Origin of the sequence: Roseixanthobacter pseudopolyaromaticivorans (assembly GCF_043195145.2) — a bacterium.
In the GTDB taxonomy this organism is placed as follows: Bacteria; Pseudomonadota; Alphaproteobacteria; order Rhizobiales; family Xanthobacteraceae; genus NCEH01.
This window is the reverse complement of record NZ_CM195539.1, coordinates 114,279-171,949: the sequence shown is the minus strand read 5'-3', so window position 1 is coordinate 171,949 and position 57,671 is coordinate 114,279. Positions and strand designations below refer to the sequence as shown.

At 67.5% G+C, this 57,671-nt stretch carries 48 protein-coding genes (2 of these 48 cut by a window edge); 22 read left to right on the top strand and 26 right to left on the bottom strand.

Annotated elements, in window-relative coordinates; translation table 11 throughout:
* The 5 genes in view from mgtA to V5F68_RS00750 are tightly spaced (at most 25 nt apart) and all read right to left on the bottom strand, a layout consistent with a single transcriptional unit that may run on beyond the window.
* Nucleotides 1-1,552, bottom strand: partial view of a magnesium-translocating P-type ATPase gene (mgtA, locus tag V5F68_RS00770; protein ID WP_394012646.1) — the 5' portion only. 953 nt of this gene lie to the left of the window's left edge; 1,552 of the gene's 2,505 nt are visible here — the first part of the coding sequence; the start codon lies at nt 1,550-1,552; the stop codon falls past the left edge of the window.
* Between the two features lie 25 nt (nt 1,553-1,577).
* Nucleotides 1,578-2,351 (bottom strand): enoyl-ACP reductase FabI, encoded by a 774-nt coding sequence (fabI, locus tag V5F68_RS00765; protein WP_394012647.1) that lies wholly within the window; start codon nt 2,349-2,351, stop codon nt 1,578-1,580.
* On the bottom strand, nt 2,348-3,538 hold the full coding sequence (locus V5F68_RS00760) for an acetate/propionate family kinase (protein WP_394012648.1): 1,191 nt from the start codon (nt 3,536-3,538) through the stop codon (nt 2,348-2,350). The genes fabI and V5F68_RS00760 overlap by 4 nt, the downstream gene beginning before the upstream one ends.
* Nucleotides 3,535-4,941, bottom strand: coding sequence for a bifunctional enoyl-CoA hydratase/phosphate acetyltransferase (locus tag V5F68_RS00755; RefSeq protein ID WP_394012649.1), 1,407 nt, complete (start codon nt 4,939-4,941; stop codon nt 3,535-3,537). The genes V5F68_RS00760 and V5F68_RS00755 overlap by 4 nt, the downstream gene beginning before the upstream one ends.
* Before the next feature lie 9 nt (nt 4,942-4,950).
* The gene (locus V5F68_RS00750) at nt 4,951-6,483 is read right to left on the bottom strand and encodes an alpha/beta fold hydrolase (RefSeq protein WP_509274724.1); all 1,533 of its coding nucleotides are present in this window, start codon (nt 6,481-6,483) and stop codon (nt 4,951-4,953) included.
* A 955-nt stretch (nt 6,484-7,438) separates the two neighbouring features.
* Here V5F68_RS00750 and V5F68_RS00745 point away from each other — a divergent pair.
* The 3 genes from V5F68_RS00745 to V5F68_RS00735 all read left to right on the top strand — a co-directional run bounded on the left by V5F68_RS00745 (nt 7,439) and on the right by V5F68_RS00735 (nt 9,824).
* Nucleotides 7,439-8,011, top strand: coding sequence for a Dps family protein (locus V5F68_RS00745; RefSeq protein ID WP_394013039.1), 573 nt, complete (start codon nt 7,439-7,441; stop codon nt 8,009-8,011).
* Nucleotides 8,012-8,139: 128 nt separating this feature from the next.
* Nucleotides 8,140-8,826, top strand: coding sequence for a YoaK family protein (locus V5F68_RS00740; protein ID WP_394012650.1), 687 nt, complete (start codon nt 8,140-8,142; stop codon nt 8,824-8,826).
* An 83-nt stretch (nt 8,827-8,909) separates the two neighbouring features.
* Nucleotides 8,910-9,824: a LysR family transcriptional regulator gene (locus V5F68_RS00735; RefSeq protein ID WP_394012651.1), complete on the top strand. Its 915-nt coding sequence runs from the start codon at nt 8,910-8,912 to the stop codon at nt 9,822-9,824.
* Between the two features lie 2 nt (nt 9,825-9,826).
* Here V5F68_RS00735 and V5F68_RS00730 read toward each other — a convergent pair whose 3' ends face one another.
* Nucleotides 9,827-11,131 carry an HdeD family acid-resistance protein gene (locus V5F68_RS00730; RefSeq protein ID WP_394012652.1) on the bottom strand — a complete coding sequence of 435 codons (1,305 nt, stop codon included), beginning with the start codon at nt 11,129-11,131 and terminating at the stop codon, nt 9,827-9,829.
* 359 nt (nt 11,132-11,490) lie between these two features.
* Between V5F68_RS00730 and V5F68_RS00725 the strand changes: the two genes are divergently transcribed.
* The 3 genes from V5F68_RS00725 to V5F68_RS00715 all read left to right on the top strand — a co-directional run bounded on the left by V5F68_RS00725 (nt 11,491) and on the right by V5F68_RS00715 (nt 17,310).
* Entirely contained in the window at nt 11,491-14,406 is a 2,916-nt protein-coding gene (locus tag V5F68_RS00725) for a GAF domain-containing hybrid sensor histidine kinase/response regulator (RefSeq protein ID WP_394012653.1), read from the top strand.
* 165 nt (nt 14,407-14,571) lie between these two features.
* A complete protein-coding gene (locus tag V5F68_RS00720) occupies nt 14,572-14,973 on the top strand; it encodes a DUF2946 family protein (RefSeq protein WP_394012654.1) in 402 nt (133 codons plus the stop codon).
* A 48-nt stretch (nt 14,974-15,021) separates the two neighbouring features.
* Nucleotides 15,022-17,310 carry a TonB-dependent receptor gene (locus V5F68_RS00715; protein WP_394012655.1) on the top strand — a complete coding sequence of 763 codons (2,289 nt, stop codon included), beginning with the start codon at nt 15,022-15,024 and terminating at the stop codon, nt 17,308-17,310.
* Between the two features lie 51 nt (nt 17,311-17,361).
* Here V5F68_RS00715 and ligD read toward each other — a convergent pair whose 3' ends face one another.
* The gene (gene ligD / locus V5F68_RS00710; RefSeq protein WP_394013040.1) at nt 17,362-20,118 is read right to left on the bottom strand and encodes a DNA ligase D; all 2,757 of its coding nucleotides are present in this window, start codon (nt 20,116-20,118) and stop codon (nt 17,362-17,364) included.
* Nucleotides 20,119-20,213: 95 nt separating this feature from the next.
* Here ligD and ku (V5F68_RS00705) point away from each other — a divergent pair, with 95 nt between their 5' ends.
* Nucleotides 20,214-21,020, top strand: coding sequence for a non-homologous end joining protein Ku (gene ku / locus V5F68_RS00705; RefSeq protein ID WP_394012656.1), 807 nt, complete (start codon nt 20,214-20,216; stop codon nt 21,018-21,020).
* Between the two features lie 19 nt (nt 21,021-21,039).
* Here ku (V5F68_RS00705) and ku (V5F68_RS00700) read toward each other — a convergent pair whose 3' ends face one another.
* Nucleotides 21,040-21,939 (bottom strand): non-homologous end joining protein Ku, encoded by a 900-nt coding sequence (gene ku / locus V5F68_RS00700; protein ID WP_394012657.1) that lies wholly within the window; start codon nt 21,937-21,939, stop codon nt 21,040-21,042.
* Nucleotides 21,940-22,128: 189 nt separating this feature from the next.
* Between ku (V5F68_RS00700) and V5F68_RS00695 the strand changes: the two genes are divergently transcribed.
* The 10 genes from V5F68_RS00695 to V5F68_RS00650 all read left to right on the top strand — a co-directional run bounded on the left by V5F68_RS00695 (nt 22,129) and on the right by V5F68_RS00650 (nt 32,955).
* Complete coding sequence (locus tag V5F68_RS00695) at nt 22,129-23,439, top strand: MHYT domain-containing protein (RefSeq protein ID WP_394012658.1); 1,311 nt, start codon at nt 22,129-22,131, stop codon at nt 23,437-23,439.
* A 193-nt stretch (nt 23,440-23,632) separates the two neighbouring features.
* Nucleotides 23,633-24,499, top strand: a complete 867-nt coding sequence (locus tag V5F68_RS00690) for an FAD binding domain-containing protein (protein WP_394012659.1) — start codon at nt 23,633-23,635, stop codon at nt 24,497-24,499.
* A 27-nt stretch (nt 24,500-24,526) separates the two neighbouring features.
* Complete coding sequence (locus V5F68_RS00685; protein WP_394012660.1) at nt 24,527-25,027, top strand: 2Fe-2S iron-sulfur cluster-binding protein; 501 nt, start codon at nt 24,527-24,529, stop codon at nt 25,025-25,027.
* On the top strand, nt 25,024-27,462 hold the full coding sequence (locus tag V5F68_RS00680) for an aerobic carbon-monoxide dehydrogenase large subunit (protein WP_394012661.1): 2,439 nt from the start codon (nt 25,024-25,026) through the stop codon (nt 27,460-27,462). Before V5F68_RS00685 ends, V5F68_RS00680 begins: the two co-directional genes overlap by 4 nt.
* Before the next feature lie 56 nt (nt 27,463-27,518).
* Nucleotides 27,519-28,397 carry an AAA family ATPase gene (locus V5F68_RS00675; RefSeq protein ID WP_394012662.1) on the top strand — a complete coding sequence of 293 codons (879 nt, stop codon included), beginning with the start codon at nt 27,519-27,521 and terminating at the stop codon, nt 28,395-28,397.
* The gene (locus V5F68_RS00670; RefSeq protein WP_394012663.1) at nt 28,397-29,602 is read left to right on the top strand and encodes a vWA domain-containing protein; all 1,206 of its coding nucleotides are present in this window, start codon (nt 28,397-28,399) and stop codon (nt 29,600-29,602) included. Before V5F68_RS00675 ends, V5F68_RS00670 begins: the two co-directional genes overlap by 1 nt.
* Nucleotides 29,603-29,616: 14 nt before the next feature.
* Entirely contained in the window at nt 29,617-30,438 is an 822-nt protein-coding gene (locus V5F68_RS00665; RefSeq protein WP_394012664.1) for an XdhC family protein, read from the top strand.
* A 19-nt stretch (nt 30,439-30,457) separates the two neighbouring features.
* Entirely contained in the window at nt 30,458-31,111 is a 654-nt protein-coding gene (locus V5F68_RS00660; protein ID WP_394012665.1) for an SRPBCC family protein, read from the top strand.
* 93 nt (nt 31,112-31,204) lie between these two features.
* Nucleotides 31,205-31,540 (top strand): GIY-YIG nuclease family protein, encoded by a 336-nt coding sequence (locus V5F68_RS00655; protein ID WP_394012666.1) that lies wholly within the window; start codon nt 31,205-31,207, stop codon nt 31,538-31,540.
* A gap of 209 nt (nt 31,541-31,749) precedes the next feature.
* Nucleotides 31,750-32,955, top strand: coding sequence for an ABC transporter substrate-binding protein (locus V5F68_RS00650; RefSeq protein ID WP_394012667.1), 1,206 nt, complete (start codon nt 31,750-31,752; stop codon nt 32,953-32,955).
* A gap of 83 nt (nt 32,956-33,038) precedes the next feature.
* Here V5F68_RS00650 and V5F68_RS00645 read toward each other — a convergent pair whose 3' ends face one another.
* The 8 genes from V5F68_RS00645 to V5F68_RS00610 all read right to left on the bottom strand — a co-directional run bounded on the left by V5F68_RS00645 (nt 33,039) and on the right by V5F68_RS00610 (nt 41,639).
* Entirely contained in the window at nt 33,039-34,784 is a 1,746-nt protein-coding gene (locus V5F68_RS00645; protein WP_509274620.1) for a hypothetical protein, read from the bottom strand.
* A 318-nt stretch (nt 34,785-35,102) separates the two neighbouring features.
* Nucleotides 35,103-35,678, bottom strand: a complete 576-nt coding sequence (locus V5F68_RS00640; RefSeq protein WP_348847539.1) for a cob(I)yrinic acid a,c-diamide adenosyltransferase — start codon at nt 35,676-35,678, stop codon at nt 35,103-35,105.
* A 93-nt stretch (nt 35,679-35,771) separates the two neighbouring features.
* Complete coding sequence (locus V5F68_RS00635; RefSeq protein ID WP_394012669.1) at nt 35,772-36,833, bottom strand: gamma carbonic anhydrase family protein; 1,062 nt, start codon at nt 36,831-36,833, stop codon at nt 35,772-35,774.
* The gene (locus tag V5F68_RS00630) at nt 36,830-37,120 is read right to left on the bottom strand and encodes a hypothetical protein (protein WP_348847542.1); all 291 of its coding nucleotides are present in this window, start codon (nt 37,118-37,120) and stop codon (nt 36,830-36,832) included. The genes V5F68_RS00635 and V5F68_RS00630 overlap by 4 nt, the downstream gene beginning before the upstream one ends.
* 2 nt (nt 37,121-37,122) lie before the next feature.
* Nucleotides 37,123-38,811 carry a methylmalonyl-CoA mutase family protein gene (locus V5F68_RS00625; RefSeq protein ID WP_394012670.1) on the bottom strand — a complete coding sequence of 563 codons (1,689 nt, stop codon included), beginning with the start codon at nt 38,809-38,811 and terminating at the stop codon, nt 37,123-37,125.
* Nucleotides 38,798-39,784: a methylmalonyl Co-A mutase-associated GTPase MeaB gene (gene meaB, locus V5F68_RS00620; protein ID WP_394012671.1), complete on the bottom strand. Its 987-nt coding sequence runs from the start codon at nt 39,782-39,784 to the stop codon at nt 38,798-38,800. Before meaB ends, V5F68_RS00625 begins: the two co-directional genes overlap by 14 nt.
* Nucleotides 39,784-41,217 carry a phenylacetate--CoA ligase family protein gene (locus V5F68_RS00615; RefSeq protein WP_394012672.1) on the bottom strand — a complete coding sequence of 478 codons (1,434 nt, stop codon included), beginning with the start codon at nt 41,215-41,217 and terminating at the stop codon, nt 39,784-39,786. Before V5F68_RS00615 ends, meaB begins: the two co-directional genes overlap by 1 nt.
* Before the next feature lie 14 nt (nt 41,218-41,231).
* Nucleotides 41,232-41,639, bottom strand: coding sequence for a cobalamin B12-binding domain-containing protein (locus V5F68_RS00610; protein ID WP_348847546.1), 408 nt, complete (start codon nt 41,637-41,639; stop codon nt 41,232-41,234).
* 112 nt (nt 41,640-41,751) lie between these two features.
* Here V5F68_RS00610 and V5F68_RS00605 point away from each other — a divergent pair, with 112 nt between their 5' ends.
* Nucleotides 41,752-42,411 (top strand): GntR family transcriptional regulator, encoded by a 660-nt coding sequence (locus tag V5F68_RS00605; protein ID WP_394012673.1) that lies wholly within the window; start codon nt 41,752-41,754, stop codon nt 42,409-42,411.
* A 202-nt stretch (nt 42,412-42,613) separates the two neighbouring features.
* A complete protein-coding gene (locus V5F68_RS00600; protein ID WP_394012674.1) occupies nt 42,614-43,867 on the top strand; it encodes a Zn-dependent hydrolase in 1,254 nt (417 codons plus the stop codon).
* A 189-nt stretch (nt 43,868-44,056) separates the two neighbouring features.
* Here V5F68_RS00600 and edd read toward each other — a convergent pair whose 3' ends face one another.
* The gene (gene edd / locus V5F68_RS00595; RefSeq protein ID WP_394012675.1) at nt 44,057-45,898 is read right to left on the bottom strand and encodes a phosphogluconate dehydratase; all 1,842 of its coding nucleotides are present in this window, start codon (nt 45,896-45,898) and stop codon (nt 44,057-44,059) included.
* 147 nt (nt 45,899-46,045) lie between these two features.
* On the opposite strand from edd, the gene V5F68_RS00590 reads away from it, so the two are divergent.
* Together V5F68_RS00590 and lhgD are read left to right on the top strand one after the other, a co-directional pair.
* Nucleotides 46,046-47,017, top strand: a complete 972-nt coding sequence (locus V5F68_RS00590) for a D-2-hydroxyacid dehydrogenase family protein (protein WP_394012676.1) — start codon at nt 46,046-46,048, stop codon at nt 47,015-47,017.
* 82 nt (nt 47,018-47,099) lie between these two features.
* Nucleotides 47,100-48,299 (top strand): L-2-hydroxyglutarate dehydrogenase, encoded by a 1,200-nt coding sequence (gene lhgD / locus V5F68_RS00585; RefSeq protein ID WP_394012677.1) that lies wholly within the window; start codon nt 47,100-47,102, stop codon nt 48,297-48,299.
* A 2-nt stretch (nt 48,300-48,301) separates the two neighbouring features.
* Here the strand turns inward: lhgD and speB (V5F68_RS00580) are convergent, their stop codons facing one another.
* Genes speB (V5F68_RS00580) through V5F68_RS00545 form a run of 8 tightly spaced genes read right to left on the bottom strand, consistent with a single transcriptional unit; the run spans nt 48,302 to nt 55,211 of the window.
* The gene (gene speB, locus V5F68_RS00580; RefSeq protein ID WP_394012678.1) at nt 48,302-49,258 is read right to left on the bottom strand and encodes an agmatinase; all 957 of its coding nucleotides are present in this window, start codon (nt 49,256-49,258) and stop codon (nt 48,302-48,304) included.
* A 10-nt stretch (nt 49,259-49,268) separates the two neighbouring features.
* Complete coding sequence (gene speB / locus V5F68_RS00575; protein ID WP_394012679.1) at nt 49,269-50,246, bottom strand: agmatinase; 978 nt, start codon at nt 50,244-50,246, stop codon at nt 49,269-49,271.
* Between the two features lie 42 nt (nt 50,247-50,288).
* The gene (locus V5F68_RS00570) at nt 50,289-51,062 is read right to left on the bottom strand and encodes a creatininase (RefSeq protein ID WP_394012680.1); all 774 of its coding nucleotides are present in this window, start codon (nt 51,060-51,062) and stop codon (nt 50,289-50,291) included.
* 11 nt (nt 51,063-51,073) lie between these two features.
* The gene (locus V5F68_RS00565; protein WP_394012681.1) at nt 51,074-51,799 is read right to left on the bottom strand and encodes an SDR family NAD(P)-dependent oxidoreductase; all 726 of its coding nucleotides are present in this window, start codon (nt 51,797-51,799) and stop codon (nt 51,074-51,076) included.
* On the bottom strand, nt 51,793-52,563 hold the full coding sequence (locus V5F68_RS00560; protein WP_394012682.1) for an SDR family NAD(P)-dependent oxidoreductase: 771 nt from the start codon (nt 52,561-52,563) through the stop codon (nt 51,793-51,795). Before V5F68_RS00560 ends, V5F68_RS00565 begins: the two co-directional genes overlap by 7 nt.
* The gene (locus V5F68_RS00555; protein ID WP_394012683.1) at nt 52,560-53,333 is read right to left on the bottom strand and encodes an ABC transporter ATP-binding protein; all 774 of its coding nucleotides are present in this window, start codon (nt 53,331-53,333) and stop codon (nt 52,560-52,562) included. The genes V5F68_RS00560 and V5F68_RS00555 overlap by 4 nt, the downstream gene beginning before the upstream one ends.
* A 10-nt stretch (nt 53,334-53,343) precedes the next feature.
* A complete protein-coding gene (locus V5F68_RS00550) occupies nt 53,344-54,162 on the bottom strand; it encodes an ABC transporter permease (RefSeq protein WP_394012684.1) in 819 nt (272 codons plus the stop codon).
* Nucleotides 54,163-54,215: 53 nt separating this feature from the next.
* Nucleotides 54,216-55,211 (bottom strand): ABC transporter substrate-binding protein, encoded by a 996-nt coding sequence (locus V5F68_RS00545; RefSeq protein WP_394012685.1) that lies wholly within the window; start codon nt 55,209-55,211, stop codon nt 54,216-54,218.
* 120 nt (nt 55,212-55,331) lie between these two features.
* Between V5F68_RS00545 and V5F68_RS00540 the strand changes: the two genes are divergently transcribed.
* A complete protein-coding gene (locus V5F68_RS00540) occupies nt 55,332-56,270 on the top strand; it encodes a LysR family transcriptional regulator (RefSeq protein ID WP_394012686.1) in 939 nt (312 codons plus the stop codon).
* Here the strand turns inward: V5F68_RS00540 and V5F68_RS00535 are convergent.
* On the bottom strand, nt 56,248-57,671 hold the 3' portion of the coding sequence (locus V5F68_RS00535) for an aldehyde dehydrogenase family protein (RefSeq protein WP_394012687.1). The gene runs 64 nt beyond the window's last position; only the last 1,424 of its 1,488 coding nucleotides appear in the window; the start codon falls outside the window, past its right edge; the stop codon is at nt 56,248-56,250. The genes V5F68_RS00540 and V5F68_RS00535 overlap by 23 nt on opposite strands.

The window sequence follows — 57,671 nt, the reverse complement described above, 5'->3', positions numbered from 1 at the left end:
CCGGGTCGTCGCCGGAGAGGATCTTCAGCCGCACCCCGGCCTTGGCGAGGCGCGCGATGGCGGCGGCGGCGGTGGCCTTGGGCGGATCGGCGAAGGCGCACAGGCCCTCGAACACCAGCCCGGTTTCATCCGCTGCGGTCAGTTCGCGCGGCGCACCGGTCCAGGGTTTCGAGGCCACCGCCACCGCGCGCAATCCCTCGCCCGCCAGCGCCTGGACCAAAGCGTGCGCCTGCGCCTGCGCGGCCGCGTCCATGGGGCTGCCGTCGCGGCGCGTGGCGCACAGTTTCAGCACGCCCTCCGGCGCGCCCTTCACGATCAGCAGATGCGCATCCGGCCCCCTCACCAGAACCGAGCCGATGCGGCGGGAAAAATCGAAGGCGTGCACTTCCTCCATCACCCAATCGGCCGCCGGATCGTGCCGGCATTCCAGCAGCGCCGCATCAAGCGCGCCACGATCGCCGCCGAGGCGGGCCGCGAGCTTGGCCAAGGTGGCGGCGCGCGGGTCTTCCGCGCCGGTGGGATCGAGGCTTTTCGCTAGCGTGATATGGGCTTCGGTGAGGGTGCCGGTCTTGTCCGTGCACAGCACATTCATGGCGCCGAGATCGTGGATCGCGGCGAGGCGCTTCACGATCACCTTGCGCGCCGCCATGCGCAGCGCGCCGCGCGAGAGGGTCACGGTGGTGATCATGGGCAGCAGTTCGGGCGTCAGGCCCACCGCGAGCGCCACCGCGAACATCAGCGATTCCAGCACCGGGCGGCCGAACAGCATGTGCGCGGTCAGCACCAGCAGCACTAGCGCCAGGGTGAGCCGGGCCGTCAGCAGGCCGAAGGCGTGGAGGTCGCGCTGGAAGGGCGAGGGGGCCTGCACCTCCGCGAGCGCGGACGCCGCCTCACCGAACAGGCTGTCGCGGCCGGTGTGGACCACCAGGGCCAGCGCCTCGCCGGTCTGCGCCACCGCGCCACGAAACACCGCATTGTCGGCTTCGGCGGGCATGGCGGAGGCGATCACGCCCGGCTGTTTGCGCACCGGATAGGGTTCGCCGGTCAGTGCCGCCTCATCGCAGGTGAAGGCGTTCGCCTCCAGCACCCGCGCGTCGGCGGGAATGATGTCGCCGGCGCGGATGCGCACCAGATCGCCCGGCACGAGATCGCCCACGTCCACTTCGACGAAGGCACCGTCACGCTTGGCCTCCGCCTTCACGGCGACCGAGCGGCGCAGCATCTCGGCGGCCTTGAGCGCCTGGCCCTCCTGAACCGTATCGAGAATGATGGAAAGGCCGAGGATGGCGAGAATGATCGTGCCGCCCACCGCGTCGCCGGTCGCCACCGACACCGCGCCGGCGGCCAGCAGAATCAGCGAAAGCGGCTCCAGCAGGCGCCGCACCACGGCGCGCACCGCACCCACCTTCTTGGGCTGGCTGTCGGCGTTCACGCCATATCGGGCGCGGCGGTCCTCGACCTCGGCCGCGCTCAGGCCGCCCGACGTGCAGCCGAGCCCCGAGAGCATGGCCGCAACGGGCAAGGTCCAGAAAGGTTTGTCCGATACGGCCATGATATCCTGGAACCCTTCATCCCCCTCAGGCGACGATGTGGAAACCCGCGTCGGCATAGACCACGGAGCCGGTGAGCGGCGCCCCGGCCTCGCTCACCAGGAAGGCCGCCACCTTGCCGATCTGCTCTGTGGACACGAGATGGTTCGCCGGGGTGCGGGCGCGCACCTTGTCCAGCAATTCGTCGAAGCGCTCGATGCCGGAGGCGGCGCGGGTCTGCACCGGGCCGGTGGAGAGGGCATGGACGCGGATGCCCGCCGCCGCGAGATCGGCCGCCAGATAGCGCACGGTGGATTCCAGCGCCGCCTTCACCGGGCCCATGAGATTGTAATTGTCCACCACCCGCTCGCTGCCGAAGAAGCTCACGGTCTGCAGCGAACCGCCGCTCTTCATCAGCGGCAACGCCAGCTTCGCCATGCGGATGAACGAATGGCAGGACACGTCCATGGCCATGGCGAAGCCCTCCGCGGAGCAGTTCACAAGGCCGGTGTGGAGGTCCTCGCGCGGGGCGAAGGCGATGGAATGGAACACGAAATCCAGGCTGCCCCATTGCTGCTCGATGGTGGCGAACACCGCTTCCAGCTGGCCGGGAATGCGCACGTCGCACGGCACGATGATGGAGGCCTCCAAGCTCTCCGCCAGGGGCCGCACATAAGGCACGGCCTTCTCGTTGAGATAGGTCACGGCCAGTTCCGCCCCGGCGCCATGGAACGCGCGCGCGCAGCCGTGGGCGATGCTCTCGGCATTGGCGATACCGACCACGAGGCCGCGCTTCCCGGTGAGATCGACGATGGGGCTCATCGCGCCGGCTCCAGATGCTGGATGATGCTGACCGCCTCATCGGCGATCACCTGCTCCTCGTCGGTGGGGATGACGAAGACCTGAACCTTGCTGTCCGGTGCGGAAATCAGCGCCGCGTTGGCGGCATTGGCTTCTTCGTCGAGCTTCATGCCGAGCCATCCGAGGCGCGCCGCCACGGCGCTGCGAATCTCGCCCTGGTGCTCGCCGATGCCGGCGGTGAAGACGAACCCGTCCAGCCCACCCAGCGTGTTGGCGAGCGCCACCGTCTCCCGCGCGATGCGGAAGGTGAAGAGTTCGAGCGCCTCGCGCGCCTCCTCCGCGTGGGAGGCCAGCAGCGCCCGGCTATCGGCGCTGATGCCGGAGACGCCCAGCAGGCCCGAGCGGTGGTAGAGGATGTCCTCCACCTCTTCCAGCGAGCGCTTTTCCTCCTTCAGCATGTGGATCACCACGCCCGGATCGAGCGCGCCGCAGCGGGTGGACATGGGAATGCCGTCCAGGGTGGAAAAGCCCATGGAAGTATCGCGGCTGATGCCGCCGGAAAGCGCGCACAGGCTGGCGCCGCTGCCGAGATGCGCCACAACCACGCGCCCGCCGCAGGTGGGATCGTGCTTTGCCAGCTGGCCGGCGATGTATTTGTAGGACAGGCCGTGGAAGCCATAGCGCTTGACGCCGGCGGTGAACATCTCGCGCGGCAGGGCGAAGCGGCGCACCACATCCGCCTGGGTCCGGTGGAAGGCGGTGTCGAAGGAGGCGACCTGCGGCAGGTCCGGCCGCAGGTGATGCAGCGCCTTGATGATGCGCACGCTCTGCGGCTGGTGCAGCGGGGCGAGCGGCGTGAGGCTCTCGATGCCCTTGAAGGTCTCGTGGTCGATCAGCGCCGGGCCGCCGAAGCGGTCGCCGCCATGCACCACCCGGTGGCCCACAGCCGTGAGGTCGGCGACGCCGAAATGCGCCACCAGCCAGCGCAGCGTGTCGTCGATCACCTCGCGCAAATCCTCGGTGACGGCGGAGGTCAGGCGAATGTCGCGCGCCTCCCCGCCTTCACTGACGCTGAGCACCAGCGGGCTGCGGCGCAGGTCGATGAGGCCCCGCCCGATCCGGCGCGCATGGTCGCCCTCCACCGCGAACAGGCCCATCTTCAAGGTGGAGGAGCCGGGGTTGAAGGTCAGGAGAATATGATCGCTCACAGCGTTACCCCATCGAGCTTGGGCTGGCCGGCGACGGAAAGCTTGGCCAGGGCCACCGAGGCGAGCCGGACCTTCAGCGCATCCGAGCGGCTGGTGAGGATGATCGGCACGCGCGCCCCAAGCACCAGCCCGGCCGCATCGGCGCCGGCGAGATAGATCAATTGCTTGGCCAGCATGTTGCCGGCCTCCAGATTCGGCACCAGCAGGATGTCCGGCTTTCCCGCCACCGGCGAGACGATCTGCTTGATGTGCGCGGCATCGAGGCTGATGGCATTGTCGAACGCGAGCGGCCCGTCCACCTTGGCACCGGTGATCTGGCCGCGCGCCGCCATGACGGTGAGCGCCGCCGCGTCGATGGTGGCCGGCATGTCCGGGTTCACCGTCTCCACCGCCGCGAGCACCGCCACCAGCGGCTCGGCGATGCCGAGGCGGTGCAGCAGGTCGATGGCGTTCTGGCAGATGTCGCGCTTCTGCTCCAGGGTCGGGGCAATGTTGATGGCGGCATCGGTGACGATCAGCGGCTTGGGATAGGACGGCACGTCGAGGGCGTAAACGTGGCTGATGCGCCGCTCGGTGCGCAGGCCGGAGGCGGCCGCGACCACCGCGCCGAGCAGTTCGTCGGTGTGCAGGCTGCCCTTCATGAGTGCCGCGCATTCGCCGGAAGCGGCCAGCGCCGCCCCGCGCACGGCGGCGGCATGGCTGTGCTCCACCGCCTCGATGCGCAGGCCCGCGAGCGAGATGCCCGCCTTCTCCGCGATCGCGCGGATCTTATGCTCCGGGCCGATCAGGATCGGCTCGATCAGCCCTTCGTCGCGCGCCTCGATGGCGGCCTGCAGCGCCTCGATGCTGCAGGGATGGACCACGCCCACGCGCATGGTGGGCAGGGCGCGGGCCCGCTGGACGAATTCGGAATACCGCTCGCCCCCGCGCAGCAGCACCTCGGGCACCGCGATGCGCGGCAGGGCGAGCTTTTCGGCAGGGGCGATCACGGTCGCGGTGCCGGTCAGCACGTCGACGCCGGTCTGGTTGATGCAGCGCGTGTCAAACAGGACGATGCGCTTCTCCGCCTTCTTCTCCAGCACCGTGACGGTGGCGGTGATGGTGTCGCCGGGGGCCACGGGCTTCCTGAAATGCAGATCCTGGGACAGGTAGATGGTGCCCGGCCCCGGCAGCTCCGTGCCGAGCAGGGTCGAGATCAGCCCGCCGGTCCACATGCCGTGGATCACCACGTGGCCGAAGATGTCGGTGGCCGCATAGGCCTTGTCGAGATGGGCCGGATTGACGTCGCCGGAGACGGCGGCGAACAGCTCGATGTCCTCATTCTTCACCACCCGCGTCAGCGAGGCGGAATCGCCCACGTTCAATTCGTCGAACGTGCGGTTCAGCAGCAAAGGCGCGTTCATGTTCGCTTCTCACGCTTGCAGGACGTAGGTGCCCGGAGCGTCCTCGAGCGCGGGATAGCCCGCCCCCGGTGCGCCCATGGGTGGGGGGGAGACGAGGCCGGGGGAGGAGCGCTGCGCCAGCCAGCCCTGCCAGGCCGGCCACCAGGAGCCGGGCTGCACGGGCGTTCCCGCGAACCATTCGTCAGGCCCCAGGCAAGGGTCCATGGCGCCCTTCTCGCGCAGGCGGAACTGGCGATGCGGATGGCCCGGCTCGCTGACGATGCCGGCATTGTGCCCGCCGCTGGTCAGCACGAAGGTGACGTCGGTGTCGGTGAGATAGTGGATCTTATAGACCGAGCGCCACGGGGCGATGTGGTCGCGCTCGGTGCCCACGGTGAAGATCGGCACGCGGATGTCCTGGATCGCGATCGGATGGCCGTTCACCACATAGCGGCCGGAGGCGAGATCGTTGTTCAGGAACAGCTTGCGCAGATAGTCCGAATGCATCTTGTACGGCATGCGGGTGGCGTCCGCGTTCCAGGCCATCAAATCGTTCATGGGGTAGCGCTCGCCCATGAGATAATCGTGCACCATGCGCGACCAGACCAGATCATTGGACTTCAGCAGCTGGAACGCGCCGGCCATCTGGCTCGAATCCAGATAGCCGCGGTCCCACATCATGTCCTCCAGCAGGCTCACCTGGCTGTGGTCGATGAACAGTTCCAGCTCGCCCGGCTCGGTGAAATCGGTCTGGGCCGCGAACAGGGTCATGGAGGCGAGGCGCGTGTCCTTGGCATCCGTCATCGCCGCCGCGGCGACCGTGAGCAGCGTGCCGCCGAGGCAATAGCCCACGCCGTGCACCTTCTCGCCCGGCACCACCGCGTTGATGGCGTCCAGTGACGCCGCGACGCCCAGGCGCCGGTAATCCTCGAAGCTGAGGTCTCGATCCTCCGCTGTCACGTTGCGCCAGGAGATGGCGAACACCGTGTGCCCCTGCCCCACCAGATAGCGAATCAGCGAATTGTTGGGGGACAGGTCGAGGATGTAATATTTCATGATCCAGGCGGGCACGATCAGCACCGGCTCGCGATACACGCCCGGCGTGGACGGGCTGTATTGGATCAGCTCGACCAGGCGGTTGCGGTAGATCACCTTGCCCGGCGTCGCGGCGACGTCGCGTCCCACCTTGAAGGCCTCCACGCCGACCGGCGGCTTGTGGGCGCGCTTGCGGGCGAGGTCTTCCATCAGGTTCTTGGCGCCGGCCACGTAGTTCGCGCCACCGCTCGCCACCGTTTTCCGCGCCACCTCCGGATTGGCGAACGGCAGGTTCGCGGGCGAAGCCATGTCGAGCAGCTGACGGACGGTGAAGGAGACCACGTCCTGGTGGTGGGGCGCCACGCCGGGCACGTCGCTGGTCGCCTCCTGCCACCATTGCTGGGTGCGCAGGAAGCCTTCGCGCCAGATGGAATAGGGCCAGCGGTTCCAGCCCTCGGCGCGGAAGCGCTCGTCGCCGGTGATCGGGCCGGCCGCCTCGAACGTGGTCGGCGCGGCGGGATTGAGCATATGGGCGGCGAATTCGCGCGCGCCGAACATGGCCTTCAGCGCCAGTTCCGTGCGCTTGCCCGGTGCGGACGCCATGTGCAGCGCCCAATCGGTAAAGGCCAGCGTCAGGGCCGCCGGCGAGAGGCCGCCTGTCATCTCCGCCACGGCGGCGCCGAACCGCCGGTCGAACAAGCGCAGCCCCTCATGATCGACGCCCGCAGGCAGGGCGGGCAGCTCGATCGGCATTTCATGGACGGGCGGGCGCGCAGCGGGCGCAGCCACCGGCTGCGGCGCCGGGCCCGGCGCGTGCGTGTCGCTGACGAGTTTCAGGACCGTCTCTGCCATTTTCGTGCGCCTTCGATGGTTCAGCCGAACGATAGCACCTCGCCCGCGCCGCGGGGGGCATTCCTGGAAGCCGGTGATGCAGGCCCCGGGCCGCGGGGGATGGCTCCGAAAGACCGTTCCCGTGTCACGCGGCCCGCGCCTCGCCGGATGGCTTAAACGCGGGAGCGGACCCCTGGCCGGCCGACCCTTCGGAGCCGCGCGCAACCTAGCGGCGACGCGTGCACCGCAACAGCCTCGGAAACTACGTAAGCACGCATGACATGCCGACTAAGTATCTGTCCATGCAGGAAAGCCGGTCCGCCCGGCGGTCACGCAAGGGGAGGCGGGGCGGCGCCGCCACCGCGGCGCGAAGCGGAAATATCAGTTGCAATGGCCAGGTCGCAGACGCGGATGGACCGCCAGGGAACTTGGCCGTAGTTTTGAACTTGATACCTCTTGGCGGCGTGACACACGGATGTGCAAAAATGCGTCGATACACACGTCGCAGACCGGCGCCGCTTCCCTCCACCGTTGCGTCTGCCGGCGAAATTTGCGCGCGTCATAGAACGGCGGGCGCGGCCGGAGCACCGCCTTCCCACGCGAGGCCCGGCTGGGCCGAGCCTCAGACCCCAGGAGCTGTCAGATGAGTGAGATGAAGTCCCAGGCCCCCAAAGCCAAGAAGGCGAAGGTCGAGCCCAAGACCACGGGCAAGCTCGACGCCGCCAAGTCACGCGTCACGGCCGCGCTGCAGACGCGCAGCAATTATTCCTCCAACGCGGTGCAGGATATCGCCGGCGCCCTCAACGCCCTGCTGGCCGACGTGTTCGTGCTCTATCTCAAGACCAAGAACTTCCATTGGCACATGTCCGGCGCGCATTTCCGCGATTATCACCTGCTGCTGGACGAGCAGAGCGACCAGATCTTCGCCATGACCGACCCGATCGCCGAGCGCGTGCGCAAGATCGGCGGCATCACCATCAAGTCCATCGGCCAGATCGCCCGCCAACAGCGCCTGCTGGACAATGACGCCGAATACGTCACCCCGCAGGACATGCTGAGCGAACTGCGCGACGACAATGTGCAGCTCGTCGCCTCCATGCGCGAGGTCCACGATCTGTGCGACGAGAATCAGGATGTCGCCACCGCCAGCCTGCTGGAAAACTGGATCGACGAGACCGAGCGCCGCGCCTGGTTCCTGTTCGAGACCACCCGCCGCGAAGCCTGATCCGCACGTCCCCAAACCGCCGAGGGCGGGCACTCCCCGCCCTCGGCCGCACCGCCGCCACTTGCCGCGCCTGTTGCCGCGCGCCTCTTGCCTCCCGCCACTTGCCGCATCCACGCCGGGGACATCCCATGAAGCCCAGCTTGCCCGCGATTCTCAGCCTGAACGGCGGCTATGTGGATACGGCCGGCTTCCTCGCGCTCCAGGGGCTGTTCACCGCCCATGTCACGGGCAACTTCGTCACCTTCGGCGCCGCCATGGTGCATGGCACCTCCGGCGCCTGGGCAAAGCTGCTGGCGCTGCCGGTCTTCTGCATCGTGGTGATGCTGGTGCGGCTGCTGGGCTACGCGCTCGCCGCGCGCGGCCTGCCGCAGATGCGCACCCTGCTCGGCCTGAAGTTCGCCCTGCTGACGGCTGCCGGCATCATGGCGGTGTGCTTCGGCCCGTTCGCCGATTCCGATGCCTGGCGCGCTTTGCTCACGGGCATGACCCTGGTGACCGCCATGGCGATTCAGAACGCCATCCACCGCATCCATCTTGGCAGCGCGCCGCCCACCACGCTGATGACCGGCACCACCACCCAGGTGATGATCGACCTCGTGGACCTGGCGCGCGGCCTGCCGGCGGACCAGGCGGCGAGCGTGCGCGGCCGGCTCGGGCGCATGTCGGGCGCGGTCGCCGCCTTCGCGCTCGGCTGCGGCCTCGCGGCCCTGCTGTATGTGTTGGTCGGCATGTGGTGCTTCCTGGTGCCGCCGCTGCTCGCGCTGTGCGCCGCCTATGCCGGGGAAGAGGCCGGCGTCCCGGCGAGCGCGAAATAGGCTCCAGCCCCGGCCGCGCATTCCCCCGCTTGAGATGAGCGGGGCCGCGCCCTAGGGTCGGGCCGCGCGGCCAGGGAGCAAGGATGGACCGGATCGATGCCATGCGGGTGTTCGTCGCCGCGCTCGACGAAGGCAGCCTTGCCGGAGCCGGGCGCCGGCTCGGCCATTCCCCGGCGGCCGTCACCCGCGCCATCGCCTTCCTGGAGGCCCATGTGGGGGTGCAGTTGCTCCACCGCACCACGCGCTCGCTGCGCCTGAGCGAAGCGGGCGAACGCTATGCCGCCGCCTGCCGGCGCATGCTCACCGACCTAGAGGAAGCCGACATGCTGGCCGCCGGCGAGCGGGCGGCGCCGCGCGGCACCCTCACGCTCACCGCGCCCCTGGTGAGCGGCGCCAAGGTGCTGCGCCCCATTCTGGATGCCTTCCTCGACGCGCAGCCGGCGGTCCGCGCCCGTCTCCTGCTGCTCGACCGGCCGGTAAACCTGGTGGACGAGGGCATCGACGTCGCCCTGCGCATCGCTCACCTGCCGGATTCCAGCCTCATCGCGGTGCGGATCGGCGAGGTGCGCCGCGTGGTCTGCGCCGCGCCCGCCTATCTGGACGGCCGCCCGGCGATCACGCGGCCGGCGGATCTCGCCGCCCACCGCTGCATCGCCATGACCAGTTTCGGCCAGGAGTCCTGGACCTTCGCCGGCGCCGGCGGGGCGGCCGGGCAGACCGTGCAGATCGCCCCGCGCATGATCGTCAACAGCGTGGAGGCCGCCACCGGCTCGGCGCTGGAGGGGCACGGCGTGACGCGGGCGTTCTCCTACCAGGTGGCGGAGCACGTGCGCGCGGGCCGGCTCTCCATCCTGCTGGCGCAGCACGAGCCGCCGCCGCTGCCGGTCCACCTCCTCACGCCCGAGGGCCGCCTCCTGGTGCCCAAGGTGCGGACGTTCGTGGATTTTGCCGTGCCGCGCCTGAAGGCGGCCTTCGGGCAACTCGCCCTTCCGGCCTGAGCCTATCCGCGCCGCGCGAGCTGGGACACGGCGGGGGAGCCGGCGCTCTGTGGGGTATTCACCAGCGCGCTTACGGCGCGGGCATAATCGAGCACAAGGCCGGGGGTCCACGCCATGGCTGCCGCGCGATGGCGCAGCATGCCGGCCACCCACAGCTCCACGCTGAAAATCAGCTGCAGGACGAACAGGAACGAGCGCGCCCGCTCCTCGAACACGCCGTCGAGCCCGGCATCCAGCGCCTTCGCCACGACGCTGGAGCAATTGCGATTGGTGAGATTGTAGGTGGTGTCGAGGCGATAGTGCGCCCAGAACGTCCGCACCGCCGTGGTGTTGAGACCCAAGAGGCGCACCTCGGAGGTGGACGGGCACCAGTCGGCGCTTTCCTCGGCGTAGCTCGGCTGGAACACGCCCGGCGCGTCGTTTTCCTCGGTGGCGCGCAACACGCGGGAGAAATCGCTCGGCGAGCGTTCGATCTCATGCCCCGGATAATGGCTGATATAGACGTCGGGCGGCAGTTCCAGCGCCGCATGGCCGGTGGAAATGATGCCCTTCTCGTCGCGCGCGGCGATATAGCGGCTGACGCCGTGATTGAGCGAAACCATATGGCCGGTGGGCGTCCACACATGGACGATCACCACGTCGCGCTCCGCTTCCTCGGCCCGCTCGTCCTGCGGCGCGGCGCCGGAACGCAGCGCCTTGCTCCAGTCCATGCGCGGCCAGCCGCGGCTGAGGACGGCCGAGATCGGCATGTCCTCCGGCAGGTGGCGGATGCGCAAAGCGAGCGCGCAGATGCCGAAGCCGGAGACCATGAGCAATTGCCCCACGTCCGCGCCCACTTCCGCCTGCCATTGGGTGGGCCAGGGCACCAGCGACCACACGCCGAGCAGGAATTCCACGCCGGCGCCGAGCAGCGACATGCGCCAGCCGGAAAAGCGCACGACATATCCGCTCACGGCGCGCAGGGTCGCGTCGGTGATGAGGAAGCCGCCGACGATGAAGCCGATGATCATGTCGCTGTGCCAGGGCGAGTCGATGATCAGCAGGCCGATCACCAGGAACACCAGTCCCTTGGCGAGCCGCAGCGGCCGCGCCCCGCCGATATGGCCGAAGAAGAAGAAGACCGAGAGCAGGCCGTCCACCAGCAGGGGAATGGCGAACACGGTCGGAGGAATGCGGATCTCGTCGATGAAGGCGTCGGCGAAAAACAGCATCCCCAGCAGGAGCCAGAATGCGCCCGCGAGCGCCAGCACCCACCAGCGCCGCCGCAGCAGCCGGGCGCCAAGAAGCAGAAGAAAGAGCTGGATCAAGGAACCGGGCTCCGATCACGCAAGGCCGGGATGTCTGGATGCTTTATTTCAAGCTTCGTGCGCGCTGTCGAGGGCAAATGCCGTCGGAAGATACCTCCGAAGACCTTTCTGCCGCGATCCGCGCCGACGGCCTGGTTCCGCTTAAGCTATTTGCGGGGCAGAGAATCTTTCGCCCCCTGGTGCCATCCTGTCCAGGCTCGCGTTATGGTAGGCATGTGCATGAAGCGAGGTTCGATGTTCCGCTGTCTTTCGTCCCCGCGACCGCCGCATGCCGGTGTTGAAAATGCCCGGCGGCGCCTGGTGGACGTGGCGCTTCCCTCAGGGCGGATGGCCGAGCACCCGGGCGCGGGTGTCGGCGCATGAGACCGGGTCCCTATTCCGAACGCGCGCTCATTCTCTGTCCGGACGAACGGGAAGGCATGCTGGCGGCGCGATTGCTGGCCGACGCCCAGATGCCGCGCACCCTCTGCCTTGATCTGCCGGCCCTGGTGATCGAACTGGCGGGCGGCGCCGGCCTCGCGCTGATCGCCGATCAGGCGCTGGTGGATACCGATCTCTCCGCGCTGCGCGACTGGATCGCCAATCAGCCGTCCTGGTCGGATTTCCCCTTCATCATCCTGACCGACCGCGCGGAAACCGATCGCAATCCGCTTACCGTCCATCTGTCCGACATCCTGGGCAACGTCTCGTTCGTGGAGCGGCCGTTCCAGGCGACCTCGCTGCTCAGCCTCGCGCGCACGGCCGTGCGCGGGCGGCGGCGCCAGTATGAGGCGCGCGCGCGGATCGAGGAGCTGCGCGACGGCCAGGAGCAATTGCGCTTCGCCCAGGAAGCCGGCCGCATCGGCACGTTCGAGCTGATGGCGGAAACCGGCACGGTCAACGTCTCGGAGACGTTCTGCCGCCTCTGGGGGCTGGACGTGCGCAGCACCTTCGCGCTGAGCGATCTCTACGAAGTTGTGGTCCCGGAGGACCGTCCCCGCCTCAAGACCCTTGGCACGGCGCTTCCAGGCGACGCGCTGGCCTATACCGAATATCGCATCCGCCGCCCCGACACCGGCGAAGTGCGCTGGATCGCGCGGCAGGGCGAGCCGGTTTCCGACACCGCCACGGGCGCGCGGCGCTATTTCGGCGTCACCTACGACATCACCGCCCAGAAGCGCGCCGAGGCCGACCTGCGCGAGAGCAGGGACCAGCTCGCCAATGAAAGCGAAGTGCTGGAACTGCTCAACCGCACCACCAGCGCCCTTGCCGCCGAACTCGACCCCGACAAGGTGGTGAAGCAGGTGGTGGAAGCCGGCGTCGCGCTCACGCAGGCCGCCTACGGCGCCTTTTTCTACAAAGCGCGCGGCGCGGCGGATGACAGCTTCACGCTGGTGTCCTTGGCCGGCGCCGATGCGGCCGCCTTCACGAGCCTCGGCGCGCCGCGCATCACGCGCATGTTCGAGCCCACCTTCCGGGGGCTCAGCGTCGTGCGCTCCGCCGACATCGCCACCGATCCCCGCTATGGCGCCAACGCGCCCCATCTCGGCCTGCCGGCGGGCCATCTGCCGGTGCGCTCCTATCTGGCGGTGCCGGTGGTGTCCCGCTCCGGCGACGGCGTCGGCGCGCTGCTGTTCGGCCATCCCGAGCCGGACATGTTCAGCGCCCGCTCCGAGCGGGTGATGTCCGGCCTCGCCGCCCAGGCCGCGATCGCCATCGACAATGCCAATCTGTTCAAGAGCGTCCAGGCCGCGCGTGAGACCCTGGAGCAGCGGGTGGAGGAGCGCACCCGCGAGCGCGACCGCATGTGGCGCCTCTCCGGCGACCTGCTCAACGTGTTCGACGCCGAGGGCCGGCTGATCGCCGTCAACCGCGCCTGGACCAGCGTGCTCGGCTGGAGCGAGGCGGAATTGCTGTCTTCCCGCGTGCCGGACCTCGTCCATCCCGAGGATGCCGACGCCGCGCGCGAGAAGATCGCGCTTCTGGATGGCGGCACGGCGACGCTGCGCTATGAAAACCGCTATCGCACCCGTGAGGGAGGATACCGCCGCATCGCCTGGACCGCCTCGCCGGAAGCCGGGCTGTTCTACGCCATCGGCCGCGACATCACCGAGCAGCGCGAGATGGAAGAGCAGCTGCGCCAATCCCAGAAGATGGAAGCCGTGGGCCAGCTTACCGGCGGCATCGCGCATGATTTCAACAATCTGCTCCAAGGCATCACCGGATCGCTGGACATCGTGCAGCGGCGCATCGCCCAGGGCCGCATGGGCGAGCTGGAGCGCTTCATCTCCGGCGCCATGACCTCCGCCAACCGGGCTGCCGCCCTCACCCATCGCCTGCTGGCCTTCTCGCGCCGCCAGCCGCTCGACCCCAAGCCGGTGAAAGCCAATCCGCTGGTCGCGTCCATGGAAGACCTGCTGCGCCGTACCCTCGGCGAGCGGATCGCGCTCGAACTCGTGCTGGCGGGCGGCCTGTGGCAGACCCTGTGCGACCCCAACCAGCTTGAAAACGCCATCCTCAATTTGTGCATCAACGCCCGCGACGCGATGATCGACGGCGGGCGGCTGACCATCGAGACCTGCAACGCCCATCTGGACGGCGCCTATGCTGCGAGCGTGCGCGACGTGCGGCCGGGGCAATATATCTGCATCTGCGTCACCGATACCGGCGCCGGCATGTCGAAGGAGGTGATGAGCCGGGCCTTCGATCCGTTCTTCACCACCAAGCCCATCGGCCAGGGCACCGGGCTCGGCCTCTCCATGATCTACGGCTTCGCCCGCCAGTCGGAAGGCTACGCCAAGATCTATAGCGAGGAGGGCAAGGGCACGACGGTGAAGCTCTATCTGCCGCGCTACCGGGGCGACCGGGCGACGGCGGACGAGGAAATCGAAACGCCGGCGGTCCTACCCCGCCCCGAGCAGGACGAGACGGTTCTGGTGGTGGAGGACGAGCCGGTGGTGCGCGGCCTCATCGTCGAGGTGCTGCACGAGCTCGGCTATCACGCCATGGAGGCGGGCGACGGGCCGGAGGGCCTGAAAATCCTGCAATCGGACGCGCGCATCGACCTGTTGGTGACCGACATCGGCCTGCCCGGCCTCAACGGCCGGCAAATCGCTGATGCCGCACGGGTGGTGCGACCGGACCTGCGGGTGCTGTTCATGACCGGCTATGCCGAGAACGCCGCCATGGCCAACGGCTTCCTGGAGCCCGGCATGGAGATGATCACCAAGCCCTTCCCCCTGGATGCGCTGGCCCTGCGCCTGCGGGAGATGATGGAGCGCAGCGAGCCGTTCTAGCCGGCAGCGCATCACGCCGCCCCGCCGCGCGGACCGAGCCACAGCCGGGTGCCTCGAGTGACCCGTTTGCGGCGCCGCGCGGTTGTGTTTCCCAACCGTGAGCGTGATACTACCGCCCGGAGAGAATCTGCGCATGAAGCGCGGAAGGATGACGGGCGAAACAGCGTGACACGGGTACGGGGAGCAAGCGCATGGCTGCGTCCGGGGTTCGCCCTGGCGATGGCCTATGTGTTCGTGCTCCAGACGGTGCTGGCGCTGAGCCTGTTCACCGCCCACACCACCCGCGCCGCGCTCGCCGCCGATCCCGCGCAGATCCTGTGCCTTGCCAGCCATGAGTCCGGCGACGACACGGGCGGCGAGCATCCCACCTCCGGCAAGACCGTGCCGGTCGCGTCCTGCGCCCTCTGCGCCTTCGCCGGCGCCGGCTTCGATGCCCCGCCCGCGGCCGAGTTCGTGCCGCTGGACCGCGCGTTCATGCGCGTCACCACTGCGTCGGAGCGGGCATTTGCGGTGCGCAGCCCGGCGCCCACCCCTCGCCTCTCCCAGGGACCGCCCAGGACCGCGTGATCCGAACCGGCTTCGCGCCGTTCCGCACGTTCATTCCTGGAGTGTCCCATGTCCCGCCTGTTCCGCGCGGCCTGCGCCGCAGCGATGCTTGCCGCATCGTGCACGGCCGTCCTCGGCCAAACCATCGATCTGCCGGAAGTCACCGTAAACACCGACCAGAAAGCCGCTTCCGACGTTCCGCCCGTCAAGGAGCGGTTCCAGCTTCCCCAGACCAGCGCCAGCGTCACCGCCCAGCAAGTGGAGCAGACGATCAACATCGTCGATACCGAGGACGCGGTGAAATACCTGCCCAGCCTGTTCGTGCGAAAGCGCAACAATGGCGACACCCAGCCGGTGCTGGCCACCCGCACCTGGGGCCTGAATTCCTCCGCCCGCAGCCTCGTCTATGCGGACGATCTGCTGCTCTCGGCGCTGATCGCCAACAATAATTCCATCGGCGCGCCGCGCTGGGGCCTCGTGACCCCGGACGAGATCGAGCGCGTGGATTTCCTCTACGGCCCGTTCGCCGCCGCCTATCCCGGCAATTCCATCGGCGGGGTGCTGCTGATCACCACCAAGATGCCCGAGAAATTCGAGGCCAGCCTCAAGCAGACCGAGGCGCTCCAGACCTTCAGCCGCTACGATACCAACGGCACCTACCGCACCGACCAGACCAACCTCTCCACCGGCAACAAGAACGAGAATTTCTCCTTCCTCATCACCGGCAACTACCAGAACAGCTACAGCCAGCCGCTGGCCTGGATCACCACGCCGGGCGTGCCGGCCAACACCACGGGGCTGATCCCGCAGCTTAACAAGACCGGACAGGTGGCGAACGTCGCCGGCGCGGGCGGGCTGTTGCACACCGAGATGACAAATCTCAACGGCAAGTTCGCGTGGGACATCACGCCCTGGCTGCAGGCGAAATACATGATCGGCCTGTGGGCGAACGACGGGGACTCCACCGTCCAGACTTATCTGCGCACGCTCGGCGGCGTGCCCACCTTCGGCGGCATCGCGGGCTTCGCCAATTCCAACTACACCATCAACCAGCAGCACCTCGCCAACGCCTTCACGCTGAAAAGCGACACCGGCGGCCTGTTTGATTTCGACCTCGCGCTCTCGCGCTATGATTATCTCGAAGACATCCAGCGCAGCCCCTATGGCGTGACTTCCACCGGGCCGTTCTTCACCACCAATGGCAAGATCGCCCGGCTCGACGGCACCAATTGGATGAACGGCGACGCGAAATTCATCTGGCGGCCGAACGAGGCCCATGAGGTGAGCTTCGGCCTCCACGCCGACCGCTATTATCTCAACAACCCCACCTATGCCTCGACGATCTGGAATTCCGGCCCAGATGCCACGTCGAAAATGTACACCGACAGCATCGGCGCCACGAGCACCTCGGCGCTTTGGGGACAGGATGCCTGGCGCTTCGCCCCCGATTTCAAGTTGACGCTGGGCGGGCGGCTGGAGAATTGGCAGGCGACCCAGGGCTTCAACCTCGCCACCACCGCCAATTCCGCGGGGACCATCACCGGCACCACCGCCACCTTCCAGCCGGAACAGGACGCGACGCGCTTCTCGCCCAAGGCCTCGCTGAGCTGGGCGCCGCAGGACTGGCGGGTGACCGCTTCGTTCGGGCAGGCCTATCGCTTCCCGACCGTCACCGAACTCTACCAGATCGTGCAGACCGGCTCGGTCTATGCGATCCCCAATCCCAATCTCGCGCCGGAGAACGCGCTGAGCGAGGAACTCGCCATCGAGCGCAGCTTCGACGGCGGCAAGATCCGCGTGTCCGTGTTCAACGAGCATGTGGACGACGCGCTGATCCAGCAGACCGCGTTCCTGGCCAATTATCCCGTGCCGGTGAACTACGTCACCAACGTGCAGGCGATCCGCAACACCGGCATCGAGATTGCTGCCTCGAAGAAAGACGTGTTCATCGCCGGCCTGGAGATGTTCGGCAGCGTGACCTATGTGGATTCGCGCATTCTCGCCGATCCCACCTGGGCCAGCGCGACCGGCACCAGCGTCGTGGGCAAGCACGTGCCCTATGTGCCGGATTGGCGCGCCACCATCGGCGCCACCTATACGCCGGATCAATATTGGGCCTACACCATCGCCGCGCGCTACAGCGGCAAGCAATATTCGACGCTGGACAACACCGACATCATTCCCAACGTCTATGGCGCCTTCGACAAATTCTTCGTCGTGGACGTAAAGGCCCGCTACAAATTCAACGAGCAGGCCTCCATCAGCCTCGGCATCGACAATATCGGCAACGAATCCTACACGCTGTTCCACCCCTTCCCGCAGCGCACCTTCATCGCAGATGCGAAGATCACGTTCTGACGAGCGGGCGGAAGGGCACACGCGGGCAGAAGAGCACACGCGGGCGGAAGGTCATTTTGCCTTCCGCCCGGCGGCTTCCCCCGCCTCCAGGCGCTTGATCGCCGGGGCGAGCGGCTTTGCGGCGGTCTCATAGTCCGCCCAGGGCCGCCGCTCCTCCAGCGAAGCGGGCGCGGTGCGGACGGTGAAGCGTTTCGGATCAAGGCCGGCCTTCACTTCCTCCCACTTCAAAGGCATGGAGACGGTGGCGCCGGGCCGCGCGCGCGGCGAGAGCGGCGCCACCGCCGTCGCCATGCGGTCGTTGCGCAGATAGTCGAGGAAGATGCGGCCGGTGCGCAGCTTCTTCGCCATGTTCACCACATAGAGGTCCGGCGCGTCGCGGGCCATGCGCGCGCACACTTCGCGCGCGAACGCCTTGGCTTGCGCCCAGTCCGGTCCGCCGGATTTCGGCGCCGCGAGCGGCACCACTACATGTAGGCCCTTGCCGCCCGTGGTCTTGCAGAAGGGTGCAAGGCCGAGCGCATCCAAAGCCTCCCGCAGCTCCAGGGCTGCCGCGACCACGGCGGAAAACGCCACGTCCGGCCCGGGGTCGAGATCGAACACCAGCCGCCCCGGCACCTCCGGCCGCCGCACGGCGCAGTTCCAGGGATGCAGTTCCAGCCCCGCCACCTGCGCCACGGCGGCAAGGCCTTCCACGCGATCGATCTGAAGATAGGGGCTGCGGTCGCCGGAAACGGTGACGAGGTTCAAGAGGTTCGACGTGCCTTTCATGGCGTGCCGCTGGAAGAAAGTTTCCGCGTCGATGCCGTCGGGCGCCCGGACGATAGAGCACGGCCGGCCCTGGATGTGCGGCAGCATCCAGGCGCCGACGGCCTCGAAATAACGGGCGAGATCGAGCTTGGTCACGGGCACGCCATCGCCCGCGTCGGGCCAGAGCGGCTTTGCGGGATTGGAGAGCAGCACGCCCATCACCTTCGGCTTGCCGGACGGCGCGGGCGCAGGGGCCGGCGGCGGAGCAGGGTCCTCCGCCGCCCCGGCGCGGGCGGCTTTCGCTTTGCCCGGCGCCGGCTGGGACATCTGCGCCGTGTCCACCGGGGCGGGGCGCTCGGCCTCCACCTCGGCCGCCGGCTTGTCCTCGCGCAATGCCTTGAAGGCCGCCTGCCGCACCATGCCGGAGGTGGTCCAGCCGGCGAATTCCACTTCCGCCACCAGTTCGGGCCGGGTCCAGTGCACCCCCGCCTCCTTGCGCGGCGCGTTGGCGCCGGTGAAGGGCGAGGCTTTCGTCTCCACGGCCTCAAGGCGCGGCAGCAAGGTCTTCACCTTGGCGGCGCCATAACCCGTGCCGACGCGGCCGAGATAGACGAAATGGTCCCCGCGATGCACGCCGACCAGGAGCGATCTGAAAGCCCCGTTGGTGGTGGACCAGCCGCCGATCACCACCTCGTGGCCGGCGCGGCACTTGGCCTTGGTCCAGGCGCCGCTGCGGCCCGAGGCATAAGGGGCATCGAGGCGCTTGGAGACGATCCCCTCTAGATCGAGCTGGCAGGCGGAGCGCAGCACCGCATCGCCGCTATTGTCGAGATGCTCCACATAGCGCAGGCGCGGGTTTTCCCCCTGCGCTTCCAACAGGGCTTGGAGGCGCTCCTTGCGGGTTTCCAGCGGCAGGGCGCGCAGATCCTCCCCGCCCTCGAACAGCAGGTCGAAGGCGAAATAGACGAGGTCCTGCGTCCGTCCTTCCGAGAGCGCCACCTGGAGCGCGGGAAAATCCGGCGCGCCATGGGCATTCAGCGCCACCACCTCGCCATCGATCAGCGCATCGGGAAGGGCCCCCGCCGCCGCGGCGATGGCCGAGAAGCGCGCGGTCCAATCAAGGCCGGTGCGGGTGCGCAGCGCCGCCTTTCCGCCCTCCACACGCAACTGGATGCGGTAGCCGTCGAGCTTGATCTCGTGCACCCACCCCTTGCCGGAGGGCGGGCGCTCCAGGGACGTGCACAATTGCGGCGGGACGAATTCCGGCATCGCGGCGGGCGCGGGAACGGCGCGTTTGCGCGCCGCCGCTTTCGCCGGCGCCGCCACCGGCTTGGACCGCACCACGGTGGCATCGGCGGCGCCCGCGCCCTTGGCCTTGGCCGCGCGTGCATCGGCGGCGAGGCCGGCGCGGGAATCCCACACCGCATCGGCCGCCACCTTGCCGCCGCGCGCCGTCATGAAAGGGGTGGGCGCGGGCCCCTCGCCGGCGGCGATCTCTTCCATGCTGCGGCCGGAGGCAACCGAGCGGTCCTGCTTCAGCAGGGCATCCTTGTCGCCGGGATGGGCGTCGTCGTCGCGATGCTTGATAAGCAGCCAATTGGTGCGCTTGCCACCGGTGCGGTCGGCCTTCATGCGCACCAGAACATAGCTACCGTGGAGCTTTTCCCCATGAAGGGTGAATTTCAGATCGCCCTTGGCCAGGGCATCCTCAGCGGAAAGATCGCCTTCCACCTCCCAGGTGCCGCGATCCCACAGCATCACCGTGCCGCCGCCATATTGGCCCTTGGGAATGGTGCCTTCGAAATCGCCATAATCGAGCGGATGGTCCTCCACCTCGACCGCGAGACGCTTGTCCGCGGGATCGAGGGAGGGACCGCGCGTGACCGCCCAGGATTTGAACACCCCATCCAGTTCCAGGCGGAAATCATAATGCAGGCGCGTCGCGTCGTGCTTCTGCACCACGAACCGCAATGCGTTCGCCGGCGCCACGGCGTGCGCGCCGCTCGGCTCGGCGGTCTGCTTGAAATCCCGCTTGGCGCGATAGCTGGAGAGCTTGTTCATCGGGGCCACGCTCGCCTCCACATCATCTGACGGGAACTCGGCTTGAGCCTAAGGGTTCAATGCGCGAGGATACAAATCCGCACCGGAGCGCACCGATGGCCACGCCGTCCTTCTGGAAGGGCTTCCTCAAGCTCTCCCTCGTTACCTGCCCGGTGGCCATGATGCCGGCGACCACCCAGGCGGAGAAGATCCGCTTCCATACCCTCAACCGCGAAACCGGCCATCGGGTGCGCGCGCAATATGTGGACAGCGAAAGCCAGGAGCCCGTGGCCGACGACGACCAGGTGATGGGCTACGCCCGCGACGGGGAAAGCTACGTCACGTTCGAGGACGAGGAACTGGACGCGGTGGCGCTGGAAAGCACCCGCACCATCGACATCGAGACCTTCGTGCCGGAGACCTCCATCGGCTGGATCTGGTACGACACCCCCCATTATCTCTTCCCCAACGATCCGGTCGGCGAGGAGGCGTTCGCGGTGATCCGCGACGCCATGGCCGCCACGAAGACCGCCGGCATCGCCCGCCTCGTGCTCTACCGGCGCGAGCGCGCGGTGCTGGTGAAGCCGGATGGCAAGGGCATGGTGGTGTGGACGCTGCGCTACGGCAATGAGGTGCGCGATGCCGGCGAGGTGTTCGACGCGCACGAGGCTGCAAAGCCCGAGGCACCGCTGATGAAGCTGGTGCAGTCCCTGATCGCGGAGCGCTCGCAGCCCTGGAGCGCGGATCTGGTGAAGGACCCCGTCCAAGCCGAGCTGAAGAAGATCATCGCCGCCAAGAAGAAGGGCAGCGCCCGCGCGAAGCCAAAGGCGCCGGCCGAGGCGCCCAGTAATGTGGTGAACATCATGGATGCGCTGAAGCGCAGCCTGAAGGCGGAGGAAGGAAGCGGCAAGCGGCGCAAATGAGCCGCCGGCGCTCGCCCGATCAGCTGGCCTTGCGCGTCGGCCGCGGCTTTGCCTTTGCCTCTTCCGCAGCGGCAGTCCGCGTTTTGGCGGGAGCTTTCTTCGCGCCTTTGGCGCCGGACGCCTTTTTGGGCGGCGCGCCCTTGTCGCCCTCGCCCGCGCTGGCGCGCAGAGCCTCCAGCAGATTGACCACGTTGGACTTCGCCGGCGCCTTCGGGCGAGCGATCTTGCGGCCCTCGAGCTTGGCCCGCACCAGATCCACCACCGCCGCCTCGTAGCGGTCCTCGAAGGCGGTGGGATCGAAACGGCCGGCCTTGGTGGCGATGATGTGCTTGGCGAGATCCAGCATCTCGCCCTTCACCTTCAGGGCCGGCACGTGCGAAAAGGCATCGGCTGCGGCGCGGACCTCATAGTCGAAATTCAGCGTGGTCGCGATCATGCCGGCCTCGTAGGGCCGCAGCAGCACCGTGCGCACGCGGCGGAACAGCACCGTGCGCGCAAGCGCGGCCACCTTTTTTGATTCCATGCCGGCGCGGATCAGGGCGAATACCTTCGCGGCCACATCGTCCGTCGGCGCGAGATAATAGGGCCGGTCGAGATAGACGAGGTCGATGTCTCCGCACGGGATGAAGGCGGAAATATCCAGCGTCTTGTCGCTCTCCGGCACGGCGGCGGCGATCTCCTCGGGCTCCAGCACGATATAATCGCCATTGCCGGTCTCGTAGCCCTTCACCTGCTGGTCGCGATCCACCGGTTCGCCGGTCTCCTCGTCCACGAACAGGCGGTTCAGCCGGTGGCCGCTCTTGCGGCTGACCGTGTGGAACGAGACGCGCTCGGACTGGGAGACGGCCGAATAGAGCCCCACCGCGCAACTCAGCTCCGCGATCTTCAGGAAACCCTTCCAATTGGCGCGAGGCGACATGGGCAGCTCCCGTGCGACGATCCCGCTCAACGCGGCCGCGCCTTCCGCGTTCCGTGCGCCGCTCGCGAAGAGCTGCATTGACCGGCGCGCCGTGCGATTTTACTCAAGGAGCATAAGAATGGCCCGCTTCGAACGTGGCCGCAATTCGGGAGAGGGACGCGCCGCGCGCGTCATGCCGGGAGAGGTGACGTGCTCGCCCATAATCCTTGGCTCGTGGCCCTGTCGCTGCTGATTGCGGCCCAGGGCAGCTATGTGAGCCTGCTGCTGGCGGACCAGGTGGACCGCAGCACCGGCGTGCGCCGGCGCTTGGCGCTCGCGGCGGCGGCGGTGACGCTGGCGGTCAGCATCTGGTCCATGCACTTCGTCGGCATGCTGGCGGCGCAATTCCCGGTCGGCGTGGATTTCCTGGTGCTGCCGACCCTGGTCTCGTTTCTCATCTGCGTGCTGATGGTCGGCGCCGGGGTGCTGATCGTGCACACCTCCCATCCGCGCCCGCTGCGCATCGCCGGCGGGGCGCTGGCCATGGGGGCGGGGGTGATCGCGATGCATTATGTCGGCATGTCCGCCATCGACATGCCGGGCCACATGCACCATGCCCCGCGCTATGTGCTGGCGGCGGGCGTGGTGGCGGTGGCCGCAAGCGCGCTCGCTTTGTGGCAGATCGAGCGGCCGTTCGTCAGCGCCTCGCGCATGGCCTCGGCGGTGCTGCTCGGGCTCGCCATCTCCGGCATGCATTATACCGCCATGGCCGGCATGAGCGTGATGGCGGACCACGGCGCCCCGCTGTCCGCCACGATCACACCGAGCCTCTCGCACGATCTGATGGCGATGATCGTGGCGGTGGTGTCGTTCCTCATCTCCGGCGGCTTCCTGCTCTCGCTGATGCCGGAGCGCGCGCCGGTCGCCGAAGCGGGCGCCGCACTGGCCACCGCGCATCCGGCCACCGGCCACGCGGCGGATCCGCATCCGCAAGGGCAAGGGCAAGGGCAAGGGCAAGGGGACCTGCACCCGCGCGATGCCGCCTCCCATGCCCCGGCGCCTCTACCCCAGCATCCGGTCGCGGCCACCCCGGCCGAGGCAGACGCGGCCGACCTCGACGCCTTCCTGGAGGAGGCGCCCCCCGCCGCGCCGCCCTCGGCGAACGGCGCCGCCCGGCGATTCGCCCGCGAGATCGAGGTAGAGAAGGACGGCCACCGCCGCGCCCTGCCGGTAGGGGACATCGTGTTCGTGCGGGCCAACGCCCGCTACACCTATATCTCCGACGGCGCGCACGAATTCTTCTGCCAGCACACCATCGGCGAGGTGGATGGCCTGCTCGATCCATCCGCCTTCATGCGGGTCCACCGCAGCTACATCGTCGCGCTGGCGCATATCGAGGCGGTGCGGCGGGTGGGGGATGCGGGGGCGGCGGAGATCGACGCGGTCCTGCAGCGCAGCATTCCTGTTGCACGTGCGCGCTTCTCCACGCTGAAGCAGCGTGTGAGCGCCGCCAAGGCGTGAAACGGGCAACAGGCCTGCCGCACTTCATGCCGGAATGTCAGCAGCCCTGCCGCATTTCATGCACCAACCACCGCGCTTCATGACCCTGCGAAGCCGTTGATTCCTTTACTCTTGTTGCTGCGGCGCGAGAGCGGCGAGCCTCTTTGGAACAAGACCAAGTCGATTGACCTGTCTGTCCAGAGGGGAAGACGCCATGATTCCCGGTCGCTTCGAATATCACCGGCCAAAAAGCCTGCCGGAGGCGGTCGCGCTGCTGGCGCGGCTGGGCGAGGATGCCCGCCCGCTCGCCGGCGGCCACAGCCTGATCCCCATGATGAAATTGCGCATGGCGACGCCGGAGCATCTGGTGGATCTCGCCGGCATCGCCGACCTCAAGGGCATCCGCCACGAGGGCGGGCGCATCGTCATCGGCGCCATGACCACCCAGGCCGAGCTGATCGCCTCGGCCGACCTCTCCGCTGCCCTGCCGATCCTGAAAGAAACCGCACTGCTGATCGCCGATCCGCAGGTGCGCTATGTGGGCACGCTCGGCGGCAATGTCGCCAATGGCGATCCCGGCAACGACATGCCGGCGGTGATGATGGCGCTCGACGCCACCTATCAGCTGGCCGGGGAGAAGGGCCCGCGCGAGGTGGCCGCCCGCGACTTCTACCAGGGCGCCTATTTCACCGCCCTTGAGCCGGGCGAGATGCTCGCCGCAATCTCCATTCCGGTGCCGCCGCAAGGGCATGGCGCCGCCTATGAGAAGCTGAAGCGCAAAATCGGCGATTATGCCACCGCCGCCGCGGCCGTCGTGCTCACCAAGGCCGATGGACGGATCGCGACCTGCGCCATCGCGCTCACCAATGTGGGCGACACGCCCCTGCTGGCGGAAGAGGCCGCGCACATCCTCACCGGCACCAGCGCGGACCCGGCGAGCCTCGCCCGCGCCATCGCCGCCGCCGAGGCGATCACCGAACCGGCCACCGACGGGCGCGGCACGGCCGCCTACCGCACCAAGATGGCGGGAATCATGCTCCAGCGCGCCCTGGCGCGGGCCCTCGCCCGCGCCGCCGGCTGACCCCTCAACTCCGCGAGGAACCCAAAAATGGCGAAGGTTCACGTCTCCATGACGGTGAACGGCGACGCGGTCGAAGGGCTCGTCGAGCCGCGCACGCTGCTCATCCATTTCATCCGCGAAAACCTGCTGCTCACCGGCGCCCATATCGGCTGCGACACCTCCCATTGCGGCGCCTGCACGGTGGATCTCGACGGCAAGTCGGTGAAGAGCTGCACCCTGTTCGCGGTGCAGGCCGAGGGCGCGCAGATCACCACCATCGAGGGCATGGCCGCGCCCGACGGCACGCTGCACGCCCTGCAGGAAGGCTTCCGCATGATGCACGGGCTGCAATGCGGCTTCTGCACCCCCGGCATGATCCTGCGGGCGCACCGCATGCTGCTGGAGAATCCGAACCCGAGCGAAGAGGAAATCCGCTTCGGCATCGCCGGCAACATCTGCCGCTGCACGGGCTACCAGAACATCGTCAAGGCCATTCAATACGCCGCCGCCAAGATCAACGGCGTGCCGTTCCAGGAGGCTGCGGAATGAACGACCTCACACCGACCAAGGCGGAGCGCGAGGCGCGCCTCCAGGGCATGGGCTGCAAGCGCAAGCGCGTGGAGGACATCCGCTTCACGCAAGGCCGCGGCAATTATGTCGACGACATCAAGCTGCCCGGCATGCTGTTCGGCGATTTCTACCGCTCGCCCTATCCCCACGCCCGCATCAAGAAGCTCGACACCTCCCGCGCGAAAGCCCTGCCCGGCGTACGCGCGGTGCTCACCGCCGCCGATCTCAAGCCGCTGAACCTGCATTACATGCCCACCCTCGCGGGCGATGTGCAGGCCGTGTTGGCGGACGAGAAGGTGCTGTTCCAGAACCAGGAAGTCGCGTTCGTCATCGCCGACGACCGCTATATCGCCGCCGACGCCATCGAGCTGATCGACTGCGAATATGAGGAGCTTCCGGTCCTGGTGGACCCGTCCAAGGCCCTGCTGCCGGATGCGCCCATCCTGCGCGAGGACATCGTGGACAAGATGGTCGGCGCCCACGGCCCGCGCCGCCATGCGAACCACATCTTCAACTGGCAGGTGGGCGAGAAGGACGGCACGGACGAAGCCTTCGCCTCAGCCCCGGTGACGGTGAAGGAGACCTTCTATTATCACCGCACCCATCCCTCGCCCCTGGAGACCTGCCAGGCGCTCGCCTCCATGGACAAGATCAAGGGCGAGCTGACCCTCTACGGCACCTTCCAGGCGCCGCACGTCATCCGCACCGTGGTCTCGCTCATCTCCGGCCTGCCGGAACACAAGATCCACGTCATCGCGCCCGACATCGGCGGCGGCTTCGGCAACAAGGTCGGCGCCTATGCCGGCTATGTCTGTGCGGTGGTGGGCTCCATCGTGCTCGGCAAGCCGGTGAAATGGGTCGAGGACCGGATGGAGAACCTCTCCACCACCTCGTTCGCCCGCGACTATCACATGACCACGGAACTTGCCGCGACCCAGGACGGCAAGATCCTCGCCATGCGCTGCTATGTGCTGGCCGACCATGGCGCCTTCGACGCCTGCGCCGACCCGTCCAAATGGCCGGCGGGCTTCATGAACATCTGCACCGGCTCCTACGATATCCCGGTGGCGCATCTGGAGGTGGACGGCGTCTATACCAACAAGGCGTCGGGCGGGGTGGCCTATCGTTGCTCGTTCCGGGTGACGGAAGCGGTCTATGCCATCGAGCGGGCGGTGGAAGTGCTGGCGCAGAAGCTCGGCATGGATAGCGCGGACCTGCGCGTGAAGAACTTCATCCGCCGCGACCAATTCCCGTATCACGCCGCGCTCGGCTGGGAATATGATTCCGGCGACTACCATCTCGCCATGGAAAAGGCGATGAACGCGGTGGATTACCGCGGCCTGCGCGCAGAACAGGCGGCAAAGCGCGAAGCGTTCAAGCGCGGCGAGACGCGCGAGATCATGGGCATCGGCGTCTCCTTCTTCACCGAGATCGTCGGCGCCGGGCCGTCCAAGAATTGCGACATCCTCGGCATCGGCATGTTCGACAGCTGCGAGATCCGCATCCATCCCACCGGCTCGGTGATCGCCCGCATGGGCACCAAGAGCCAGGGCCAGGGGCACGAGACCACCTATGCCCAGATCCTCGCCACCGAACTGGGCATTCCCGCCGACGACATCATGATCGAGGAGGGCAACACCGACACCGCGCCCTACGGCCTCGGCACGTACGGCTCGCGCTCCACCCCCACGGCGGGGGCGGCCACCGCCATGGCCGCGCGCAAAATCCGGGCGAAGGCGCAGATGATCGCCGCACACCTCCTGGAAGTGCACCACAACGATCTGGAATGGGACGTGGACGGCTTCCAGGTGAAGGGCTTGCCGGAGAAGCGCAAGAGCATGAAGGAGATCGCCTGGGCCTCCTACAACCAGCCGATCCCCAATCTCGAACCGGGCCTGGAGGCGGTGAATTATTACGACCCGCCCAACATGACCTATCCGTTCGGCGCCTATTTCTGCGTCATGGACATCGATGTGGACACCGGCGTGTTCAAGGTCCGCCGCTTCTACGCGCTGGACGATTGCGGCACCCGCATCAACCCCATGATCATCGAGGGGCAGGTGCACGGCGGCCTCACCGAAGCCTTCGCCGTCGCGATGGGCCAGGAGATCCGCTACGACGCCATGGGCAATGTGATGGGAGCGTCCTTCATGGACTTCTTCCTGCCCACGGCGGTGGAGACGCCCCATTGGGAGACCGACTTCACCGAGACCCCCTCGCCGCATCATCCCATCGGCGCGAAGGGCGTGGGCGAGAGCCCGCATGTGGGCGGCGTGCCGTGCTTCTCCAATGCGGTGAACGACGCCTTCTCCTTCCTCGGCACCACCCATATCGACATGCCGCACGACGCCTGGCGCATGTGGGAAATGGCCGAAAAGCTCGGCCTGCATGCCCAAGCGAACGCGCCCGCCTAAATCCTCCAGGGAGGGCGCAGGGGCGCCCTCCCCTCTTTTTCAATGGCGACGCAACCATGAGCGACCGGGACATCATCGCGCAGCGCCTCGCCGAGGCCGGCTATCTCGCCGACCGCGACCTTGCGACCGCGCTCTATCTGATGGACCTGCTGCACCGGCCGCTGCTGCTGGAAGGCGCGGCCGGGGTGGGCAAGACGGCGGTGGCGCAGGCGCTCGCGCAGGTGCACGGCGCGCCGCTGATCCGCCTGCAATGCTACGAGGGGCTGGACCAGAACGCCGCCCTCTATGAATGGAACTACCAGCGCCAGATCCTCGCGCTCAAGGCCCGCGAAGGCAGCGGCGAGAGCCCGCGCGCGGTGGAGGCGGAGATCTTCTCGCAGGATTATCTGCTGGAACGCCCGCTGCTCGCGGCGATCCGCAGCATCACCCCCGCGGTTCTGCTGATCGACGAGGTGGACCGCGCGGACGAGGAATTCGAAGCCTTCCTGCTGGAGATCCTCTCCGATTTCCAGGTGACCATTCCCGAATTGGGCACGGTGACGGCGCGCTCCATTCCGCGTGTGGTGCTCACCTCCAACGGCACGCGCGAACTTTCCGACGCCCTGCGCCGCCGCTGCCTCTATCATTTCGTGGATTTCCCGGAGGTGGACCGCGAAGCGGCCATCCTGAAGGCCCGCGTGCCGGGCATCGACGCGGCGCTGGCGCTGCAGGTGGCGCGCTTCGTGCGCGACGTGCGGCGGGAAGATTTGCGCAAGGTGCCCGGCGTCGCCGAGAGCCTGGATTTCGCCGCCGCCCTCACCGGCATCGGGCTGAAGGACCTGCGGCACGACCCCGAGAGCGTCTATGACCTGCTCATCACCTTGCTGAAAACCCATGAGGACCGCTGCGCTTTGCCGCGCGAGGTGGTCTCCCGCCTGCTGGAACAGGTGGCCTGATGCACGCGCCCGCGCTCTCCCCCCGTCCCGAGCCGCCGCCGGCGGGCGCGATCGTGCGCACGCGGCTCGCGGGCTTCGTGCGGGCGCTGCGGGACAACGGCTTCGCCACCGGCTTCGCCGAGAGCGCCGACGCGCTGCGGGTGCTGGCCCAACCCGGCCTTGCGGACAAGACCCGCCTGCGCGCCGCGCTCCGTGCCCTGTTCGCCTCGCGCCGCTCGGATTGGGAGAAATTCGACGATCTGTTCGACGCCTATTGGTTCGAGAAGCATTTGCGCGCCAGCGTGCGCATGGCGGACCAGCGCCGCACGCCCTCCAATTTGCCGCCGCGCCCCGGCGCGGATGCGCCCGAGGCGGGCGGCAGCGGGCCAGTCAGCCGGGTGGACCGGGTGCCGGGCAGCGAGGCGGGAGCGGACGAAGGCGCCGAGCAGCGCCGCGCCGGGGCCTCCCGCGCCGAGCGGCTGGAGACCACCGACTTCCGCCATATCGCCGACCCACAGGAGCTGGAGCGGGCCTATGCGTTGGCCCAGCGCCTCGCCAAGGCCATGCGCGCCCGCCTCACCCGGCGCGCCCGCGCCGCCCGCACCGGCGCCCGGCTGGACCTGCGGCGCACCCTCCACCGGTCGGTCGCGCGGGGCGGCCTGCCGGTGGAGCTGGTGCACCGCCGCCGCCGCTCGAAGCCCTTGAAGCTGGTGATCCTGCTGGATGCTTCCGGCTCCATGAGCCCCTATGTGGCGGTGTTCGTGCGCTTCATCCACGGCACGCTGGACAGCTTCCGCCAGGCCGCCGCCTTCGTCTTTCACACCCGTCTCATCGACGTGACCGACGCGGTGAAGGAGAAGGACCCACAGCGCGCCATGGACCGCCTCGGCCTGATGGCCCAGGGGGTCGGCGGCGGCACGCGGATCGGCGAGAGCCTCGCCACCTTCAACCGCTGGCACGCCGCGCGCACGCTCCATTCGCGCACCGCCGTGCTGATCGTCTCGGACGGCTACGACACCGGCGAACCGGAGCTGCTGGCGCGCGAGATGGCGGCCCTGCACCGCCGCTGCCGCCGCATCGTGTGGCTCAACCCCATGATCGGCTGGCGCGATTATGCCCCGGAGGCGGCCGGCATGAAGGCGGCACTCCCGTTCGTGGACCTGTTCGCGCCGGCCCACAATCTGGAGAGCCTGGAAGCCCTCGAACCCTATCTTGCCCGGCTATGACGGGAGGAGGCGCCATGACCAGTCCCATCGACATGTTCGCGCTCATGGACGGCATGAAGCAGAAGGAGCAGCCGTTCGCCCTCGCGACCGTGGTGCGCACGGTCTCCGTCACCGCCGCCAAGGCGGGCGCGAAGGCGCTGATCTTGCCCGACGGCACGGTGCTCGCCGGCTGGATCGGCGGCGGCTGCGCGCGCGGGGCGACGCTGAAGGCGGCCCGCGAGGCCCTCGCCGACGGCCAGCCGCGCCTCGTCTCGATCCAGCCGGAGGACCTGCTGGAAGACCTCGGCGTGCACGCCGGGGAGACCCGCGAGGGGGTGCGCTACGTCTCCAACATGTGCCCCTCCAAGGGCACCATGGACATCTTCGTGGAGCCGGTGCTGCCGCGCCCGGAACTGGTGGTGATGGGGGCATCCCCCGTTGCGGTCGCGCTGGTTGCGCTGGCGCCACAGTTCGGCTTCAGCGTCACCGCCGCCGCGCCGGCGGCGGACCATGGGAAATTCACCGGCGCCGACCGCATGGCGGAAGGCTTTGCGCCGCCGGCGGCCAGTGGGCCGCGCTTCGTCGTGGTCTCCACCCAGGGTGCCGGTGATCTTGCCGCGCTCACCGCCGCGCTCGGCCTGGAGGCGCGCCACGTGGCGTTCGTCGGCTCGCGCCGCAAGGCGCAGACGCTCAGCGAGAAATTGCGCGAAGCCGGCGTGCCCCAGGCCCGGCTCGATGCGCTGAAAGCCCCGGCGGGCCTCGATCTCGGCGCCATCACGCCGGAGGAGATCGCGCTCTCCATCCTTGCCGAACTGGTGCTCGTGCGCAGGCGCGACCAGCGCGGCGCCGTTTCTTAGAAAAAGAGAGATCATCGCCATGGACATGAGCGGCTCACAGCGCATCGAAGCCAGCCCGGCGGCCGTCTGGGCGGCGCTGAACGACCCCGAGGTGCTGAAGCAATGCATCCCCGGCTGCGAGAGCATCGCCAAGACCTCCGACACGCAGATGGAGGCAGTGGTGGTGCTGCGCGTGGGGCCGGTGAAGGCCTCGTTCAAGGGCGCCGTCACCTTGTCGGACATCGTGCCCGAACAGGGCTACACCATCACCGGCGAAGGCTCTGGCGGGCTCGCCGGCTATGCCAAGGGCTCGGCCAAGGTGCGCCTGGAGCCGCAGGACGACGCCACGCTGCTGCATTACGAGGTGAGCGCGGATGTGGGCGGCAAGCTCGCCCAGCTCGGCGCGCGGCTGATCGATGCGACGGCAAAGAAGCTGGCCGGCGAATTCTTCACCAATTTCGGGGCGACCGTCGCCCCGCCGGCAGCCGCAGAACCCGGGCCGGAACCGGAGGCGGATGCGCCCGCGGAGGGTGGCGAGAAGGCTGCGAAAGGCTGGCTCGGCGGCCTGTTCGGAAAGGCGACGGCGGGGGCGCTGGTGGCAGGGTTTTTGCTCGTGCCGCCCTGCTGCCTGAACGGCACGCACGCCCATGCGGCCGGAGACTTCGCCTTCCCCATCTGCCACGGCAAGGGGTGACGCGCTCTTAAAATTATCCGGGTGTTATTGTCAAATAATATCACCCGGATATAATCTCCTCCAACGGCGCACGCGTCGATGGAGGAGCATGGCATGAAGAGCGAGGCACGGAAGGCGGCTGTCGCCGCTTACAAGGAGCGCAAGGTCGCGGCCGGCATCTATGCCGTGCGCTGCCAGCCGACGGGCCAATACTGGCTCGGCCGGGCGCCGGATCTCTCCACGATACAGAATCGCATCTGGTTCAGCCTGCGCCAGGGCGGCCATCCCAGCCGCGCGCTCCAAGCCGCCTGGAACACCCACGGCGCCGAAGCCTTCACCTTTGCGCAGATCGAGCGGCTCGACGTCGAAGAAAGCGCGTATGTGCGCGACGCGCTGCTGAAGGAGCGACTCCACCATTGGCGCGCGCAGCTTCGCGCCGATCTCCTGTGAATTCCAAATTTGGTCCGCGCGCTGCCCGCAATGCCGCAGAGGCATGTGGCACTTCACGCGTTTTCGTCCCGCGCGGCCGGCAAAAGTGCCCTGATCGGCGGTTCAAAGGTTGACTCCCCCGCCATTTCAGCCACGATCTGAACACTGAATTCCGAATTCAGTTAAGGCTCGCCAAAGCCGAAATGAAAAACATTGCCGGGAGAAACCTTATGATCGCATCACGCCTCGTGATCGCAGCCCTATGTGCCGCCGTGGCCGGCCCAGCCTTGAGCCAGACCCTGCCTCCTCTCAAGATCGGCGTGCTCAACGACCGCACCGGAATCTATGCCGATTTCGCCGGTCAGGGCTCGGTCGTCGGCGCCCAGATGGCGGTGGAGGATTTCCAGAAGACCCACCCGGGTCTCAAGGTGGAGATCGTCTCAGCCGACCACCAGAACAAGGCCGACGTAGGCTCCGCCATTGCGCGCAAATGGTATGACGAGGAAGGCGTGGACATGATCGTCGACGTGCCGAATTCGGCCGTCGCGCTCGCGGTCAACGAGGTTTCGCGCGAGAAGAACAAGGTGCTCATCGTCTCGGGCGGCGGCACGTCCGACCTCACCGGGCCGAAATGCGCGCCCAATACCATTCACTGGACGTTCGACACCTGGTCGCTCGCCCACGGCACCGGCAGCGCCATGGTGAAACGCGGCGGCGACACTTGGTTCTTCATCACCGCGGACTATGCCTTCGGGCACGCGCTGGAGCGCGACACCTCGAAGGTGGTGACGGAATCCGGTGGCAAGGTGCTCGGCAGCGCCCGCGCGCCCATGGGCGGGTCGGATTTCAGCTCCTTCCTGCTCCAGGCGCAAAGCTCCAAGGCCAAGGTCATCGGCCTCGCCAATGCGGCGGCGGACACCACCAACACCATCAAGCAGGCTTCCGAATTCGGCATCACCCAGGGCGGCCAGAAGCTCGCCGGCCTCCTGATCTTCCTTACCGACGTGCATTCGCTCGGCCTCAAGGTGGCGCAGGGCCTGGTGCTGACCGAAGCCTTCTATTGGGACCAGAACGACGGCACCCGCGCCTTTTCCAAGCGCTTCGGCGAGCGCATGGGCGGCGCCATGCCGACCATGGTGCATGCCGGCGTCTATTCCGCCGTCACCCATTATCTGAAGGCGGTCGAGGCTGCGAAATCCAAGGAGTCCGGCAAGGTGGTGGCGCAGATGAAGGCGATCCCCACCGACGATCCGCTGTTCGGCAAGGGCGAGGTCCGCGCCGACGGCCGCCACATCCACAATATGTATCTGTTCGAGGTGAAGACCCCGGCTGAATCCAAGGGCGAGTGGGACATCTACAAGACCCTCGCCACCATCCCCGCCGCCGAGGCCTTCCGTCCCCTCAACGAAGGCAATTGCCCGCTCGTGAAGAGCTGAGCGCCGCGCAAGAAACCCCTGCGAGAGAGCCCCTTCCCGTCTCGGGAGGGGGCTTATTGAATTCAAAGCCCGAGGCGCCGGGCCTAGACCGAGCCGCCGAGACGCCGCGCGCCGCCGAGCGGACAAGCGGAGCGCTCGCCCTCCTGCAGGATGAAGGCGCTCACCTGGGTCGGCTCCTTGAGCTTCACATGCCCGCGCCAGCCCACTTCCTGGCGCGTCACCACAGGAATTGCCGCCGGAATATCGGGCCTTGGGCCATCGGTGAGGCCATAGCCCACGATGGTTCCGGCGGCATCGACCAGGACGATTTTCTCGGGCGCCGCGGCGCGCGCCGGATCCCAGGCCCAGCCCCTCACCCGGAAAGCCGCCTCCGACGAATGATCCGGCACCGCCTGCGCGGCCTCGAACGCACCGAGGCAGGACGAGGCGGGCGCGATCGTGGCGTGCGCCGCGAGCGGCGTTCCCATCCAGCCTGCCCACGGGGTGGCGAACAGCGCGAGACGTTGCCGGCGCAGGATATCCGCTCGCGCGGCGACCACGTTCGGATCGAGGAAGATCTTGCCGAATTCCACATCGTCCCGCACGTTCGAGAGCAGGGCCGTCGCGGCGCCGTTGCGCGTGACGCGCATGGCCTGGACCACATCGTCCACATAGCGGGCGTAGCCGGCCATGAGCACAAGCGCGCAGACCGCCGAAGCCGGCGCGGCGAGCCGGAACCGCTCGGGAAGCAGGCTCCACCACAGGAACGTCAGCGCGAGCCAGAAGATCAGGCTCGGCGTCAGGTAGCGGCTGGCGAGCGCCTGGCCCACGCCGAACGTCAGACGCCCGAGCGAGGTCAAGGCGGCAGAGGCGGCGATGAACAGGATGATATGGAGCAGCACCAGCCGCGCGGGGGTCGCATAGGACGGGCGGGCGAGCAGCACGGCGCCCGCGCCAACGCCCAGGCCGACGCCGATGCCGCCCATCACGATGGCGATCAGGTGGCGATGGCCCTGGACGGCGGCGATCTGCACCCGCAGAAGCTCTTCCAGCGGCTGGCCCAGATAGGCGAGCGTGTAGCGCAGCGATTTCAGCGGCTTGAGCAGCGCCGCCAGGGGCGTCAGATCGGGATCGGGCGAGCGATAGCCGAAGAGATAGAGCCCGATCAGCGCCGCCGCCACGCCCGCCAGCACGGCGATCTCGCGCCGGGGCCGGCCCAGCCAGACGGCCAGCGGCAGAAGGAGGACGCAGGCGAGAACGCCATTGGACATGGACCCCACGGCCAGGGCCGCGCACAGCGAGGCGGCGCCGACCCCCGCCCATCCCCGCACGGCGGCGATGGACGCGAACGCGAGTGTTCCCGCAAGAAAAACCGCGAAAAACTGCGTTTGAAAACTATAGAGGAAATTTTCCCACTGCCCGGCCCAGAACATATATCCAAGCGCGATCGCGCCCGCCAGGACGACATTGACGGCTCCGCGCACCCCGGCCCAATAGACGATGGCCGTAAACGCGGCCGCCTGGGCCAATTGCATCGCGATGCTTACGCTATAATTGACGACGTAGATTCCATTCGAAAGGAGGTAATCGAGAATGGAAATAAGCCTGAAAACGACGATGCGATGCTCATTATGCTGGCTGAAGAGATGCTCGATACAATCATCGAGGGAAATAACCGCCCATTGGTCCATGAAGGGAAGCGGGAGATAAGCATCGTACATGGCCCGCAAGGTGGTTAGCACCACCATTGGCGCACAGATGAGCGCGACCAGCGTTAGAAAATAGGGAAAAACACGATCAACCGGGACCCCGCTCGCGCCGGATAATAATGTCATGTCTTTGGACGGCATTTATCCCCCGATAATGTCGCTCAGTCGTAATATTGCGTGAGTCCCGTCCCGCTTTGTAGGTCTCGATCGCGCCGCACAAGCCAGACTTATTCCGGCGGCCGAGGTGATGCAACGCCTCGCCGGGCCGCGCGCCCTCTCTATTTCTCATTTGTGCGGATTATGCCGGGGGCGCCCGTCCCGTTGTGGGACGACGGCGTTCCATGCGCGAACATGCGGGGAACGGATCGGGCGCGAATCGCTGCGGCGCAGGCGATCGCGCTTTGTTCGCCCATATGGGTTCACGACGGACGCGCCGGGAGAAGAGGCGCGGGAGGCGCTTCAGTCCAGCGCGGTGCCGGCCGCAAGGCTCAGGGAGCGGTCAAAGCGCGGTTCGGGGCGTGCGGCGTCGCGATTGGCCGCGCGGGCAAGCAAAGCGAGAAGATCGCCAAGCCGGTTGAGATAGGCGATGCCGGCACTGCCCGGCGCGGGCGGATCGATCTCGGCCTGCGAAACCAGCCGCCGCTCGGCCCGCCGGCAGACCGCGCGGGCAACGGCGGCGTGGGCCGCCGGCAGGGAGCCGCCGGGCAGCAGCGTCGCGGCCACCACCGGGAGGTCCGCTTCCAGGCGCCCGATGAGGCCGTCGAGCCGGCGCACATAGGCGGCCGACAATTGCGGCGCGCCGGGTGCCGCCACCTGCTGGAGCAGTTCGTGCACATCGTTCTGCGCGATCGCGAGCGCCTGCCCGGCATCGCCGGAAGCGCCGCCCTCGGCCAGCACGGCGAGCCAGCCGGCGAGCTCCTCCACCGCGCCGATCAGCTCGACGGTCGGGCTGTCCTTCTCCACGCGCGCGCCGGTGGCGAGGCGGGTGATGCCGCCATCGCCGGCGGAGGTGGTCCAGTTCGCAAGGCTGCTCATTCGGTCCTCCCTCGGCTTGCGCCAAGACGGCCGCCCTGTGCCGGGCGGTCCGCCGTGCTGGGTCGGGGCGTCCTGTGGTCAGGACTTCGCCCGTCAGGCGTCCTGCTTCACCGCCAGGGCCGCGCGCATCGCGGTCTGGCTGGCGAGGAAGTCGGCCGTGTACTCGCAATAGGTGCCGATGATCCACGGGATCATGGCGCGCTTCCGGTCGTCCATGGGCGAGATCTTGCGGGCGGGCGTGCCGCCCCAAAGCCAGCCGCTTTCCAGAACCTGCCCCGGCTCGGTGCGCGCGCCCGCGGCCAGCAGCACGTCCGGCTCGAACACCGTGCCCGCCGCCACATGGCTGCCCATGCCCACCAGAACCCCGGTGCCGATGGTGCAGTTCTCCAGCATCACATTGTGGCCGATGACGGCATCGGCGGCCATGACGAACGGCCCGTTCACGCAGCGGATGATGGTGTTGTCCTGGATGTTGGAATTGGCGCCGAGCACGATCTCGCTGTCACCGGCATCCAGCTCACACGAGAACAGCACGCTGGAGCGCGCGCCCGCGCGGAACGTTCCCGCCACGGTGGAAGTGGCGGCGATGAACGTGGTGGGGTCGATATCGAGCCGCGCCGGGGCCCGGGCGGGCGCCAGGACCTCATCCGGCACCGCCCGCAGGCGGGCCGCGCGCCGCGCGATCTCGCCCGGCTCCACGGGCCGCACGGGCTTTGCGGGAATGCCGGCATAGACCATGCCCGCCTCCAGCTTGGAGCGCGGGAAGGCCACCGAGCCGGCCTCCACGATCACGCCGCTTTCCACCACCGAGCCGTCGAGGATGACGGCATCCTCCTCGATCACGCAATCGTCGCCCACCGTGCAGGCGTGCACCACGCCGTTGCGGCCCACGGTGACGCGGTCGCCGACGATGGCGGGATACAATTCATGGGCGATATGCACCGTGCCGCGATCGCCGATGAAGAAATCGGCGCCGATCTCCACCACATGCCCGTCCGCCCGCAGCAGCGCGAGCGCGCCGATGGAAGCGCGCGGGCCGAGCGTCACCCGGCCGATGACGGCGGAGCGTTCGCCCGCGTGCCGCAGGTCCGGCATCACCGGCCGAATGCCGTGATAGGGAAGGATGAAGGGCGGTGGGGACAGGACATCGTTCATGCGGCACTCCCGAGCTGGCGATTCTGCAGGCGATCCGCCAAAGCCACGGCATCATGGGCCATGGCCTTGAGTTCGTCCTGCGCCAGCCGTGCGGCCACTTGCCCGCAGAAGGGTTCGAACTCGGTGAGATCGCCGGCCCCCAGCATCCGCGCGAAAAAATAGCGACGCAAGGCCAGCCGCTCATGGCCGCACGCGACACTATGCGCCAGAAGCAGGCGGGCGGCCGCCGCATCCCCGCCGCGCGCCCGCTGGCGCGCGGTCTTCACGTCGTCCCGCTTCAGCCGCATGGTCAGAAGACCGGGGTTTCGCGATACACGCCCCACACGGTTTTCAGCTTCTCCACGATATCGCCCATGGTGGCGCCTTCGCGCACCAGGTCGATGGTGATCGGCATGATGTTCTGCGTGTCGTCCTTGGCCACTTCCACCAAGCGCTCCAGCAAGGTGTTGACCTTCACATTGTCGCGCTCGCGGCGGATGCGCTGGGTGCGCGAGACCTGCCGCTCGGCCGTGGTGTGGTCGTAGGGATGGGTCTCGATATCGTGGACCTCTTCCTTCTCCACCAGGGTGTTGACGCCGATCACCGGCTTCTCGCCCGATTGCTTGCGCAAGGCGGTCTCATAGGCGAAATCGGCGACGCGCTTCTGGAACCAGCCTTCCTGGATCAGCTTGATGGTGCCGCCGCGCTCGTCCACCTCGGCGATGATGTCCATGATGCGCTTTTCATATTCGGTGGTCAGCGCCTCCACGTAATAGGAGCCGCCGAGCGGGTCGATCACCTGGGTGACGTTGCTCTCCTCCGCGATCACCTGTTGGGTGCGCAGCGCCATGCGCATGGCTTCCTCGGTGGGGATGGCGAACGCCTCGTCGAAGCCGTTGGTGTGCAGCGACTGGCAGCCGCCGAGCACCGCCGAGAGCGCCTGCAGCGCGGTGCGCACCACGTTGACCATATATTGCGGCTTGGTGAGCGAGGCCGCGGCGGTCTGGCAATGGAAGCGCAGGCGCATGCTCTCGGGGTTCTTGGCGCCGAACCGCTCCTTCATGATCTTGGCGTAGCAGCGCCGCACGGCGCGGAACTTCGCCACTTCCTCGAAGAAATCGGCCTGGCAGACGAAGAAGAAGGCGAGGCGCGGGGCGAACTCGTCCACATGCATGCCGGTCTTCGTCACCTCTTCCACATAGACGATGAGGTTGGCGAGGGTGAAGGCCACTTCGTCCACCGGCGAGGAGCCGGCTTCCGAGATATGGTAGCCCGAGATGTTGATCGGGTTGTAGCGCTTCATGGTCTTGGCGCAATGCGTGATGCAATCGCGCACGATGCGGACCGACGGCGCGATGGGATAGATATATTCCTTCTGCGCCATGTATTCTTTCAGGATATCCGCCTGGATGGTTCCCGAAAGCTTGTTGAGATCGTAGCCGCGCTTTTCCGCCAGCACGATGTACATGGCGAGCAGGATCCAGGCGGAGGGATTGATCGTCATGGAGACCGAGATCTTCTCCAGGTCGATGCCCTCGAACAGGGCTTCCATGTCCTCCAGCGTGTCGATGGCGACGCCCTCGCGCCCCACCTCGCCCTCGCTCATGGGATGGTCGCTGTCGTAACCCATGAGGGTCGGCATATCGAAGTCGGTCGAGATGCCGGTCTGCCCCTGGGCGATCAGGTATTTGAACCGCTTGTTGGTATCCTCGCCGGTGCCGAAGCCGGCGATCTGGCGCATGGTCCAGTTGCGCGAACGGTACATGGTGGGATAGGGGCCGCGCGTGAAGGGATAGCGGCCCGGCAGGCCGATGTCCTCAGGCGGCGTCTCGGCCAGGTCGGCGGCGGTATAGGTGCGCTTCACCGGGAAATCGCCGAGGGTGAAGAATTGCTCCTTGCGCTCGGCCTGCTTCTTCAGGAAGGCGGCGACTTCGTTTTCTTCCCAGTCGCGCACGTCATCGCTGAGCTTGGCGAGGGTGCGGGTCTCAAGCATGCTCATCTGCGAGTTCCTTCTGGGCGGACGAGAGCAGCATCTCGTTGGCAAGGGTGTAGGGATCGCTCTCGCGGCGCTGGAGGCGCGCGGAGAGCTTCGGGGCCAGGCGCTCCGCCGCATGGGTGAAGCGCTCGATGAGGAGATTTTCTGCCGTCTTCACCAGGCGGAAGCGGGCGATGCGGGTGAGCCGGGCGGCTCCCGTCTCGGTTTCGAAGGCGACGCGGCGATGGGCGTTGATCTTGGCGAGCAATTGCTCGAACCCCTCCCCGCTGATGGCGGACACGCCCACCACCGGCACCGCCCATTCCCCCCGTTCGGAGGTGAGGGCGCCGAGGGTGAGCATGCTCTTAAGGTCGGTCAGCGTGCGGTTCGCGTCTGAGCGGTCGCATTTGGAGACGACGTGGATATCCGCGATCTCCAAGATCCCCGCCTTGATGGCCTGGATCTCATCGCCGAGGCCGGGGGCGGAGACCACCACCGTGGTGTGGGAGGCGCGGGCGATCTCCACCTCGTCCTGCCCCACGCCCACGGTCTCGATAATCACCGTGTCGAAGCCGCCGACATCGAGGATGTCCACCGCGTCCAAAGCCGCGCGGGCCATGCCGCCCATGGCGCCGCGGGTCGCCATGGAGCGGATATAGATGCCGGGATCGGTGGCAAGCTCGGTCATGCGCACCCGGTCGCCGAGGATCGAGCCGCCGGAGAACGGGCTGGAAGGGTCCACCGCGACGATGCCCACCTTCAGCCCCTGCTCGCGCAGCTGCTTGGCGAAATGGGCGACCAGGGTGGACTTGCCCGAGCCAGGCACGCCGGTGATGCCGATCACATGGGCCTTGCCGGCCCGGCGATAGACGGTGGCGAGCGCCTCGCGCGCTTCCGGCGTGCCGGATTCCGCGCGCGAGATGAGGCGGCCGATGGCGCCCATCTCGCCGGCTTCCACGCGGGGGATCAGCTCCAGCGAGGGAACGTAGCGGCCCATCAGGCACCCCCCGCTTTGAGCTGGGCATGCATGTCGCGGAACACGGCGCGATCATCCACCACGCGGCGGGCCTTGAAGTCCGTGCGCGGCAAGGTGCCGCCTTCCACGATCTCCACCACCGCGCGCAGGCCCAGCAGCTTCTGCATGGATTTGGCGATGTCGCTGCGGAATTTCTCCACATGGTCGCGGCCGAGGCCGAGGGTCACGGCGTCCGCCTCCACCCGCAGCACCAATTCGTCCATGGCAGCTTCGCGGGTGATGACGATCTGGTGCTCGCCGCCATAGCCGGCGGTCTGGTTAAGCACGGAATCGATCTCGCTCGGATAGACGTTCTCGCCGCGGATGGTGAACATGTCGTCGATGCGCCCGAAGATGCCGAGCGGCAGGCGCGGATAGGTGCGCCCGCAGGGGCCGGGCTCGTCGGTCCACAGCGTCAGATCCCCCGAGGCGAGGCGGATCATGGGCTGGGAGGTGCGCTCGAGATGAGTGTAGACCGGCGTCCCCCGCTCGCCATAAGGCACGCGGCGGAAGGTGCGCGGGTCGCATACCTGGGTGTAGACCACATCCTGCCAGCACAGCATGCCGGGGGTCTCAGCGGAGCCGCCCACATGCATCCAGGGCGTCATCTCGGCCATGGAGCCGCTGTCGAACACCTTGGCGCCGTAGAGATCCTCGATGCGGTCGCGCACGCCGGGAATGGACGCGCCGGGCTCGCCGGAGAAGAACATTACGCGCAGCCCGAAGTCGCGCGGATTGAGCCCTTCCTTGATGGCGGTTTCCGCCAGATGCAGGGCATAGGTGGGGGTGCCGTAGAAGCCGGCCGGCTTCATGGCGGCGAGCCATTGGGCACAGCGCACGCTCATGCCCGGCGCGCCGGCGCCGAACGGAAACGCCTTGGCGCCGAGCCGCTCCGCGCCGGCCAGCGCGCCCCATGAGCCCATGTACAGGCTGAAGATGGCGGCGACGCACACCATGTCGCCGGGGCGCAGGCCCATGGCCCACATGATGCGGGCATGGGCATTGGCGATGGCGCGCCAGTCGTTGCGGCCGATGGCGAAGGCGGTGGGCCGCCCGGTGGTGCCGGAGGTGCCGTGCACGTGGAACACCTCGGCGTCCGGCACGCACAGATAATCGCCGAAGGGCGGGTGCGCCGCCTGGCTGGCGCGCAGGTCGGCCTTGGTGACGACCGGCACCTTGTCCTCGAAATCCTCGAGCGACTTCAGATGCGAGGGATGGAAGCCGGCGGCATCCCATTTGCGCCGGTAGAACGGCGCGGTCTCATAGGCATAGGCGCAAAGCTGCTGCAGGCGGGCGAGGATCGCCGCGTCGCGGTCCGCGGGATGCATGGTTTCGCGCTTTGGAAACCAATAGCGCGCATCCGACGGCGGCAGATAGGTTTCGTCATAGCGCGGCGGGAAGGACCAGTCTTCCATGGGGCCCTCCGGGCTCAGCGCGCGCCGCGCTCGGTGACAAGGCGTTCCAGCGTCTCGACGATGGCATTGGGCGGGGTGTCCTGGAGCAGGACCTCCTTCACGCCCATCTCCTTCAGCGCCACCACGTCCTCGTCCGGCATGACGCCGCCGGCGACGACGATCAGGTCGTCCACGCCCTTCTCGTTCAAGAGCTTGAAAATCTTGGGGAACACCGTGAGCTGGACGCCCGACAGCAGGCTGACGCCGAGCACGTCCACATCTTCCTGGATCGCGGCGGTGACCACTTCTTCCGGCGTGCGGTGCAGGCCGGAATAGATCACGTCCATGCCCGCATCGCGCAAGGTGCGCGCGACGACCTTCACGCCACGGTCGTGACCGTCGAGTCCCACCTTGGCGAGAAGCACTCGAATGGGTTGAGCCATTTCCATCCCTCGTACATTATTGAATTCTGAATTCCGAGTTCAACAAACGGTCGCAGGTTCCCTGGAGATGGTCAAGATGGAAAACGGCGGGCGCACGCGATATGCAGACTTCATGGAAACTCTGGCCGCACCGAAACGCCTGGTCGAACAGACCTACGAGGTCATTCTCGACGCCATCTGCGACGGCACCCTCAAGCCGGGGGAGCGCCTGACGCAGGAGGACATCGCCGCGCGCCTCAATGTTTCGCGCCAGCCGGTGACCCATGCGCTGGTGATCCTGCGCTCCCAGGGCTTCGTCATCGAATCGGGTAAGCGCGGGGTTTCGGTGGCGCCGGTCCAGCCGGAACTGCTCAAGGCGATCTACGAATTCCGCTCGGCGGTGGAGCCGCTGGCGGCGGAACTGGCCACCGCCAATCTCAAGCCGGAACACATCCGCAAGGGGCGGGATCTCGTGGTGCGCGGGCGCAATCTCGTGCTCGCGAACGACCAGAAGGGCGTGGTCCACGCGGACATGGACTTCCACTCCTTCATCTACGATCTCTCGGGCAATCCGCTGGTGATCGATACGATGCGCCTCAATTGGCAGCATCTGCGCCGCGCCATGGGCGAGATCCTCTCCTTCCCCGGCCTCTCCATCCGCGTGTGGCGCGAGCATGAGGAGATTCTGGAAGCCATGATCCGCGGCGAGGCGAAGATCGCGGCAGATCTCATGCGCAACCATCTGGTGGGCGCCTATCGCCGCGTGATGATGGGCGAGAAGGACATTACCTGACCGCCCGCGCGCCGCGCCTAAAAGGCAGGCATGTGCCCCTCTTCGCGGCCGCGCGAACCCTGTCGCGCCGAGCGGGTGAAGCGGCTTTCGTCGTCATGGCCGGACGTGTCGCGGGCATGACGGTCATCCTAACCACCATCCCTCCGGGCACGCCGATTGCATGCGCCGGCGCAAACCGTCCCGACCCCCACGGAAGTTGAAAATGGCGAATCTGACGATCGACGGCGACCGCCTCTGGGCCGCGCTCATGGAAACCGCGCGCTTCGGTGGCACGGAAAAAGGCGGCATCAACCGCCTCACCCTGACCGAGGAGGACCGGCAGGTCCGTGACTGGTTCAAGGACGCCTGCGTCGCCGCCGGCTGCACCGTGTCCGTGGACGAGGCGGGCAATATGTTCGCCCGCCGGCCCGGCCGCGATAATTCCCTTCCGCCCATCTGCATCGGCTCCCACCTCGATACCCAGCCCACCGGCGGCAAGTTCGACGGCGTGCTGGGCGTGCTGGCGGGGCTCGAAGTGCTGCGCGCGCTCCAGGCCAGTGGCTACGAGACGCTGGCGCCCATCGAGGTCATCAACTGGACCAATGAGGAAGGCTCCCGCTTCGCCCCCGCCATGCTGGCGTCCGGGGGCTTCGCCGGGGTGTTCGAGAAGCAATATGTGATGGACCAGCGCGACCGCGAGGGCATCCGCTTCGGCGATGCGCTGGATGCCATCGGCTATCGCGGCGACAAGCCGCTCGGCGGCCATCCCATGTCGGCCATGTTCGAACTCCACATCGAGCAGGGGCCGATCCTGGAGGCCGAGGGCAAGACCATCGGCGTCGTGACCGGGGTGCAGGGCATCCGCTGGTACGAGGCGACGATCACCGGCGTCGACTCGCACGCCGGCACCACGCCCATGTCCCGCCGCAAGGATGCGCTGCTGGGCGCCGCCAAGGTGGTGGAGATCGTCAATGCGGTGGGCCTTGCCCATCCCCCGCTGGCGGTGGCGACCGTGGGGCTGATGGAGGTGACGCCCAATTCGCGCAATGTCATTCCCGGCGAAGTCTTCCTCACCATCGAGATGCGCCATCCCGACCAGGGGGTGCTCGACACCATGCACGCCGAGCTGTGCGCACAGATCGAGGCGGCGATTTCCGCGCTGGGCCTGACCTTGCAACTCGACTGCATCCTGAACGCCCCGCCGGTGCATTTCGACGCGACCCTGGTTTCCACCATCCGGGCGGCGGCGGAGACGCTCGGCTATGGGCATCGTGACATCGTCTCGGGCGCCGGGCACGACGCCGCCTATGTGGCCCGCGTGGCGCCGACCACCATGGTGTTCGTGCCCTGCAAGGACGGCATCAGCCACAATGAGGCGGAAGACACCTCACCGGCCGATTGCGCCGCCGGCGCTGCGGTGCTGCTGAACGCGGTGCTCGCCTTCGACGCAAAGCTGGAGGCGCAGGCGAAGGGATAGGCGGATGATCGCTGGTTTGTGGGGCGAAATGCGTTCGTCGCCGAAGTCTGCATGGAATTCGGCGACGAAATTCACGTAAATCAAGCATCATCGCAGGTTTCATTCGCGGGAATCCGGTGTTCGTCCGTGGCCCTGGGTGTTTCACGTGAAACATCCAGGGGACAAAACCTTTGCGATCCCTTGCTTTCGTCAGGCCGCAGTCAGCGAAAAGATGCTCGCCCCGGTATCCGCCGTCCCAACCGCATTTCGGAACGGCGCGAACAATTCCCGGCCCACATTGACGTGGGAGGCGGAAAGATCTCCCTCCGCCTGCGCGCGGGCGGCCCATTCGTCCGCATCCACCAGCACGGTGAGATGCCCGGCGACGCCGTCGAGCCGCACCAGGTCTCCATCGCGGATCTTGCCGATCGGCCCGCCGGCCGCCGCCTCCGGGGTCACGTGGATGGCCGAGGGCACCTTGCCCGAGGCGCCGGACATGCGCCCGTCAGTCACCAGCGCCACCTTCTGCCCGCGATCCTGCAGCACGCCGAGTGGCGGCAGCAGCTTATGCAGTTCCGGCATGCCGTTGGCCTTCGGCCCCTGGAAGCGCACCACGGCGACGAAATCGCCCGTGAGGCTGCCGGTCTTGAACGCGGCCTGAAGCGCCTCCTGGGAATGGAACACGCGGGCCGGCGCCTCGATGACATGCCGCTCCGGCGCCACCGCCGAGGTCTTGATGACCGCGCGGCCGAGATTGCCGTCCAGCACCTTCAGCCCGCCGGTGGGCTGGAACGCGCGGGTGACCGGGCGAAGCACCGCCTCGTCGCCGCTCGCCGCCGTGGCGTCGCGCCACGCCAGGGCGCCGTTCTCGTCCAGGCCCGGCTCGGCCGTGTAGCCGGAAAGCCCGGTGCCCCACACGGTCTCCACGTCCTCGTGCAGCAGGCCGGCGGAGAGCAATTCGCGGATGACGAAACCCATGCCGCCGGCGGCGTGGAAATGGTTCACGTCCGCCTTGCCGTTGGGATAGACGCGGGTGAGCAGCGGCACCACGTCCGCGAGGTCTGAGAAATCGTCCCAGGTCAGCTTGATGCCCGCCGCCGCCGCCATGGCGACGATATGGAGCGTGTGGTTGGTGGAGCCGCCGGTGGCATGCAGGCCGACGACGCCGTTCACGAACGCCTTCTCGTCCAGCATCCGGCCGAGCGGGGTGTAGTGATTGCCGAGCGCGCTGTTGGCGAGCGCCCGCTTGGTGCCCTCCCGCGTCAGCGCATCGCGCAGCGGCGTGTTAGGATTGACGAAGGAGGCGCCGGGCAAATGCACGCCCATGATCTCCATCATCATCTGGTTGGTGTTGGCGGTGCCGTAGAAGGTGCAGGTGCCGGGGCCGTGGTAGGACTTGGACTCCGCCTCGAGCAGCGCGTCGCGGCCGATCTTTCCTTCCGCGAACAATTGGCGGATGCGGGATTTCTCGTCGTTCGGCAGGCCCGAGGTCATGGGTCCGCTCGGAATGAACACCGCCGGCAGATGGCCGAACGAGAGCGCGCCGATGATCAGGCCGGGCACGATCTTGTCGCAAATGCCGAGGAAGACGGCGGCATCGAAGGTCTGGTGCGAGAGCGCCACCGCCGTTGAAAGGGCGATCACCTCGCGGGAGAACAGGGACAGTTCCATGCCCGCTTCCCCCTGCGTGACGCCGTCGCACATGGCCGGCACCCCGCCCGCCACCTGCGCCACCCCGCCCACGTCGCGGGCCGCCTCGCGGATCAGCTCGGGGAAGCGCTCGTAGGGTTGGTGGGCGCTGAGCATGTCGTTATAGGCGGTCACAATCGCGAGATTTCCGCCCTCGCCACTGCGCAGCTCCGCCTTGTCGCCGGGCAGGCAGGCGGCGAATCCATGGGCCTGGTTGGCACAGCCGAGCGCCCGGCGGCGGGGGCCGGCCTCTCCGGCGGCGGCGATACGGTCCAGATAACGCGCGCGGCTGTCGCGGCTGCGTTCAGCAATGCGCTGCGTCACCTCGCCGATGCGGGCATTGAGACTGGCTTGGGCGGTCATTGGGACCTCCTGGCTGGCGGGATGGGGAACGGGCGGGAAGCAGGAGCCGTCCCGGCGCGATCCGATTCAAGGTGAGAGATTGCCATTTTAACCTCGAAGCCGGATCAAGGGCATCACCAACACATGCGCCCGATAGCGAGCATTTCAATGACACACTCCGCACCCGCCCGCGTCGCCATCCTCGACGATTACCAGAGCGTGGCCGCATCCATGGCCGATTGGGATGCCCTGAAGCCCGGCGCCGAGGCTGTCTTTTTCCACGATCATGTGGCCGATCCGGACCGCCTCGCCGCCCGCCTCACGCCGTTCGACGCGCTGGTGCTCACGCGCGAACGCACGCCGGTCGACGCGGCGCTGATCGCCCAGCTGCCCAACCTCAAGCTCATCACCACCGTCGGCATGTGGAACGCCTCCATCGATATCGCGGCGGCGCAGGCGCGCGGCATCACGGTGAGCGGGACCGTTGGCGGCGACCCCCACGCCACCCCTGCCCTCACCTGGGCCTTGGTGCTGGCAGTGACGCGCGGGCTGCACAAGGAAGCGGCCTCCGTGCGCGCCGGCGGCTGGCAGGTCGGCCTCGGCATGGATATCGCCGGCAAGACCCTGGGCGTGCTCGGCCTCGGCCGCATCGGCGCGGAGGTGGCGAAGTTCGGCCAGGCCTTCGGCATGAAGGTCATCGCCTGGAGCCAGAATCTGACCGCCGAGCGGGCGGCGGAATGCGGCGTGGAACGGGTGGAGAAGGACGAATTGTTCGCCCGCGCCGACGTGCTCACCATCCACCTCAAGCTCGGCGCCCGCACGCAGGATCTCGTCGGCGCGGCGGAACTGGGCCGCATGAAGACAACGGCCTTCCTGGTCAACACCTCGCGCGGGCCGATCGTTTCCGAGCCGGCCCTGGTGGACGCGCTGATGCAGCGGCGGATCGCCGGCGCGGCGCTCGATGTGTTCGACACCGAGCCGCTGGCGGTGGATCATCCGTTCCGATTTTTGCCCAATGTGCTGGCGACGCCGCACATCGGCTATGTTACGGAAAACACCTATCGCACGGCCTTCCCGCAGATCGTCGAAGACATCGCCGCCTGGCAGCGCGGCGCGCCGATCCGCGTGCTTGAGCCGTGAGACACGCCATCAGCCGGTGGGACACACCGCCGGGAAAACACGGGCGCTTCGCAGCCCGGACTTGTGGGAGGAAAAGAGCATCATGCTCTATGATTTCATCATCATCGGAGGCGGCATCGTCGGCCTCTCGACGGCGCGGGAAATCCTGCGCCGCCAGCCGGACGCAGGCCTGTTGCTGCTGGAGAAGGAAGGCGGCCTTGCCCGCCACCAGACCGGGCACAACAGCGGCGTGATCCACGCCGGCATTTATTACGCCCCCGGCAGCTTCAAGGCCGAGCTGTGCCGCAAGGGCGCGCAGGCCACCAAGGATTTCTGCCGCGCCCACAACATCGCCTTTGAAACCTGCGGCAAGCTGCTGGTCGCGACCGATGCGGAGGAACTGGCGCGCATGGACGCGCTCTACCAGCGCGCAGCCGCCAACAATGTGGAAGTGGAGCGCCTGGATGGCGCCGAGCTGAAGCGGCGCGAGCCCAACATCACCGGCATCGGCGCCCTGTTCGTGCCCTCTACCGGCATAGTCGACTACAAGCAGGTGTGCGCGGCGCTGGCCCGCGAGATCGAGGCGGCGGGCGGCACCATTCTGCTCGGCGCCCAGGTCGACGCCATTCGCGAGGGGGCGGAAGAAGTGGAGGTCCGCAGCGGCGGCGTCACCCATCGCGCCAAGACGCTGGTCGCCTGCGCCGGCCTGCAATCGGACCGCATCGCGCGTCTCGCGGGCCTCAAAATCAGCCACCGCATCGTGCCGTTCCGGGGCGAATATTATCGCCTGCCGCCGAGCCGCAATGCCATCGTCAAGCACCTGATCTATCCGGTGCCGGACCCGACCTTGCCGTTCCTCGGCATCCACCTCACCCGCATGATCGACGGCTCGGTGACGGTCGGCCCCAATGCGGTGCTCGGCATGGCGCGCGAGGGCTATCCCAAGCTCTCGGTGAATGCCGCAGACCTTGCGGATACACTCACCTTTCCCGGCTTCTGGCGCACGCTCGCCAACAATCCGCGCGCTGCGATCAAGGAGCTGAAGAACTCCCTCATGCCCGCGGGCTATCTGGAGCAATGCCGCAAATATTGCCCGGACCTGACCATGGCGGACCTCCAGCCCTATGAGGCCGGCATCCGCGCGCAGGCGGTGCTCGCCGACGGCACGCTGGTGCACGACTTCCTGTTCGAGCAGACGCCGCGCTCGCTGCATGTCTGCAACGCGCCCTCCCCCGCCGCCACCGCCGCCTTGCCCATCGGCGAGATGATCGCCGACAAGCTCATGGGCGCGCGGGCAGCCTGAACTCAGCGGCCGCGCTGGTGCAGGATGCGGCCGATGAGGTTCAGCAGGATCTGGGCGGCGAGGATGGCGGTGACGCCGGCGGGATCATATTCGCGCGCCACCTCCACCAGGTCGACGCCGACGATGGTACCCCGCTTGGCGAGGCCGTCCAGCAGTTCCAGCACCTCGTAATAGGCAAAGCCGCCGTGGCTGGGCGTGCCGGTGCCCGGCGCGATGGAGGGGTCGAAGCCGTCGATGTCGATACTCACATAATAGCGCGCGCCCGCCGGGATGCGCGCCAGCACCGCCTCGGTCCCGAGCTTGCGGATCTGCCGCACGCTCAGGATGTCGCTGCCCATGCGGCGGGCGTCCTCATAGCCCTCGCGGGCGGTGGAGGAGACGTTGCGGATGCCGAGCTGGGTCAGGCCGGTAACGTGGGGTCGCTCGGCGGCACGGCGCATGGGGCTGCCGTGGCCGTTGCGCACGCCATGCCGCTCGTCGACGAAATCCAGATGCGCGTCGAATTGCACCAGATGCACCGGCGCCTCGTCGGAAAAGGCGGCAACGCAGGGAATATTGATGGAATGATCCCCGCCGAGCACCACCGGCAGCGCGCCCGCCTTGAGGATTGCCCGCACGCCCGCTTCGATATTGGCGTGGCTCTGCGCGGTGTCGGTGTGGATCATGTCGGCATCGCCCATATCCACGATGCGCGCAGCCCCGGCGGGCAGATAGACCACGTCGTCCTCATGGTCATAGGCGCCGGAATGGCCGAAGGCGAACAGCGTGGAGGCCTCCCGGATCGCCCGCGGGCCCGAGCGGGCGCCGGAGCGCCATTGGGTGCCGAGATCGAACGGCGCGCCGAGGATGGCGACATCGGCCTCCAGCTTATCCCAGTCCAGGCACAGGGGGTATTTGCCGAAGGTGCAGATGCCGACGAAGGGCAGGTCGAGCCGGCCGCTTTCATATCCATGGGACATGGGGTTTTCCTTAGACCGCATCGAGGGCGAGGGGCGCGCCGCGCCGTTCGGCAACACCAGTTGCCAGCACGCATAGAAGTTCGAACATGAGGCTGGCGCCCGTCAGGGCCGTGAGGCCGGAGGGGTCGAACGGCGGGGCGACTTCCACGAGGTCCGCGCCGATCAGGTTGAGCCCCGCCAGCGCCCGCACCATGTGCTGCGCCTCGCGGGTGGTGAAGCCGCCGATCTCCGGCGTGCCGGTGCCCGGCGCGAAGGAGGGATCGAGGCTGTCGATGTCGAACGTCACATAGGCCGGCTGTTCGCCGAGGATGGCATGGACCTCGTCCATCACGTCCTGCGGCCCGCGCTTGATGAATTCCTCCATGAAGATCATGCGGATCCCGCATGCCTTCGCAAAGTCGAAGTTCGAAGCATCCGAGATCGCCCCGCGCAGGCCGATCTGCACGAACCGCTTGGGGTCGATCAACCCCTCCTCAATGGCGCGGCGGAACGGCGTGCCGTGGTTGTAGGGATTGCCGCCGAAGAAGCCGTCATAGGTGTCGGAATGGGCGTCGAACTGCACCACGCCCACCGGGCCCTTCTGCACCAGCCCGCGCAGGATGGGCAGCGTCATCAGGTGATCGCCGCCGGCAGAGAGCGGCACCGCGCCGGCGGTGCGCACGCCGGCGTAGAAATCGCCCACCAGCTTCAACGTCTTCATGAGGTCGAGCGGGTCGACCGGCGCGTCGCCGCAATCGGCGATCCGCGCCTGGTCGTACGGCGAGACGCCGGTGACATGGTGTACCCGGCGCGTCAGGCTCGACTGGTTGCGCAATTCGCGCGGCCCGTGGCGCGTGCCGGCGCGATTGGTCACGCCGCCGTCGAACGGCACGCCGACAATGGCAATATCCACCTCGGCCGGCTCGGCCTGCGGCAGCCGCATGAAGGTGGCGATGCCGGCGAAACGCGGAATGCTGCCGGAATCCGCCGGCTCGAACTTTCCAACCATGAAAAACCTGCCATCTGGCTCATGCGGGCCGCGCCCGCGCTGTCAGAGATTGAATTCCTTGCGCACCGCCGCGGTGATGCCGGCGACATAGTCGTCCATCAGCCACTGGCCCTTTTCGGCGGTGGAGCCATGGGCCACCGCGAGCACGCCGGACGCCGGCACGAAGCCGGCCGGCACCGGGTGCATGTCATAGGTGGGGAATTGCGCCGGTCCGTCGGACGGCACCTTCTCCATCTCCACCAGTTCCGGGCGCACCAGGAGCATGAGCGAGGTCTCCAGCAGGCTCGCATGCTCCAGGTCGATGCCAGGGAAGCCGTCGGGGAACAGGCGCTCCAGCGTCTCGCGCCGGGCAAAATCCCAATATTCCAGGCGCATCAGCTGCATGCCGGTGATGCCGTCGCGGCGCAGTTCGCGCAGGCCGAGGTCCACGCCCTCGACGCCGGGCCACATGTTCTCATAATGGCCGTTCACCACCACGATGCGCCGCACGCCATCGGCGCCGAGGGCGCGGATCACATCGCGCAGCACCAAAGCGAAGGTGTAGGCATCGAGGCTCGTGGTGCCGGGAAAAGCCTCGCCGCCGCCGGAGCGGGGCTGGGATTTGTAGCCATAGGGGATCGCCGGCGCGACAATGCCGCCGATCTGCGCCGCCACCCGCGCGCACACGGCCGTGGGCAGCACCACGTCCACGTTCAGCGGCAGATGCGGGCCGTGCTGCTCGGTGGTGCCCAGGGGAATAAACACCGTCGCCCCGGCGGCGATCTTCGCCTGATATTGCGGCCAGCTCAGTTCGGCCATGTAGACGCTGTCGACCATTGTGTTTCCCCTCAGTGCATGGCCGCGCCGCCATCGACGCTGATGCATTGGCCGGTGATGAAATTCGTGTGGCGCGAGGCGAGGAAGGCGACCGCCTCGGCCACCTCCTCCGGTCGGCCGATGCGGCGCAGCGGATTGTTGGTTTCCAGCGCCTGCTGGGCCGCATCCATGCCGGCGAAATTGAGCAAGGGCGTATCCACCGGCCCCGGCGCCACTGCGTTCACCAGGATGCGCGGCGCGAGCTCCCGCGCCCAGGAGCGGGTCAGCGCCAGGATCGCGCCCTTGGTGGCGCAATAGCCGGACGCGCCCTGCCGGCCGAGATAGCCCAGCTCGGACGCGATATTGATGATGCGCCCATGTTCCCCGAAAAGCCGCGCGGCCTCCCGCGCCATGAGGATGGTGCCGCGCACGTTCACCGCCAGCATCTTCTCGAAGGCGGCGAAATCGAAGGCGGCGAGCGGGCTTTCCAGATCCAGCCCGGCGCAGTTCACGATCACGTCGAGTCCGCGCAGATGCGCCGCCGCCGCATCCATCGCCGCGACGACCGCCACCTCGTCGGTAAGGTCGACCGTAATGGGATGCCAAGCGGACGCCTCCGCCGGCTGGATATCAAATCCGACCACATGGGCGCCGCCCGCCGCCAGCCGGTTCGCGCAGGCGCGGCCGATGCCGCTCGCCGCGCCGGTGACGACGATGCGCAGGCCCTGGTGCGGGGAGGGATCAGAGGGGTTCACCACGGTGCTTCTCCACGATCGACCCCGAGGCTCTGGCCGGTGATGTTCGCGGCGAGATCCGAGGCGAGGAACAGATAGGTGCCCGCCACGTCGTCCGGGTCCATGAAGCCCGGCAGCGCCTGAACGGCGACGATCTCGCGCAGCAGATCGTCCTCCGGCCGTCCGGTGCGCTCGGCCATGGCGCGCAGCGAGCGCAGCGAAGCGTCCGTGCGCACCCAGCCGGGACACACCGCATTCACATTGATGCCGCGCGGACCCAATTCCTTGGCGAAGGTCTTGGTCAGGCCGATCACCGCGTGCTTGGACGCCACATAGGCGCCGAACAGCGGCTCGGCGGTGCGCGACCAGATGGAGGCGGTGTTGATGATGCGCCCGCCGTGGGAGAGCTTCGGCGCGAAGGCGCGGGTGGCCAGGAATGTCCCCGTCACGTTGATTTCCACCACGCGGCGGAAGCGCAGCTCGTTCTCCGCGCTCGGGTCGTCGAGCGGCGTTACCAGTTCCAGACCGGCATTGTTCACCAGCACGTCGAGATGGGCGATCTCCTGCGCCACGGCTTCGAGATCGGCGGTGCGCGTGATGTCGGCCTTGTGGCCGCGCGCGCCGAGCCGCTCGGCGGCCTCGAAGATGGCGTCATCCTCCGCCAGCATGTGCAGATCGGCCCCCGCCGCGGCGAAGGCGCGGGCGATGCCGTGGCCGATGCCCCGGCTCGACCCCGTCACCAGAACGGCGCGCCCCGCGAGGCCGCCGAGCAATCCGCCCGCCATCATGGCTCTTCCCCCGCGCTTGCCCGCACCAGGTGCAGCATCTCATTGCGCAAGGCGAAGAAATCCGCCCCGTCGCGCATCTCCAGCGTGCGGTCCTCGCCGAGGCGCGCGCGCACGTCGATCTCCGCCATGATGCGCGCCGGGCGCTTGGAGAAAACGATCACCCGGTCGGCAAGGAAGGCGGCTTCCTCAACATCGTGGGTCACGAACACCACAGTCTTGGCATCGCGCCGCTGGATGCGCCGCAACTCGCCCTGCAATTGCTCGCGCCGCTGGGCATCCAGCGCGCCGAACGGCTCGTCCATCAGCAGCACGTCGGAGCCGGCGGCCAGCGTCCGGGCGATGGCGATGCGCTGGCGCATGCCGCCCGAGACGCGGTTGGGATAGGTGTCGGAGAATTCGTAGAGCCCGACCAGATCGAGATAATGATCCCGCCGGCCCAGCTTCTCCTCCTCCGACAGATCGGTGCGGTAGCGCATGCCGAAGGCGACGTTTTCCGCCACTGTCAGCCAGGGAAAGGAGGAATAGGACTGGAACACCATGCCGCGCCGCCAGTCCGGGCCGCCCACGGGTGCGCCATCGAGGCGAATGTCCCCGGCGCTCGGAGTATCGAGCCCGCCGATCATGCGCATCAAAGTGGTCTTGCCGCAGCCCGAGGGTCCCAGGAACACGACGAATTCATTGCGGGCGATGGCGAGGTTGAAGGGCGTCGCGACCACCTCGACCGTGCCGAAATGCTTGGTGACGTTCGTGAAGGTGAGGTGAGCCGTCATCCGTTTGCCCTCACAGATAGCGGAAGGCGCGGCGGTGCACGGCGCGCAGCAATTGGTCGGTGACGAGGCCGATGATTCCGATGAGGAAGACGCCCGCCATCACTTCCGGCGTCTTCATGTAGCGGCGTGCCGCCCAGATGACGAAGCCGAGGCCGCTGTCCGCCGCGACGATCTCGGCGATGATCAGATAGGTCCAGCACCAGCCGAGCGTGATGCGCAGATTATCCACCAGCCCCGGCAGCATGGCGCGGAAGGCCACATCCTTCAGCACCTGCCCGGGCTTGGCGCCGACCGTATAGGCGATCTCGATATACTCCTGCGGCACCCGGCGCATGTCGTCGGAAACCAGAAGCACGAGCTGGAAGAAGGTGCCGAGCCAGAGCAGGAAGATCTTGGTCTCCTCGCCCACGCCGAACCAGATGATGGAGAGCGGCACAAGCGCAGGCACCGGCAGATAGCGGATGAAATCGATGATGGGTTCGAGCGCGGCGCCGATGGCGCGATAAGCGCTCATCATGATGCCGATGGGAATGGCCATCACGGCCGCCAGCAGGAACGCGCTCCACACCCGCAGAATGGAGACCCAGGCATTCCAGGCGAGATGCTGGTCTGCGAACATGCGCATCATCGCGGCGAGGATGGCGCTCGGCGCGGGGAAGAACAGCGGGCTGGTGAGGCCGAGCCGCGCCACCCCTTCCCACACCAGCAGCACCAGCACGCTGGCGCCGAGGGCAATGGCCGCCGAAACCGAGCGCGGCAAAGGCGCGCGCAGGCGGAACAGATCCCGCAGCGCGAACCCGCCCGCTGGTCGAGCGACGACCGACGGCATGCCGGACTCACCGCCGGCACGCGCCGGCGGTGAGGATGATGCGGCAGGCTCGCTCACTTCGTCCCCGCGATTGCGGAAACCACCGAGGGGTCGATCTGCTGGGCGGGGTCGAGCTTGGTGTCGGCCGCCCCGTTCTCCAGGTTCAGCTCCATCACCGTGTTGAAGATGGTGTAGAGCGTACCCGGCTTGCCGGCGGTGCCGATATAGGTCTCGGCATCCGCAAGCGAGGTATAAGCAAGCGAAGTGTCGAGAATGTCCTTCACCTCGGCCTCGCTCAAATTGAAGTGCGGCGCGGCGAGCTTAATGAATTCCGCCGGATTTTTCTTGTAGAGATCCACCGCCTGGTAAATCCCCTTCAGGAACGCCTGATATTTCTTCGGATTCGACTTCAGATCGTCCTGACGCACAGCGATGATATCGACGATGATGTCGCTATCCTTGGAAGAGATCAGCACCTTACCCTTGCGGTTGGCATTGGCGGTGATCGCCTGCGACATGACCGGCTCATAAGTCGCGATCGCCTGGATCGACGGGTCGGCGAACACCGCGACCGTATCGGCGGTGGCGATCTCCTTGAGCTTGAGATCCTTGAGGGTCATCCCCTCCTTTTTCAGCGCCAATTGCAGCAGCAGGCGGCCGGGAATGTTGACCTCGGAGGCCACGGTCTTGCCCTTCAGCGCCGCGACGGAGGAAATCGACCCGTCCGCGATCACGCCGTCGCCGCCCACCGACTTGTCGATGGTGCCGATGATGATTCCGGGGGTGGAGGCATCGCGCGGGCGGCCCTGGTGCTCGCCGACGGTGCGCATGTCGACCTCGATATCGCCGCGCGCCATGGCGGCCATGACGTTGGAGCGGTCATCCTCGAACCGCATGTCCACATCGAGGCCTTGGGATTTGAAATAGCCCTTGTCCATGGCCACGAACACCGGCGCGAAGCCGGGCCAGGTGGGCGCGAGAACACGGATCTTGTCTGCGGCGGAAGCAGGCGCCGAAAGGGCCAGCAGGCCCAGAACGGCGAAAGCGGCAATGCGATCTTTATGCCTCATGGCGGTCGCTCCTTGGAGGGTGCTCGCATGCTCCGGCATATTCACATCCGGAAAAATCGTCTTTATTGAAACGTCACATCGAGAACTTTAGATGTAAAAGGCCTCAAGGAGGGAAAGCCCGTGCGGCGTCTGGATAATATCGACCTGCGCCTGCTGCGGGTGTTCGTGGCCCTGACCGAGGCGGGCGGCTTTGCGGACGCGCAAATCACCCTCAATCTCTCCCAATCCACCCTCTCGACGCATCTGGCGGCGCTGGAGCGCAAGCTCGGCGGGCAATTGTGCGAGCGCGGGCGCGCCGGTTTCCGCCTCACCCCGTTCGGTGAATCCACCTTCGCCGCCGCCAAGCAATTGTTCGCCGATATCGACGCCTTCCACGGCCGCATCGGCCGCGACCAGCGCACGCTTGTGGGGCGGTTGCGGCTCGGCATCGTGGACGGGGTCGTCACCAACCCCATACTCGGCCTCCAGACGGCGCTCGGCCGCTACATGGAATACGCGAGCGAAGTGTTTGTGGACCTGGAGCTCGGCACGCCGCTGGTGTTGGAACAGGCGCTGATGGACGGCGCCCGCGACGTCGTCATCGGCCCGTTCTCGCAGAAGGTGCCGGGCATCACCTACATTCCGCTGCACCGCGAGCCGCACGCCCTCTATTGCGGGAAAGGCCATCCGCTGTTCAAAATTCCGCCGCGCCAGATGCAGCACGCCCAAATCGAGGCGGCCTTGTTTTCCGTGCGCCGCTATCGCCACCTCGACGACCTGTACCGGGTCAATCATCCGCGCGCGAGCGGCTCCATCGTGCAGATGGAGGCGCAGGTGATGATGATCCTGTCCGGTCATTTCATCGGCTATCTGCCGCGCCACATGGGCGACGACTGGGCACGGCGCGGCGAGATGCGGGCCCTGAAGCCCGAGAGCTACGGCTTTGAATCCGCGCATTTCGTCGCGACGCGCCGGCTGAAGGGCGAGCAGCCGCTGGTGGACGCCTTCATCAAGGAACTGAAGGCCCAGGTCAGCGTGTCCGCCCGCCCCGCCGCTTTCAGCGGGTCAGATTCACCGTGATGTTCTTGCTCTGGGTGAAGCTGTCCAGCATGGCGGAGAGGGAGAATTCCCGCCCGAGCCCGCTTTGCTTGTAGCCGCCATAGGAATGACCCGGCAGTTGCCCGGCCCCCTGGTTGATCTGGACCCAACCGGCTTCCACATCGCGGGCGGTGCGCAGCGCCTTGCCGATGTCGTGGGTCCAGATATAGGCGGCAAGGCCGTAATGGCTGTCGTTGGCCATCTTGATGACCTCGGCCTCGTCCTCCCACGGGATCGCCACCAGCACCGGCCCGAAGATCTCCTCGCGCGACAGGCGCCAGTCGTTTTCCGCCTGGGCAAACGCGGTGGGCCGCATGAAATAGCCTTCGCTCAGCGGCCCCTCAGTATCCGGCAGGCCGCCCATGACGAGGCGCGAGCCCTGCTGGCGTAGGCCTTCCTCCACATAGCCGCGGACCTTGCTGAACTGCTTCTCATTGATGATGGCGCCGATGTCAGTCTCTTCCGCCAGCGGATCGCCGAGCCGCAGCTTGCCGGCCTTTTCGGCGAGCCGCTCCAGGAAGCCGTCATAGATGGAGCGATGGAGAAACAGCCGCGAGCCGGCAGTGCACGATTGGCTCTGCCGCGTGAAGCGCATGGCGGCGATGATGCCCTCCACCACCCAATCCTCGTCCGCATCCGGGAACACGATGGACGGGCTCTTGCCGCCAAGCTCCAAGGAAACCGGGAGAATCCGCTTCGCGGCGGCCTCCATCACCAGCTTGCCCACGGCCGTGGAGCCGGTGAAGGACAGCTTCGCCACCTTCGGGTGGTTGATGAGCGGAGCGCCGCATTCAGCGCCCGTGCCGGTGAGCATGTTGACCACGCCGGGCGGCAGATGCTCGGCGCAGATTTCCGCGAGCATCAGCACCGCCAGCGGGGCGTCTTCGGCGGTCTTCATGACCATGGTATTGCCCGCGCAGAGCGCCGGCGCGATCTTCACCGCCGCCAGCAGGAACGGAGCATTCCAGGGGATGACGGCGGCAACGACGCCGAGCGGCTCACGCTGGGTGTAGCTGAGAAGATCATCGTTGAACGGCAAGGTCTCGCCCTTCAGCTCGCCCGAAAGGCCACCGAAATAGCGGAACATCTCCGCCGCCGCCCTGGTCTCGGGCCGCGCCTGGGTGCGCAGGGCGTTGCCGGTCTCCGTGGCGATGGTGCGGGCGATCTCCTCGTGCCGGGCGTCGATGCCGTCGGCGATCTTGATCAGCAGCCGCCCCCGCTCGCGTGGCGGCACCTTGCGCCAGGAAGCGAAGGATTCCAATGCCTTGTCCACCGCGAGATCGACGTCTGCGGAACCGCCCCGGGGCACCTCGGCAAACGTTTCGCGGCGCGCCGGGTTCTCGACGGTGAGGGTTTCGCCCGATGCCGCCCACACCCATTCGC

Coding starts and splice junctions, on each gene's coding strand:
- V5F68_RS00690 (WP_394012659.1), top strand. CDS start 23,633: ATGATTCCCGGTCGCTTCGAATATCACCGGCCAAAAAGCCTGCCGGAG.
- V5F68_RS00755 (WP_394012649.1), bottom strand. CDS start 4,941: ATGAACGCGCCTTTGCTGCTGAACCGCACGTTCGACGAATTGAACGTG.
- edd (WP_394012675.1), bottom strand. CDS start 45,898: ATGACCGCCCAAGCCAGTCTCAATGCCCGCATCGGCGAGGTGACGCAG.
- V5F68_RS00605 (WP_394012673.1), top strand. CDS start 41,752: ATGGAAACTCTGGCCGCACCGAAACGCCTGGTCGAACAGACCTACGAG.
- V5F68_RS00550 (WP_394012684.1), bottom strand. CDS start 54,162: ATGCCGTCGGTCGTCGCTCGACCAGCGGGCGGGTTCGCGCTGCGGGAT.
- V5F68_RS00645 (WP_509274620.1), bottom strand. CDS start 34,784: ATGCCGTCCAAAGACATGACATTATTATCCGGCGCGAGCGGGGTCCCG.
- meaB (WP_394012671.1), bottom strand. CDS start 39,784: ATGGGCCGCTACGTTCCCTCGCTGGAGCTGATCCCCCGCGTGGAAGCC.
- V5F68_RS00615 (WP_394012672.1), bottom strand. CDS start 41,217: ATGGAAGACTGGTCCTTCCCGCCGCGCTATGACGAAACCTATCTGCCG.
- speB (WP_394012678.1), bottom strand. CDS start 49,258: ATGTCCCATGGATATGAAAGCGGCCGGCTCGACCTGCCCTTCGTCGGC.
- ligD (WP_394013040.1), bottom strand. CDS start 20,118: ATGAACAAGCTCTCCAGCTATCGCGCCAAGCGGGATTTCAAGCAGACC.
- V5F68_RS00630 (WP_348847542.1), bottom strand. CDS start 37,120: ATGCGGCTGAAGCGGGACGACGTGAAGACCGCGCGCCAGCGGGCGCGC.
- V5F68_RS00670 (WP_394012663.1), top strand. CDS start 28,397: ATGCACGCGCCCGCGCTCTCCCCCCGTCCCGAGCCGCCGCCGGCGGGC.
- V5F68_RS00735 (WP_394012651.1), top strand. CDS start 8,910: ATGGACCGGATCGATGCCATGCGGGTGTTCGTCGCCGCGCTCGACGAA.
- V5F68_RS00625 (WP_394012670.1), bottom strand. CDS start 38,811: ATGAGCATGCTTGAGACCCGCACCCTCGCCAAGCTCAGCGATGACGTG.
- V5F68_RS00560 (WP_394012682.1), bottom strand. CDS start 52,563: ATGATGGCGGGCGGATTGCTCGGCGGCCTCGCGGGGCGCGCCGTTCTG.
- V5F68_RS00635 (WP_394012669.1), bottom strand. CDS start 36,833: ATGAACGATGTCCTGTCCCCACCGCCCTTCATCCTTCCCTATCACGGC.
- V5F68_RS00675 (WP_394012662.1), top strand. CDS start 27,519: ATGAGCGACCGGGACATCATCGCGCAGCGCCTCGCCGAGGCCGGCTAT.
- V5F68_RS00660 (WP_394012665.1), top strand. CDS start 30,458: ATGGACATGAGCGGCTCACAGCGCATCGAAGCCAGCCCGGCGGCCGTC.
- V5F68_RS00680 (WP_394012661.1), top strand. CDS start 25,024: ATGAACGACCTCACACCGACCAAGGCGGAGCGCGAGGCGCGCCTCCAG.
- ku (WP_394012657.1), bottom strand. CDS start 21,939: ATGTCGCCTCGCGCCAATTGGAAGGGTTTCCTGAAGATCGCGGAGCTG.
- lhgD (WP_394012677.1), top strand. CDS start 47,100: ATGCTCTATGATTTCATCATCATCGGAGGCGGCATCGTCGGCCTCTCG.
- V5F68_RS00750 (WP_509274724.1), bottom strand. CDS start 6,483: ATGCTCAATCCCGCCGCGCCGACCACGTTCGAGGCGGCCGGCCCGATC.
- V5F68_RS00640 (WP_348847539.1), bottom strand. CDS start 35,678: ATGAGCAGCCTTGCGAACTGGACCACCTCCGCCGGCGATGGCGGCATC.
- ku (WP_394012656.1), top strand. CDS start 20,214: ATGGCCACGCCGTCCTTCTGGAAGGGCTTCCTCAAGCTCTCCCTCGTT.
- V5F68_RS00600 (WP_394012674.1), top strand. CDS start 42,614: ATGGCGAATCTGACGATCGACGGCGACCGCCTCTGGGCCGCGCTCATG.
- V5F68_RS00610 (WP_348847546.1), bottom strand. CDS start 41,639: ATGGCTCAACCCATTCGAGTGCTTCTCGCCAAGGTGGGACTCGACGGT.
- fabI (WP_394012647.1), bottom strand. CDS start 2,351: ATGAGCCCCATCGTCGATCTCACCGGGAAGCGCGGCCTCGTGGTCGGT.
- V5F68_RS00740 (WP_394012650.1), top strand. CDS start 8,140: ATGAAGCCCAGCTTGCCCGCGATTCTCAGCCTGAACGGCGGCTATGTG.
- V5F68_RS00745 (WP_394013039.1), top strand. CDS start 7,439: ATGAAGTCCCAGGCCCCCAAAGCCAAGAAGGCGAAGGTCGAGCCCAAG.
- speB (WP_394012679.1), bottom strand. CDS start 50,246: ATGGTTGGAAAGTTCGAGCCGGCGGATTCCGGCAGCATTCCGCGTTTC.
- V5F68_RS00655 (WP_394012666.1), top strand. CDS start 31,205: ATGAAGAGCGAGGCACGGAAGGCGGCTGTCGCCGCTTACAAGGAGCGC.
- V5F68_RS00725 (WP_394012653.1), top strand. CDS start 11,491: ATGAGACCGGGTCCCTATTCCGAACGCGCGCTCATTCTCTGTCCGGAC.
- V5F68_RS00545 (WP_394012685.1), bottom strand. CDS start 55,211: ATGAGGCATAAAGATCGCATTGCCGCTTTCGCCGTTCTGGGCCTGCTG.
- V5F68_RS00685 (WP_394012660.1), top strand. CDS start 24,527: ATGGCGAAGGTTCACGTCTCCATGACGGTGAACGGCGACGCGGTCGAA.
- V5F68_RS00590 (WP_394012676.1), top strand. CDS start 46,046: ATGACACACTCCGCACCCGCCCGCGTCGCCATCCTCGACGATTACCAG.
- V5F68_RS00570 (WP_394012680.1), bottom strand. CDS start 51,062: ATGGTCGACAGCGTCTACATGGCCGAACTGAGCTGGCCGCAATATCAG.
- V5F68_RS00665 (WP_394012664.1), top strand. CDS start 29,617: ATGACCAGTCCCATCGACATGTTCGCGCTCATGGACGGCATGAAGCAG.
- V5F68_RS00650 (WP_394012667.1), top strand. CDS start 31,750: ATGATCGCATCACGCCTCGTGATCGCAGCCCTATGTGCCGCCGTGGCC.
- V5F68_RS00555 (WP_394012683.1), bottom strand. CDS start 53,333: ATGACGGCTCACCTCACCTTCACGAACGTCACCAAGCATTTCGGCACG.
- V5F68_RS00715 (WP_394012655.1), top strand. CDS start 15,022: ATGTCCCGCCTGTTCCGCGCGGCCTGCGCCGCAGCGATGCTTGCCGCA.